56 protein-coding genes, 1 other RNA gene and 5 pseudogenes (2 of these 62 running past the window's edge) are annotated in these 54,415 nt (G+C 72.8%); 30 read left to right on the top strand and 32 right to left on the bottom strand.

Annotated features, from left to right (window positions below; all coding sequences use genetic code 11):
- Positions 1–281, top strand: partial view of an MFS transporter gene (locus OHA99_RS26645; RefSeq protein WP_153180157.1) — the 3' end only. 1,051 nt of this gene lie to the left of the window's left edge; the window shows 281 of its 1,332 coding nt (coding positions 1,052–1,332); its start codon lies beyond the left edge, outside the window; the stop codon is at positions 279–281.
- A gap of 35 nt (positions 282–316) precedes the next feature.
- On the opposite strand, the gene OHA99_RS26640 is transcribed toward OHA99_RS26645, so the two are convergent.
- Positions 317–559, bottom strand: a complete 243-nt coding sequence (locus tag OHA99_RS26640; RefSeq protein ID WP_054102083.1) for a hypothetical protein — start codon at positions 557–559, stop codon at positions 317–319.
- Between the two features lie 57 nt (positions 560–616).
- Here OHA99_RS26640 and map point away from each other — a divergent pair, with 57 nt between their 5' ends.
- On the top strand, positions 617–1,474 hold the full coding sequence (map, locus tag OHA99_RS26635) for a type I methionyl aminopeptidase (protein WP_007446079.1): 858 nt from the start codon (positions 617–619) through the stop codon (positions 1,472–1,474).
- Between the two features lie 132 nt (positions 1,475–1,606).
- Entirely contained in the window at positions 1,607–2,254 is a 648-nt protein-coding gene (locus tag OHA99_RS26630) for a heme oxygenase (biliverdin-producing) (RefSeq protein WP_153182005.1), read from the top strand.
- A 1-nt stretch (position 2,255) separates the two neighbouring features.
- Here OHA99_RS26630 and OHA99_RS26625 read toward each other — a convergent pair whose 3' ends face one another.
- Genes OHA99_RS26625 through OHA99_RS26610 form a run of 4 tightly spaced genes read right to left on the bottom strand, consistent with a single transcriptional unit; the run spans position 2,256 to position 6,872 of the window.
- A complete protein-coding gene (locus OHA99_RS26625) occupies positions 2,256–2,900 on the bottom strand; it encodes a PhzF family phenazine biosynthesis protein (protein WP_153180156.1) in 645 nt (214 codons plus the stop codon).
- Positions 2,901–2,908: 8 nt separating this feature from the next.
- Positions 2,909–3,736: a hypothetical protein gene (locus tag OHA99_RS26620; protein ID WP_153180155.1), complete on the bottom strand. Its 828-nt coding sequence runs from the start codon at positions 3,734–3,736 to the stop codon at positions 2,909–2,911.
- 53 nt (positions 3,737–3,789) lie between these two features.
- A complete protein-coding gene (locus OHA99_RS26615) occupies positions 3,790–5,388 on the bottom strand; it encodes an HtaA domain-containing protein (protein ID WP_405698170.1) in 1,599 nt (532 codons plus the stop codon).
- A 44-nt stretch (positions 5,389–5,432) separates the two neighbouring features.
- Positions 5,433–6,872: an HtaA domain-containing protein gene (locus OHA99_RS26610; protein WP_405698168.1), complete on the bottom strand. Its 1,440-nt coding sequence runs from the start codon at positions 6,870–6,872 to the stop codon at positions 5,433–5,435.
- Between the two features lie 102 nt (positions 6,873–6,974).
- Here OHA99_RS26610 and OHA99_RS26605 point away from each other — a divergent pair, with 102 nt between their 5' ends.
- The 7 genes from OHA99_RS26605 to OHA99_RS26575 all read left to right on the top strand — a co-directional run bounded on the left by OHA99_RS26605 (position 6,975) and on the right by OHA99_RS26575 (position 14,444).
- Positions 6,975–8,006 (top strand): hemin ABC transporter substrate-binding protein, encoded by a 1,032-nt coding sequence (locus tag OHA99_RS26605; protein ID WP_153180152.1) that lies wholly within the window; start codon positions 6,975–6,977, stop codon positions 8,004–8,006.
- Positions 8,003–9,094 carry an iron ABC transporter permease gene (locus OHA99_RS26600; RefSeq protein ID WP_153180151.1) on the top strand — a complete coding sequence of 364 codons (1,092 nt, stop codon included), beginning with the start codon at positions 8,003–8,005 and terminating at the stop codon, positions 9,092–9,094. Before OHA99_RS26605 ends, OHA99_RS26600 begins: the two co-directional genes overlap by 4 nt.
- Positions 9,091–9,936, top strand: coding sequence for a heme ABC transporter ATP-binding protein (locus tag OHA99_RS26595; protein WP_405698165.1), 846 nt, complete (start codon positions 9,091–9,093; stop codon positions 9,934–9,936). Before OHA99_RS26600 ends, OHA99_RS26595 begins: the two co-directional genes overlap by 4 nt.
- A gap of 231 nt (positions 9,937–10,167) precedes the next feature.
- Positions 10,168–11,322, top strand: a complete 1,155-nt coding sequence (gene efeO / locus OHA99_RS26590) for an iron uptake system protein EfeO (protein ID WP_405698163.1) — start codon at positions 10,168–10,170, stop codon at positions 11,320–11,322.
- A 17-nt stretch (positions 11,323–11,339) separates the two neighbouring features.
- Positions 11,340–12,620 carry an iron uptake transporter deferrochelatase/peroxidase subunit gene (gene efeB, locus OHA99_RS26585; protein ID WP_405698161.1) on the top strand — a complete coding sequence of 427 codons (1,281 nt, stop codon included), beginning with the start codon at positions 11,340–11,342 and terminating at the stop codon, positions 12,618–12,620.
- Between the two features lie 2 nt (positions 12,621–12,622).
- Complete coding sequence (efeU, locus tag OHA99_RS26580; protein WP_164384996.1) at positions 12,623–13,495, top strand: iron uptake transporter permease EfeU; 873 nt, start codon at positions 12,623–12,625, stop codon at positions 13,493–13,495.
- Complete coding sequence (locus OHA99_RS26575; protein WP_405698158.1) at positions 13,455–14,444, top strand: hypothetical protein; 990 nt, start codon at positions 13,455–13,457, stop codon at positions 14,442–14,444. Before efeU ends, OHA99_RS26575 begins: the two co-directional genes overlap by 41 nt.
- A gap of 25 nt (positions 14,445–14,469) precedes the next feature.
- Here OHA99_RS26575 and OHA99_RS26570 read toward each other — a convergent pair whose 3' ends face one another.
- From OHA99_RS26570 to OHA99_RS26545, 6 genes are all read right to left on the bottom strand, one after another.
- Entirely contained in the window at positions 14,470–15,201 is a 732-nt protein-coding gene (locus OHA99_RS26570; RefSeq protein ID WP_164384994.1) for a bifunctional DNA primase/polymerase, read from the bottom strand.
- Positions 15,202–15,329: 128 nt separating this feature from the next.
- Positions 15,330–15,983, bottom strand: a complete 654-nt coding sequence (locus tag OHA99_RS26565) for a TetR/AcrR family transcriptional regulator (protein ID WP_153180145.1) — start codon at positions 15,981–15,983, stop codon at positions 15,330–15,332.
- Positions 15,984–16,059: 76 nt separating this feature from the next.
- Positions 16,060–16,722, bottom strand: coding sequence for a response regulator transcription factor (locus OHA99_RS26560; protein ID WP_405699009.1), 663 nt, complete (start codon positions 16,720–16,722; stop codon positions 16,060–16,062).
- Positions 16,723–16,735: 13 nt separating this feature from the next.
- The gene (locus tag OHA99_RS26555; RefSeq protein ID WP_153180144.1) at positions 16,736–17,728 is read right to left on the bottom strand and encodes a small ribosomal subunit Rsm22 family protein; all 993 of its coding nucleotides are present in this window, start codon (positions 17,726–17,728) and stop codon (positions 16,736–16,738) included.
- A gap of 200 nt (positions 17,729–17,928) precedes the next feature.
- Positions 17,929–18,975 carry a serine hydrolase gene (locus OHA99_RS26550; RefSeq protein ID WP_153180143.1) on the bottom strand — a complete coding sequence of 349 codons (1,047 nt, stop codon included), beginning with the start codon at positions 18,973–18,975 and terminating at the stop codon, positions 17,929–17,931.
- A 77-nt stretch (positions 18,976–19,052) separates the two neighbouring features.
- The gene (locus OHA99_RS26545; RefSeq protein ID WP_345963559.1) at positions 19,053–20,393 is read right to left on the bottom strand and encodes a multidrug effflux MFS transporter; all 1,341 of its coding nucleotides are present in this window, start codon (positions 20,391–20,393) and stop codon (positions 19,053–19,055) included.
- Positions 20,394–20,536: 143 nt separating this feature from the next.
- On the opposite strand from OHA99_RS26545, the gene OHA99_RS26540 reads away from it, so the two are divergent.
- The gene (locus OHA99_RS26540) at positions 20,537–21,595 is read left to right on the top strand and encodes a Gfo/Idh/MocA family protein (protein ID WP_405698155.1); all 1,059 of its coding nucleotides are present in this window, start codon (positions 20,537–20,539) and stop codon (positions 21,593–21,595) included.
- Here the strand turns inward: OHA99_RS26540 and OHA99_RS26535 are convergent.
- Positions 21,582–23,252, bottom strand: coding sequence for an alkaline phosphatase (locus OHA99_RS26535; RefSeq protein WP_153180140.1), 1,671 nt, complete (start codon positions 23,250–23,252; stop codon positions 21,582–21,584). The genes OHA99_RS26540 and OHA99_RS26535 overlap by 14 nt on opposite strands.
- A 132-nt stretch (positions 23,253–23,384) precedes the next feature.
- On the opposite strand from OHA99_RS26535, the gene OHA99_RS26530 reads away from it, so the two are divergent.
- Positions 23,385–24,191, top strand: coding sequence for an SDR family oxidoreductase (locus OHA99_RS26530; protein ID WP_405698152.1), 807 nt, complete (start codon positions 23,385–23,387; stop codon positions 24,189–24,191).
- 217 nt (positions 24,192–24,408) lie between these two features.
- On the opposite strand, the gene OHA99_RS26525 is transcribed toward OHA99_RS26530, so the two are convergent.
- On the bottom strand, positions 24,409–24,735 hold the full coding sequence (locus OHA99_RS26525) for a nuclear transport factor 2 family protein (RefSeq protein ID WP_007389745.1): 327 nt from the start codon (positions 24,733–24,735) through the stop codon (positions 24,409–24,411).
- A gap of 121 nt (positions 24,736–24,856) precedes the next feature.
- Here OHA99_RS26525 and OHA99_RS26520 point away from each other — a divergent pair, with 121 nt between their 5' ends.
- Positions 24,857–25,399 (top strand): DoxX family protein, encoded by a 543-nt coding sequence (locus OHA99_RS26520; protein WP_405698150.1) that lies wholly within the window; start codon positions 24,857–24,859, stop codon positions 25,397–25,399.
- 74 nt (positions 25,400–25,473) lie between these two features.
- Positions 25,474–25,824, top strand: a complete 351-nt coding sequence (locus tag OHA99_RS26515) for a MazG-like family protein (protein WP_153180138.1) — start codon at positions 25,474–25,476, stop codon at positions 25,822–25,824.
- A 59-nt stretch (positions 25,825–25,883) separates the two neighbouring features.
- On the opposite strand, the gene OHA99_RS26510 is transcribed toward OHA99_RS26515, so the two are convergent.
- Together OHA99_RS26510 and OHA99_RS26505 are read right to left on the bottom strand one after the other, a co-directional pair.
- On the bottom strand, positions 25,884–26,897 hold the full coding sequence (locus OHA99_RS26510) for a polysaccharide deacetylase family protein (protein WP_153180137.1): 1,014 nt from the start codon (positions 26,895–26,897) through the stop codon (positions 25,884–25,886).
- Between the two features lie 38 nt (positions 26,898–26,935).
- Complete coding sequence (locus OHA99_RS26505; RefSeq protein WP_405698148.1) at positions 26,936–27,949, bottom strand: glycoside hydrolase family 11 protein; 1,014 nt, start codon at positions 27,947–27,949, stop codon at positions 26,936–26,938.
- Between the two features lie 301 nt (positions 27,950–28,250).
- Here OHA99_RS26505 and OHA99_RS26500 point away from each other — a divergent pair.
- A pseudogene (locus OHA99_RS26500) lies at positions 28,251–28,806 on the top strand (LLM class flavin-dependent oxidoreductase); the annotation flags it as partial.
- A gap of 143 nt (positions 28,807–28,949) precedes the next feature.
- On the opposite strand, the gene OHA99_RS26495 reads toward OHA99_RS26500, so the two are convergent.
- The 3 genes from OHA99_RS26495 to OHA99_RS26485 form a co-directional block, all read right to left on the bottom strand.
- Positions 28,950–29,231, bottom strand: coding sequence for a type II toxin-antitoxin system RelE/ParE family toxin (locus OHA99_RS26495; protein WP_153180134.1), 282 nt, complete (start codon positions 29,229–29,231; stop codon positions 28,950–28,952).
- A 4-nt stretch (positions 29,232–29,235) separates the two neighbouring features.
- Entirely contained in the window at positions 29,236–29,517 is a 282-nt protein-coding gene (locus OHA99_RS26490; protein ID WP_405698146.1) for a type II toxin-antitoxin system Phd/YefM family antitoxin, read from the bottom strand.
- A gap of 142 nt (positions 29,518–29,659) precedes the next feature.
- Positions 29,660–31,123 (bottom strand): PHB depolymerase family esterase, encoded by a 1,464-nt coding sequence (locus OHA99_RS26485; protein WP_405698144.1) that lies wholly within the window; start codon positions 31,121–31,123, stop codon positions 29,660–29,662.
- 346 nt (positions 31,124–31,469) lie between these two features.
- On the opposite strand from OHA99_RS26485, the gene OHA99_RS26480 reads away from it, so the two are divergent.
- The 3 genes from OHA99_RS26480 to OHA99_RS26470 all read left to right on the top strand — a co-directional run bounded on the left by OHA99_RS26480 (position 31,470) and on the right by OHA99_RS26470 (position 35,920).
- Complete coding sequence (locus OHA99_RS26480; RefSeq protein ID WP_164384983.1) at positions 31,470–32,243, top strand: 3-hydroxybutyrate dehydrogenase; 774 nt, start codon at positions 31,470–31,472, stop codon at positions 32,241–32,243.
- Between the two features lie 166 nt (positions 32,244–32,409).
- On the top strand, positions 32,410–33,813 hold the full coding sequence (locus tag OHA99_RS26475; protein WP_405698143.1) for an MFS transporter: 1,404 nt from the start codon (positions 32,410–32,412) through the stop codon (positions 33,811–33,813).
- Positions 33,814–33,928: 115 nt separating this feature from the next.
- Positions 33,929–35,920, top strand: coding sequence for a GAF domain-containing protein (locus tag OHA99_RS26470; protein ID WP_153180131.1), 1,992 nt, complete (start codon positions 33,929–33,931; stop codon positions 35,918–35,920).
- Here the strand turns inward: OHA99_RS26470 and OHA99_RS26465 are convergent.
- The 6 genes from OHA99_RS26465 to OHA99_RS26440 all read right to left on the bottom strand — a co-directional run bounded on the left by OHA99_RS26465 (position 35,913) and on the right by OHA99_RS26440 (position 41,974).
- A complete protein-coding gene (locus OHA99_RS26465; RefSeq protein WP_405699007.1) occupies positions 35,913–36,851 on the bottom strand; it encodes an alpha/beta fold hydrolase in 939 nt (312 codons plus the stop codon). The genes OHA99_RS26470 and OHA99_RS26465 overlap by 8 nt on opposite strands.
- Before the next feature lie 223 nt (positions 36,852–37,074).
- On the bottom strand, positions 37,075–38,199 hold the full coding sequence (locus OHA99_RS26460) for a branched-chain amino acid ABC transporter permease (RefSeq protein ID WP_381584664.1): 1,125 nt from the start codon (positions 38,197–38,199) through the stop codon (positions 37,075–37,077).
- Positions 38,196–39,083, bottom strand: coding sequence for a branched-chain amino acid ABC transporter permease (locus OHA99_RS26455; RefSeq protein ID WP_345963548.1), 888 nt, complete (start codon positions 39,081–39,083; stop codon positions 38,196–38,198). Before OHA99_RS26455 ends, OHA99_RS26460 begins: the two co-directional genes overlap by 4 nt.
- On the bottom strand, positions 39,083–39,910 hold the full coding sequence (locus OHA99_RS26450; RefSeq protein ID WP_405698140.1) for an ABC transporter ATP-binding protein: 828 nt from the start codon (positions 39,908–39,910) through the stop codon (positions 39,083–39,085). The genes OHA99_RS26455 and OHA99_RS26450 overlap by 1 nt, the downstream gene beginning before the upstream one ends.
- Positions 39,907–40,725 carry an ABC transporter ATP-binding protein gene (locus tag OHA99_RS26445; protein WP_405698138.1) on the bottom strand — a complete coding sequence of 273 codons (819 nt, stop codon included), beginning with the start codon at positions 40,723–40,725 and terminating at the stop codon, positions 39,907–39,909. Before OHA99_RS26445 ends, OHA99_RS26450 begins: the two co-directional genes overlap by 4 nt.
- Before the next feature lie 4 nt (positions 40,726–40,729).
- Complete coding sequence (locus OHA99_RS26440; protein ID WP_366471998.1) at positions 40,730–41,974, bottom strand: substrate-binding domain-containing protein; 1,245 nt, start codon at positions 41,972–41,974, stop codon at positions 40,730–40,732.
- A 279-nt stretch (positions 41,975–42,253) separates the two neighbouring features.
- Here OHA99_RS26440 and OHA99_RS26435 point away from each other — a divergent pair, with 279 nt between their 5' ends.
- From OHA99_RS26435 to OHA99_RS26425, 3 genes and pseudogenes are all read left to right on the top strand, one after another.
- Entirely contained in the window at positions 42,254–43,042 is a 789-nt protein-coding gene (locus tag OHA99_RS26435; RefSeq protein ID WP_405698135.1) for a CoA transferase subunit A, read from the top strand.
- A gap of 2 nt (positions 43,043–43,044) precedes the next feature.
- Positions 43,045–43,698 (top strand): 3-oxoacid CoA-transferase subunit B, encoded by a 654-nt coding sequence (locus tag OHA99_RS26430; RefSeq protein ID WP_405698133.1) that lies wholly within the window; start codon positions 43,045–43,047, stop codon positions 43,696–43,698.
- A 68-nt stretch (positions 43,699–43,766) separates the two neighbouring features.
- Positions 43,767–43,975: pseudogene (locus OHA99_RS26425) on the top strand (LysE family transporter); the annotation flags it as partial.
- A gap of 241 nt (positions 43,976–44,216) precedes the next feature.
- On the opposite strand, the gene OHA99_RS26420 reads toward OHA99_RS26425, so the two are convergent.
- Positions 44,217–44,987, bottom strand: coding sequence for a transposase (locus tag OHA99_RS26420; protein ID WP_405698132.1), 771 nt, complete (start codon positions 44,985–44,987; stop codon positions 44,217–44,219).
- Positions 44,988–45,080: 93 nt separating this feature from the next.
- On the opposite strand from OHA99_RS26420, the gene OHA99_RS26415 reads away from it, so the two are divergent.
- Positions 45,081–45,632, top strand: coding sequence for a hypothetical protein (locus OHA99_RS26415; protein WP_405698131.1), 552 nt, complete (start codon positions 45,081–45,083; stop codon positions 45,630–45,632).
- An 83-nt stretch (positions 45,633–45,715) separates the two neighbouring features.
- Here OHA99_RS26415 and OHA99_RS26410 read toward each other — a convergent pair whose 3' ends face one another.
- From OHA99_RS26410 to OHA99_RS26400, 3 genes are all read right to left on the bottom strand, one after another.
- The gene (locus tag OHA99_RS26410) at positions 45,716–46,201 is read right to left on the bottom strand and encodes a hypothetical protein (protein ID WP_405698129.1); all 486 of its coding nucleotides are present in this window, start codon (positions 46,199–46,201) and stop codon (positions 45,716–45,718) included.
- Positions 46,198–46,527 (bottom strand): plasmid mobilization protein, encoded by a 330-nt coding sequence (locus OHA99_RS26405; RefSeq protein WP_405698127.1) that lies wholly within the window; start codon positions 46,525–46,527, stop codon positions 46,198–46,200. Before OHA99_RS26405 ends, OHA99_RS26410 begins: the two co-directional genes overlap by 4 nt.
- Before the next feature lie 392 nt (positions 46,528–46,919).
- Positions 46,920–47,534, bottom strand: a complete 615-nt coding sequence (locus OHA99_RS26400) for a restriction endonuclease (RefSeq protein ID WP_405698125.1) — start codon at positions 47,532–47,534, stop codon at positions 46,920–46,922.
- A gap of 487 nt (positions 47,535–48,021) precedes the next feature.
- On the opposite strand from OHA99_RS26400, the pseudogene OHA99_RS26395 reads away from it, so the two are divergent.
- The 3 genes and pseudogenes from OHA99_RS26395 to OHA99_RS26385 form a co-directional block, all read left to right on the top strand.
- A pseudogene (locus OHA99_RS26395) lies at positions 48,022–48,300 on the top strand (hypothetical protein); the annotation flags it as partial.
- Positions 48,301–48,328: 28 nt separating this feature from the next.
- Positions 48,329–48,583: a hypothetical protein gene (locus tag OHA99_RS26390; RefSeq protein ID WP_405698123.1), complete on the top strand. Its 255-nt coding sequence runs from the start codon at positions 48,329–48,331 to the stop codon at positions 48,581–48,583.
- Positions 48,568–48,696, top strand: a pseudogene (locus OHA99_RS26385) (LysE family translocator); the annotation flags it as partial. The gene OHA99_RS26390 and the pseudogene OHA99_RS26385, both read left to right, overlap by 16 nt.
- A 13-nt stretch (positions 48,697–48,709) precedes the next feature.
- On the opposite strand, the gene OHA99_RS26380 reads toward OHA99_RS26385, so the two are convergent.
- Complete coding sequence (locus OHA99_RS26380; protein WP_405698121.1) at positions 48,710–49,021, bottom strand: putative quinol monooxygenase; 312 nt, start codon at positions 49,019–49,021, stop codon at positions 48,710–48,712.
- 135 nt (positions 49,022–49,156) lie between these two features.
- Between OHA99_RS26380 and OHA99_RS26375 the strand changes: the two genes are divergently transcribed.
- Entirely contained in the window at positions 49,157–49,735 is a 579-nt protein-coding gene (locus OHA99_RS26375) for a TetR/AcrR family transcriptional regulator (RefSeq protein ID WP_405698119.1), read from the top strand.
- Positions 49,736–49,739: 4 nt separating this feature from the next.
- Here OHA99_RS26375 and rnpB read toward each other — a convergent pair.
- The 3 genes and pseudogenes from rnpB to OHA99_RS26360 form a co-directional block, all read right to left on the bottom strand.
- Positions 49,740–50,153: RNase P RNA component class A (rnpB, locus tag OHA99_RS26370), an RNA gene on the bottom strand.
- A gap of 70 nt (positions 50,154–50,223) precedes the next feature.
- A pseudogene (locus tag OHA99_RS26365) lies at positions 50,224–51,051 on the bottom strand (DMT family transporter); the annotation flags it as partial.
- A gap of 19 nt (positions 51,052–51,070) precedes the next feature.
- Positions 51,071–51,904: an AraC family ligand binding domain-containing protein gene (locus OHA99_RS26360; RefSeq protein WP_405698117.1), complete on the bottom strand. Its 834-nt coding sequence runs from the start codon at positions 51,902–51,904 to the stop codon at positions 51,071–51,073.
- Between the two features lie 112 nt (positions 51,905–52,016).
- Between OHA99_RS26360 and OHA99_RS26355 the strand changes: the two genes are divergently transcribed.
- From OHA99_RS26355 to eda, 4 genes are all read left to right on the top strand, one after another.
- Positions 52,017–52,778 (top strand): MerR family transcriptional regulator, encoded by a 762-nt coding sequence (locus OHA99_RS26355; protein WP_153180119.1) that lies wholly within the window; start codon positions 52,017–52,019, stop codon positions 52,776–52,778.
- Positions 52,775–53,389 (top strand): hypothetical protein, encoded by a 615-nt coding sequence (locus tag OHA99_RS26350; RefSeq protein WP_381606496.1) that lies wholly within the window; start codon positions 52,775–52,777, stop codon positions 53,387–53,389. The genes OHA99_RS26355 and OHA99_RS26350 overlap by 4 nt, the downstream gene beginning before the upstream one ends.
- 39 nt (positions 53,390–53,428) lie before the next feature.
- Positions 53,429–54,211: a peroxide stress protein YaaA gene (gene yaaA, locus OHA99_RS26345; protein ID WP_087791155.1), complete on the top strand. Its 783-nt coding sequence runs from the start codon at positions 53,429–53,431 to the stop codon at positions 54,209–54,211.
- A 73-nt stretch (positions 54,212–54,284) separates the two neighbouring features.
- Positions 54,285–54,415 carry the 5' portion of a bifunctional 4-hydroxy-2-oxoglutarate aldolase/2-dehydro-3-deoxy-phosphogluconate aldolase gene (gene eda / locus OHA99_RS26340; RefSeq protein WP_153180117.1) on the top strand. It continues 529 nt past the right edge of the window, so the window shows 131 of its 660 coding nt (coding positions 1–131); the start codon lies at positions 54,285–54,287; the stop codon falls past the right edge of the window.

Below are 54,415 nucleotides of genomic sequence, written 5' to 3'. Positions count from 1 at the left end.
CGATGTGGAACCAGACCGTCCCGGACGAGCTGCGCGGCCGGCTCGCCGGGATCGAGCTGCTGTCGTACTCGGTGGGCCCGCGGCTCGGCCAGGTCCGGGCGGGCGGCACGGCCGCCCTCGCCGGGGTGCGGGCCTCAGTGTGGTCGGGCGGGCTGCTGTGCGCGGGCGCGGTGGGGCTGCTGGCGCTGTGCCTGCCGACGATGATGACCTACGACGCGCGGACGAACGAGCACGCGGTGCGGCTGCGCGAGAGGCGCACAGCCGACGCCGCGGGCGGGTGACCGGCCCGCGCGTGGCCGGCCGGCTGCGCGTGTGCTCAGTCGTCCCGGTCGCCGTCGGCGCTTCCCGTCGGGGAGGCGTCGTGCCACTTGGGGTCGTTCTCCCACTCGAGGTTGCGCTCGCGGGCGGTCTGCATCGCGTGCTCGGCCTCGGTGCGGGAGGCGTACGGTCCGAAGCGGTCCTTGCCCGGGCAGTCCGGGCCCTCCTCGACCTTCTGGTGCTCCAGGCAGTAGTACCACTCACCCGGTTTGCCGACCGTGCGCTTCTTGAACAGGGCCATGGACAGCTCCTTCCGCCACGGACATGTTCCCCCATGCGTGCTGGTTAGACTCGCTGCATGTCTGGCCAGTCGCTGCTCGTCCCAGGGGAGCTGTCCCCCACCCGTTCCGTGCCCGGAAACATCCGCAGGCCCGAGTACGTCGGCAAACCCGCGCCGACGCCGTACACCGGACCGGAGGTGCAGACGCCCGAGACCATCGAGGCGATGCGCGTGGCCGGGCGGATCGCGGCGCGGGCGATGGAGGAGGCCGCGAAGCACATCGCGCCCGGTGTGACGACGGACGAACTGGACCGGGTGGCGCACGCGTACATGTGCGACCACGGCGCCTACCCGTCCACGCTCGGCTACCGGGGCTACCCCAAGTCCCTGTGCAGCTCGGTCAACGAGGTCATCTGCCACGGCATCCCCGACTCCACGGTGCTGCGCGACGGCGACATCGTGAACCTGGACGTGACGGCGTACATCGGCGGGGTGCACGGCGACAACAACGCGACCTACCTGGTCGGCGAGGTGGACGAGGAGAGCCGGCTGCTGGTCGAGCGGACCCGGGAGTCGCTGGCCCGCGCGATCAAGGCGGTCAAGCCGGGCCGGCAGATCAACATCATCGGCCGGGTCATCGAGTCGTACGCGAAGCGGTTCGGGTACGGGGTGGTGCGGGACTTCACCGGCCACGGCATCAACTCCTCGTTCCACTCGGGGCTGATCGTCCCGCACTACGACAGCCCGCACGCGACGACCGTGATCCAGCCCGGCATGACCTTCACGATCGAGCCGATGCTGACGCTCGGCACCCACGAGTACGACATGTGGGACGACGGCTGGACGGTCGTGACGAAGGACCGCAGGCGGACCGCGCAGTTCGAGCACACGTTGGTGGTGACGGACTCGGGCGCGGAGATCCTCACGCTGCCCTGACCTCGCACACCCCCGGACGGCCCGCTCTCCTCGGAGGGCGGGCCGTTTCGCGTCCCGGCGGGTACGCTTTTACCGACAGACCGTCGGCAAGCCTATTGACTTAGGTAAGCCTAACCATAGAAAATCATGGCCATGGACTCCTTCTCGACGCTCATCCGCACCGCCTCCCACGAGCAGCACGTGGAGGCGGAGACCTCGACGTTCATGAGCGACCTGCTGGGCGGCCGGCTCGGCGTGGACGCCTACGCGCGCTACACCGAGCAGCTGTGGTTCGTCTACGAGGCCCTGGAGGCCGGGGCCGGCCGGCTGGCGTCGGACCCGGTGGCCGGGCCGTTCGTCCGGCCGGAGCTGATGCGGCTGGCGTCGCTGGAGCGGGACCTGGCGCACCTGCGCGGCGCGGACTGGCGCACGGGGCTGACCGCCCTGCCCGCGACCGAGGCGTACGCGGCCCGGGTGCGCGAGTGCGCGCGGGAGTGGCCGGCGGGGTACGTCGCCCACCACTACACGCGCTACCTCGGCGACCTGTCGGGCGGGCAGATCATCCGCGACAAGGCCGAGCGGACCTGGGGTTTCGCCAGGAAGGGCGACGGGGTCCGCTTCTACGTCTTCGAGGAGATCACCAACCCGGCCGCCTTCAAGCGGGAGTACCGCGAACTGCTGGACGGCGTCCGCGCCGACGACCTGGAGAAGCAGCGCGTCGTCGCCGAGTGCAAGCGCGCCTTCGCCCTGAACACCGGGGTCTTCCGGGCGCTGGGCGAGGAGTTCCCGCTGTCCGCCTGAGTCACCGCTCCAGGCGTACCCGCCCGCCGATCTCGACCCAGCCCTCGGGCTGCGGCGCGGTGAGGATCTGGGAGCCGACCCCCTGGGTGATGTTGAGGGCGCGGCCCAGTTGTCCGGTCAGCAGCAGCGCCGCCGCGCCCGTCGCCTCGTCCTCGTCGATGCCGTCGTCGCGACCGGGGAAGGCGCGGGCCCGCACCCGGCCCGCCGCCTCGTCCTCCCACGCCCATGCGTAGACCCACTCCCCCTTCGGGGGCACCGCCAGGTCGTCGACCTCGGCGACGGTGGCGTACTGGCGCAGGGTGCGCGGCGGGGCCCACTCGGGCCGGGCCTCGATCCAGCTGAACTCCCCGTCCAGCCGGGCGCCCACCACCCCGGCCCGCGTGACGAGTTCGGGCACGTCGAGCAGCCAGGCGGTGCCGACGCAGGGGTGCCCGGCGAAGGGCAGGCGCAGGGTGGGCGTGTAGATGTCGACGACACCGCGCTCCGGGTCGTCCACGAACACGGTCTCGCTGAAGCCGAGTTTGGCGGCCAGCTCCTGCCGCCGCTCGGGCTCCGGCAGTACGGATCCGTCCCGGACGACGCCCAGTTCGTTGCCGTATCCGCCGTTGGGTGCGCAGAAGACCCGCAGTACGTCGTAGTCGGTCACCGGGGCATTCAAGCACCGTCCGCGGGCGGCCAGAGCGGGGTGGGGGCCTCGTCGTACGGGAGGGTGGCGAGCGCGTCCGCGTACCCGCGTTCCAGGGCGGCGCGTCGGCGTTCGGTCACCGGTCCGGCGGCGCACTCCGACAGCCGGGACATCCGCTCCGCGTGCCCCTCGGTGACCGCGTCGGCGGTCCGGCGCCACTCCGCCTCGTCCGGCAGCCGGGCGAGCACCGTGCAGGGCGGTCCGGTGCCCTCCGCCAGTGCCGCCACGGCCCGGTCGTGGCCGTCCAGGATCAGCCAGCCGTCGAGGAATGACACCCACCACAGCAGGACCGGGGCGAGGGTGCCGTCCCGGGCGTGCTTGCGGTACGCCTTCACGCGCGGCGCGCCGGGGGGCGAGAGCGGACGCAGCGGCAGGACACCGTGCCAGCCGCCGCCGCAGAGCAGTTCGAGGACGGTGTCGGGCCAGTCCCGTACGAAGTCCTCGGTCCAGATGCCGGGGGCGAACGACGCGCGTGCGGTGAGCGACCAGCGTCCGTCGTGCAGCGGGCCGTGCGGGCTGTCCTCCAGCCACCGGGCACAGGGGTGGCGCCAGTCGGCGGCCGGGTCCCGCATCGACGCGGCGCGCGGCGGTGGCAGCGGGGAGCGGTACCCGGGCAGGCGGCGCAGGTGCAGCTCGCGGCAGCAGCCGCCGCCGTGCCACCTGGCCCGGGTCAGGGGGCGCTCGCCCAGGTGGAGCGCGGGCGGGCCGCCGTCCCGGGCCCGGACGAACCGCAGCGGCGGCGGGCCGGGGCGGCCCCGGACGTCCAGGACCAGGGGTCCCGAAGTCGCTTCCCGCACCGCCCGTTCCATACGGCCAGTATCGGGCGCGGACCGCCCCGGCCCGCAAGGGATTACTCGGCGGACCGCGCCTGGGTCCGCCGCCTGCGCGTCGCGTACACCGCGCCCGCGCCGGCCACGACCGCGACACCGGCCGCCGCGCCCAGCGCCGGGCCGGGCAGGTCCGAGCCGGTGGAGGCGAGGCTACCGCCGCCGATGGAACCGCCGGTGGTCGTTCCGGTGCCGCCGACGGTCGATCCGGTGCCTCCGGCGGTGCCCGCGCCCCCGCCGGCGGAGCCGCCCGCCGTGCCGGAGCCGCCGCCCGTGCCGCCGGACGTGTCCGAGCCGCCGCCGTCCGGCAGTTGGGCGTCGCCGCTGAGGGCCACCGAGAGGCCGACCGGGTCGAGGGCCGTGCCGGCCGGGTAGTTGCCGAAGACCTTGGCACCGGCGTCGGTGACGGTGGCGGCGATGCCGTCGACCGTGATGACGTCCTTGTCGGCCTTCAGGTCGCCGGACTTCGCCCTGAGGTCGGCCAGGACCACGCCCTTGGTCCGCGTGCCGAGGCTGTTCACGTCGGCGGTGAGGCTGCCGGTGCCGCCGTCGAGGGTGGCCTTGAGGTTGCTCAGGGTCAGGTCGAGGCCGTAGGTGCCGCCCGACTCGTGGCCCTTGAAGTTGACGGCGCCCTGGAAGGTGGCGGTCAGCCTGTCGGCGTCCGTGTCGTAGGTGCCGGTGGCGTCCTTGAAGGTGAACGCGCCGTTCCCGGCCGCCTGGACGGCACCGCCGGAGACGGTGACCTTGCCCTTGGCGATGGTGCCGACGACGTAGGAACGGAAGGACTCCTTCACGCCCCAGCCCAGGGTGCCGTCGGCGATCTCTCCCTTGGTGGGGGCCGTGCTCGCGGGGGCCGAGGGCGAGGCGCTCGTGCTCGCCGTGGGGCTCGGGTCCTGGGTGGCGGGCGTGGTCTGCGGGTCGGTCGGCCCGGGTTCGGCGGAGTCGGTCCCGGTCGGCTCCGGGCCGGTCGGGTCGGTGGAGGGCTCCGTGCTCGGCCCGGTGGTCGGCTCCGTGCTCGGCCCGGTGGTGGGCTCGGGCGTCTTCTTGACGACCGTCAGCGGGTCTCCGGCCGCGCCCGCGTAGCCCGCGCTGCCGAGGTACTCGCCCGCCTCGGTGGTGAGGGTGGTCGCCATGTCGGTCATCGCGCGGGTCACGGCGACCTTGGCCAGCGGCACGTCGTCGCCCTTCTTGACGGGCGTCGCGCCGGAGGTGTCGACCGTCGTCACGTCGGCGGTGATCTCACCGGCGCCGCTGTCGAAGCGCACGTCGGTGAGCGTGACCTCGAAGCCGTGCGCGGCGGATGCGCTCACCAGCTTGCCCTGGAAGCCGAGGTCGACGGCGTTCGTCGTGTGGTCGTAGGTGCCGGTGCCGTCGGTGAAGGTGAACGCGCCGTTCCCGGCGGCCTGGGTGGCGCCCTCCGAGGTGGTGAAGGTGCCGAACATGCCGACGTACGTCCGGTAGGACTGCTTGATGCCCCACGTCAACTCGTAGTCGGAGAGCGGGGATCCGGCGGCCGAGGCGGTGGTGGCGCCGCCCAGCGTGGCGAGGGCGGTCGCGCCGAGGGCGGCGGCCGTGGTCACGGCGGCGGCGAGTGCGGTGGAGCGGCGTCGTCTGACGGGCATGGCTCGGTTCTCCTTGAGTGGTGTCGGGCTGGTGTCGGGGGTGTTCAGCCCTGGTCCGGGCCCGCCGGCGAACCGGCGGACGCGGTGGGCCGGGCGCGGCGCCTGCGGAGGGCGACGGCCACGAGGGCCGCGGCCGCCAGCAGCAGGGCGCCGGCCGCGAGGGAGACGGGAAGTGCGGGGAAGCCGTCGTCGTCGGCGGTGCTCGCGACGGGGGCGGCGGAGGTGTCCGCGCCGGTCTTGTCGGGCCGCGGGCTCGCACTCGGCGTGGGCTCGCTGCCGAGGTCGGGCAGGGCGGGCAGTCGCGCGTCGGCGGTGAGGGCGACGGCGAGGGAGACCGGGTCCATCTCGGTGCCTGCCCGGTACATGCCGCCGAAGGCCTCGGCACCGCGCGCGGTGAGCTTCGCGGGAGCCTCGGTGACCTGCACCAGTCCGCCGGCCGGCTTCAGGTCGCCCGCGGTGAAGGTGACCAGGGGCACCTTCCGCTCCTTGACGTCCGGGCTCGTCACGTCGGCGTACAGCGTGCCCCGGCCGTCCTCGACGACGGTCCGTACGTTGCCGAGGCTCAGGTCGAGGCCGTGGGCGCCGGTGAAGCGGACCGTGCCCTCGAAGGCGGCGGTGAGACCGCCGTCCTCGTACGTCCCCTCGCCGCCGGGGAAGCGGAAGAGTGCGCCGCCGTCCCGGGCGCCCGCGGACAGGGCCCACTCGCCGTCGGCGATGTCGCCGGTGACGTACTCCCGGAAGGTGCGGCGCACGCCCCAGTCGACGGCGCCGTCCCGGATCGCGCCGCCCGACGTCTTCGTGGGCTTCGGCGACCCGGCGGACGGGGCGGGGGTGTCCGACGGCCGCGTGTCCTGCCGCGGCGCGGGCGCCTTCACGTCGGCGGACAGGCTCACCGGATCCAGCGCGGTGCCGGCGGTGTAGTACCCGGCGAAGGACCGGGCGCCCTCGGCGGTGAGGGTGGCGGGGAGGTTGTTCAGGGCTACGGCGCCGCCGCCGCCCCGCATGTCGATGCCGCCGAGGGAGAGGGAGGCGAAGGGCACCTGACGGGACGTCGTGACCGCCCCGGTGTCCTTCGCCCTGCTGACGACGTCCAGGTGGAGCGTGCCGGTGGAGCCGGAGATGCTCACGGTGGGACGGCTGAGGGTGAGGTCGAGCTGGTACGTGCCGCTGCTCGTGCGGTGGCCGAGGAAGTGGACGCCGCCGGAGAAGGCGGCGCGGAAGGCGCCGGTGGCGGCGTCGTAGGTGCCGGTCGCCGAGTGGAAGCGGAAGGCGCTGTCCCCGACGGTCGCCGCTCCCCGGGTGAGGGAGTAACTCCCCTTCGCCACCGGCCCGGTGACATAGCTCTGGAAGGAGGACCTGATGCCCCAGTCGAGCCGCCCGCCCTGCACGGGCCTGCTCTCGGCGTGTGCGGCGGTCACGGGCAGCAGGGCGCCGAGGACGGCCGCGCACACCACGGTGACCAGGACGCGAAGACGGGCGGGCATGCGAAGTCCTCCGGATCGGGGGGCCGGTAGCGAAGCAAGGTAAGGCTAACCTAAGCTCTATCGGGCCCGAGGGGGCAGTCGACGAAAGGACGGGACGGAACCGTGCGACGCTTGCGAAACCGACTGGCGGGAGCACTGCTGTCCGTGCTCGCCCTCACCCTGACCGCGACCGGATGCGGAGGCTCCTCCGAGGCCGCGTCCGGCGGCGACGGCGGCAACTCGCGGGCCGCCCCCGCGGGGGAGTCCGTCGCGAACCGGGTGGAGCCGCCGGCGAAGAGACCCGAGCCGCGGCTCCCGGTGACCGTCCGCTCCGCCGACGGCGAGCGGGTGACGGTCGAACGGGCCGAGCGGATCGTCCCCCTCTCCGGCAGCCTCAGCGAGATCGTCTTCACGCTCGGACTCGGCGACCGGGTCGTCGCCCGCGACGTCACCGCCACCTTCGAACAGGCGGCCGGGCTGCCCGTGGTGACCCGTGGTCACGACGTCTCCGCCGAGAGTGTGCTGTCGCTGAAGCCCGATCTGGTGATCGCCGAGACCACCACGGGCCCCGAGGAGGCGGTGGGCCAGATCCGCGCCGCCGGGGTCCCGGTGCTCTTCGTCGAGGCGGCGAAGGGACTGGACGACGTGGGCCCGCGCATCGAGGCGGTCGCCGACGCGCTCGGCGTACCGGCGGCCGGGAAGGAGCTGACCCGGCGCTCCGAGCAGCGGATCGCGGCCGTGCGGGGGGACGTTCCGCACGGTGACAAGCCCCGCGTCGCCTTCCTGTACCTGCGCGGCTCGGCCTCCGTCTACCTGATCGGCGGCGCGGACTCCGGTGCCGGTTCGCTGATCGAGGCGGCCGGGGCGGTGGACGCCGGGGCCGCCTCCGGCCTGGACAGGGACTTCACCGCCATCACCAGCGAGGCCCTGGTCAAGGCCGCGCCGGACGCGATCCTCGTGATGAGCAAGGGACTCGAATCCGTCGGCGGCGTCGACGGGCTGGTGAAGATCCCGGGCATCGCACAGACCCCGGCCGGGATGGACCGCCGCGTCGTCTCCGTCGAGGACGGCGTACTCCTCAACTACGGCCCGCGCACCGACCAGGTGCTCAAGTCGGTCGTGGCACAGCTGTACGGCGAGGACGGCGCCGAGTGACCGTACTGGACAAGCCCGTCGGTCCCCGGGCGCCCGCAGACCCGGCCGCGCCCCGCGCCCGGCGCACCACCGCCTGGCTGCTGACCGCGGCCCTCGCCGCCGGCCTCCTGGTCCTCGTCCCGGTCGCGGCCGGCACCGGCGCCTACCCGATCCCGGTCGGCGACGTGCTCGGCTCGCTGCTGCACCGGACCGGGCTCGGCGGCACGGAACTGGACCGGGTGGCCGAGTCGGTGCTGTGGAACGTGCGCTTCCCCAGGATCGTGCTCGCCCTCCTCGTCGGCGCCTCGCTGGGCAGCGCGGGCGCGCTGATGCAGGGCGTGTTCGGCAACCCGCTGGCCGAGCCGGGCGTCATCGGCGTCTCCTCGGGCGCGGCGGTCGGCGCGGTCGGCGCCATCGCGTTCGGCCTGAACTTCCTCGGCACCTGGACGGTGTCCGTCTTCGCCTTCGCCTCCGGACTCGTGACGGTCCTGGTGGTGTACGCGATGTCCCGCTCGGGCGGCCGCACGGAGGTCGTCACGCTGATCCTGACGGGCATCGCGGTGAACGCCTTCGCGGGGGCGCTGATCGGGCTGTTCCTGTTCTTCGCGGACACGGCGGCGGTCAACCAGATCACCTTCTGGCAGCTGGGTTCGCTGGCCCAGGCGACCTGGCCGAAGGTGCTGGCGGTCCTGCCGTGCGCGGCGCTGGGCCTCGGGCTCGCCCCGCTGTACGCGCGCCGGCTCGACCTGCTCGCGCTCGGTGAACGTCCGGCCCGGCACCTGGGCGTGGAGGTGGAGCGGCTGCGGATCGTGCTGGTGCTGGTGATCGCGCTGCTGACGGCGGCGGCGGTGAGCGTGGCCGGTGTCATCGGCTTCGTCGGGCTCGTCGTCCCGCATCTGCTGCGGATGGCGGCGGGGCCCGGGCACCGGTTCCTGATCCCGGGCAGCGCGCTGCTGGGCGCGCTGGTGCTGCTCGCGGCCGACCTGGCGGCCCGCACGGTCGCGGAACCGGCCGAACTGCCGCTGGGCGTACTGACGGCGCTGCTGGGCAGCCCGTTCTTCTTCTGGCTGCTGCGCCGCACCCGGCGCAGGCAGGGAGGCTGGGCATGACCGGGCTGAAACTGACGCGGTTCATGCCGTCGTCCCGTCCGGTGCCGCCGCCCCCGGCCGCGCCGGGCGACGTCCTCGCCGAGGCCGAGGGAGTACGCGTGCACCTCGGCGGGCGGCCGGTCGTCGACGGCGTGGACGTGCGGGTCCGCGCGGGCGAGCTGCTGGCCCTGGTCGGCCCCAACGGGGCGGGCAAGTCCACCCTGCTGGGCGCGCTGGCCGCCGACGTCCCGGCCGCCGGGGGCGTCGTACGCGTCCACGGCCGCCCGGTGTCGCGCTGGTCGGCGCCCGAACTCGCGCTGCGCCGGGCGGTGCTGCCCCAGGCGGCGTCGCTGTCCTTCCCGTTCGCGGTGGAGGAGGTGGTCCGGATGGGCCGGGCGCCCTGGGCGGGCGGTGACCGGGAGGGGGAGGACGACGCGGCGGTGGCCGAGGCGATGGCACGCACGGAGGTGACCGGGTTCGCCGGGCGCCCGTTCTCGGCGCTCAGCGGCGGCGAGCGGGCCCGGGTGGCCCTCGCCCGCGTCCTCGCGCAGCGCGCTCCCCTGCTGCTGCTGGACGAGCCGACCGCGGCCCTGGACCTCAGGCACCAGGAACTCGTGCTGAGGCTGTGCCGGGAGCGGGCGCGGGCCGGGGACGCGGTGGTGGTCGTCCTGCACGACCTCGCGCTGGCGGCGGCGTACGCGGACCGGGTGGCGATCCTGCGCTCGGGCCGGATCGCGGCCGACGGTCCTCCGGCGGAGGTGTTCGCCGAGGGGCTGCTGTCGGAGGTGTACGACCAGCCGGTGGAGGTGTTCCCGCACCCGCGCACCGGAGCCCTGCTCGTCCTCCCGCACCGCTCACCGTGACGCGCTCCGCACCCACCGGGCGCCGCCGACGACCTGTCTTGACGCACCTTTGACCTTCCCATGGGCACCTCATTGAGCCACCGTGACCGGCCCGTGCTCATACACCGTCCATGAGATTCGGATCACCGCATGGGCGGGTTTTACTTAGGAGATCCTTAGGTATGTTAGGCCAGCCTCACCTTCCCTGTGGGGCCCGTCACGCGCACTTTCGGCCATCCCTTGGAGCCCCGCATGCGAGCCGCCAGACTCACCGCCGTCACCGCCGTCGCCACCGCCGCGGCCCTGGCCGCCGTCACGGGCTGCACGGAGAAGAGCGGCGCCGAGGACGGTGAGCACGTCATCACGGTGACGGCCACGGACGACAAGTGCGAGGTCTCGAAGTCGGAGTTCCCGGCCGGTCACGTCGAACTCGCCATCGAGAACAAGGGCTCCAAGGTCACCGAGGTCTACCTCCTCTTCCCCGACGACCGGGTGGTCACCGAGCGGGAGAACATCGGACCCGGCACCAAGCAGCGGGTCACCGCCGAGGTGAAGGCCGGCGACTACCGGATCGCGTGCAAGCCCGGCATGAAGGGCAAGGGCATCCGCCAGGACGTGAAGGCCACCGGCGGCAAGGCCGCCGCGCGCGACCCGCGCCTCGACAAGGCCGTGGCCGCCTACCGCCAGTACGTGCAGCAGCAGGCCGACGAGACGCTGCCCAGGGCCGAGGCGTTCGCGAAGGCCGTCCAGGCCGGTGACCTGGAGGGCGCGAAGAAGGCGTACGCCCCCTCCCGCATCGGCTGGGAGCGCACGGAGCCGGTCGCGGAGTCCTTCGGCGACATCGACCCGAAGGTCGACGTCCGCGAGGACGGCCTGGAGGACGGCCAGGACCCGGCGACCGACTGGACCGGCTGGCACCGCCTGGAGAAGGCACTGTGGCAGGACGGGAAGATCGGCGACCGGGAGAAGGAGCTGGCCGCCACGCTGGTCACCGACCTGAAGGACTGGCAGAACCGGGTCGGCAAGGCCGAGATCACCCCCACCTCCATGGCCAACGGCGCCAAGGAGCTCCTCGACGAGGTCGCCACCGGCAAGGTCACCGGCGAGGAGGAGCGCTACTCGCACACCGACCTGGTCGACTTCAAGGCCAACGTGGAGGGCGCGCAGAAGTCGTACGAGCTGCTGAAGCCGGTCGCGAAGGAGAACGACGCGGCACTGACGACCGAGCTGGACCGTCAGTTCGGGGCGCTGGACAAGCTGCTCGACCAGTACCGCCCGAGCACCTCCTCCTACGAGTTCACGTCCTACGACAAGGTCGGCAAGGCGGACCGCAAGGAGCTGTCGGACGCGGTCAACGCGCTGGCGGAGCCGCTGTCCAAGCTCGCCGCCGCCGTGGTCACCAAGTAGGCGTGGGGAGAAAGACGATGACGGACACCGACTCCCCCACCCCCACCCCCGGCCCCGGTAAGGCCCCCGCCCCGTCCCGGCGGGCGCTGATCGGCTGGGGCGGCGCGGGCCTCGCGCTCGGCGCCGCCGCGGCGGCCGGCGGGGCGGTCGCGATGGACCGCACCGGCGACGACGTGGACCCGGCCGGTGCCGACGCGGGCGCCGCCGTCCCCTTCCACGGCGCGCACCAGGCGGGCATCGCCACGCCGGTGCAGGACCGGCTGCACTTCGCGGCGTTCGACGTGACGACCGAGGACCGCGCCGCGTTCGTCGCGCTGCTCAAGGAGTGGACCGCGGCGGCCCGCGCGCTGACCGCGGGGCACGCGGTCGGCGAGGGCGCCTACGGCGGGCTGCCCGAGGCCCCGCCGGACGACACCGGCGAGGCGCTGGGCCTCAAGCCCTCCCGGCTGACCCTCACCATCGGCTTCGGGCCCTCCCTGTTCGCGAAGTTCGGCCTGGCGGGCCGGCGTCCCGAGGCCCTGGCCGACCTGCCGAAGTTCCCCGGGGACAATCTCGACAGGGCCCGCAGCGGCGGCGACCTGTGCGTCCAGGCGTGCGCGGACGACCCGCAGGTCGCGGTGCACGCGATCCGCAACCTGGCCCGGATCGGCGTCGGCAAGGTCGTCGTGCGCTGGTCGCAGCTCGGCTTCGGCAAGACCTCGTCCACGACGCCCGACGAGCAGACGCCGCGCAACCTGCTCGGCTTCAAGGACGGCACCCGCAACATCGCGGGCACGGAGCGGGACCGCCTGGAGAAGTTCGTCTGGGCCGCCGCGAAGGACGGCTCGGACTGGATGGCGGGCGGCTCCTACCTCGTCGCCCGGCGCATCCGCATGCACATCGAGACCTGGGACCGTACCTCCCTCCAGGAGCAGGAGGACGTGTTCGGCCGCGACAAGGGCGAGGGCGCCCCGGTCGGCAGGGCGAAGGAACGCGACGAGCCGTTCCTGAAGGCGATGAAGCCCGACGCGCACGTCCGGCTCGCGCACCCCGACTCCAACGGCGGGGCGACGCTGCTGCGCCGCGGCTACTCCTTCACCGACGGCACGGACGGCCTGGGCCGCCTGGACGCCGGTCTGTTCTTCCTCGCCTACCAGCGCGACGTGCGCACGGGCTTCGTCCCCGTGCAGCGCAATCTGGCGACGGACGCGCTCAACGAGTACATCCAGCACGTGGGTTCGGCGGTCTTCGCCGTGCCGCCCGGGGTCCGCGACGCGGACGACTGGTGGGGCAGCACGCTGTTCGGCAAGGAGGCGTAACCGTGTTCTCCAACTACCTGATCGGACTGCGCGAGGGCCTGGAGGCCTCCCTCGTCGTCTGCATCCTGATCGCCTATCTGGTCAAGACGGGCCGCCGGGACGCCCTGAAGCCCATCTGGGCGGGCATCGGCGTCGCCGTCGCCATCGCGTTCGGCTTCGGCTGCGCGCTGGAGTTCGGCTCGCAGGAGCTGACGTTCAAGGCGCAGGAGGCGCTGGGCGGTTCGCTGTCCGTCCTGGCCGTGGTCCTGGTGACGTGGATGGTCTTCTGGATGCGGCGCACCGCCCGGCACCTGAAGGCGGAGCTGCACGGCAGGCTGGACGCGGCCCTCGCGATGGGCACCGGCGCGCTGGTGGCCACCGCGTTCCTGGCGGTCGGCCGGGAGGGCCTGGAGACGGCGCTGTTCGTGTGGGCGTCGGTGCACGCGGCGAGCGACGGCACCCCGCGCCCGCTGATCGGCGTGGCCCTGGGCCTGGCCACGGCGGTGCTGCTCGGCTGGCTGTTCTACCGGGGCGCGCTGCGCATCAACCTGGCCAAGTTCTTCACCTGGACCGGCGGCATGCTGGTCGTCGTGGCGGCGGGCGTCCTGGCGTACGGGGTGCACGACCTCCAGGAGGCGGACCTGGTGCCGGGGCTGACGAACCTGGCCTTCGACATCAGCAACACGGTCGATCCGTCGAGCTGGTACGGCACCCTGCTCAAGGGCGTGTTCAACTTCCAGCCCGATCCGACCGTCCTCCAGGTCACGGTGTGGCTGCTGTACCTGGTCCCGACACTCGCGCTCTTCCTCGCCCCGGTAGGGTTCGCCTCCGGGAAGGGGAAGGTGAAGGAACCTGATGAGCCAGGATCGCGGCCCTCGAAGGCCCCGCAGGCTTGAGAAGTGCGCGCTCATATCCGCCTCGGCGACCGCGTTGTCGTTGGCGGTGAGCGGATGCGTGGTGGTGCACGGCGAGCGCGAGGTGCTCCCCTCGGCCACCCGGGCCGAGGCCGCGAAGGCGCTGGAGCGGTTCACCACCGCGTACAACGAGGCGGACAAGGCGTACGACGCCGAGCTGGACGCCGACCGCACGACGGGCGCCCTCGCGGCGATCGACTCGGCACGGCTGGAGGCGGGGGCGGCCAACCACCCGGACGGCAATCCGACGCACACGCCGCTGGAGCTGACCGACGCGAAGTTCACCATCCCGGCGAAGGCGGGCTGGCCGCGCTGGTTCGTCGCGGACACCAAGGCCAACAAGGGCGGCGACGCGCGCTGGTTGCTGGTGTTCACCCGGGACGGCCTGAAGGACACCTGGGAGGCGGCGTACCTGACGCTGGTCGCCCCCGGCAAGGTGCCCGAGTTCAAGACCGACGCGGACGGCTGGGCGGAGGCGGTGCCCGCGAACGCGGCCGACGTGAGCGTCCCGCCGGGCGAGCTGAGCAAGGGCTACACGACGTATCTGCAGGACGGCGGCAAGACCTTCGCCGACGGGACGCACACCAGTTCCTGGCGGGCGTTGCGCGCGAAGCGGTCGACCCGCCCCGGCCTGGCCACGCAGTACATCGACGAGCCGCTGACGAACGGCGACTACGCGCCGCTGGCGCTGCGCACGAAGGACGGCGGGGCGCTGGTGTTCTTCACCACCCGGCACTTCGAGAAGCAGACCGCCGCGCGGGGCGCGTCCGTGCCGACGCCGAACAAGGACGTGCTGGCGCTGACGGACGGCGAGATCAAGCAGTCGCTGACGATGGAGTTCGTCTCCAACGAGGTGGCACTCGACCCGGCGGACGGGCCGGTGTCGGTACTCGGCCGCGTCCAGGGTCTGACGGCGGCGAAGGGCGAGTAGCCGCCGCCCCGCCCGCCGCGCTCTCTCAGCGGCGCAGCGGCCAGGCGGCGCCCTGCTGGTCGCTCTCCTCGCCGACGTGCCGGGCGCAGGCGTCGGTGAGGGTCTCCAGCAGGGTCAGCGGGTCCGGCAGCGGATGCTCGGGGCCGCGTACCCAGTGCACGGTGCGGTCCTCGCCGGGCAGCCGGGCCGGCGGCACCAGCACGTAGGAACCGCGGCAGTGCCAGCGCAGGCCGGGGTGCTCGTCCATGGTCTCGGGGTGGCAGTCCAGCTCGCAGGGCCACCACTCGTCCTCGTCCTCGGGGGTGCCGCGGGTGAGGGTGAACAGCAGCATGCGCCCGTCGTCGCTCTCGGCGACCGGACCGACCTCGACACCGGCGGCGAGCAGCCGCTCCAGCGCCTCCCGGCCGACCTCCAGGGGCACGTCCAGGACGTCGTGCACCATGCCGGTGGCGGTGATGAAGTTGGCCTCGGGCTGGTGCCGGGCCCAGCGCTCGATCTGGGCGCGGTCGGTGGTGGACTGCGTCTGCCAGGCGAACGACACCGGGTGCCGGGCCGGGGTGGGACAGCCCACGCGGTCGCAGGAGCAACGGTATCCGGCGGGGTGTGCGGCGGGCGCCAGGGGCAGTCCCGCGCCGGCGGTGGCGAGCAGCAGTTCCTCCCGGCCACCGTCTCCGGCGGCCTCCTTGGGGCGGCGTCCGCGCAGCCACGAGGAGAGTTTGCCCTGCAGACCGCTCCGACCGCCGAACTCCGCGCTCATCTATCCCCTTGCCCTCGCCGTCGTGCGCACCAGCATGCCCTATCGTCGCACCATTCAGCGCTTCGGGGTCGCGAAGGGACAAACTTCCCTGGTCAGGCCTCTTCGGTCACTGGTCGGGCCTTATTCGGTCACCGGGGAGCGAGCCCGTGCAGCGCGTAGTCGACGAGGGTGTCGGTGTAGGCGTGGGAGAACGGCCCCGTGTGCTGGAGCCAGCGCTGGGCGAGCGGGGAGACGAAGAGTTCCAGGGCGATCCGCGGGTCGATGTCCTGCCGTACCTGGCCGGCCCGCTGGGCGGCGCGCAGCCGGTCGGCGTGGAGCTGGAGCGACGGCTCCAGGAGCCGGGTCACGAAGGTCCGGCCCAGTTCCTCGTTGACGACGCCCTCCGCGGCCAGGGCGCGATAGGGGGCCTCGAACCGGGGATCGCGCAGCTCGTCGACCGTGGCGCGCAGCACGGTCTTGAGGTCGGCGGCCACGTCACCCGTGTCCGGGATGGTGTACGCCTCCGCGCCGTGGGCCTCCACGAGCCGGTCCCCCAGATCGAGGAAGGCCTCCAGCAGGACGTCCGCCTTCGAGGACCACCAGCGGTAGATCGTCTGCTTGCCGACGCCGGCGCGGGCGGCGATGCCCTCGATGGTGGTCTTCGGGTAGCCGACCTCGCCGACCAGGGCGAGGGCGGCGTCGTAGATGGCCTGGCGGGACCGCTGGCTGCGCCGGGTGGCGTCGGGGTGCGGCCGCTCGGCGGCGGGGGCGTCGGGGACGGGAGTGGACTTCTGTGTGGCCATGGTCCGAAGCTACCAGGTTGACAAGACGCGGCGTCTCGCGGACGGTGGGCGGACCGCGGCGCGGACCACCCACCGCTCAGCGGCGCGGCGCCCGCGCGTCCTCCAGGTAGTGCAGTACGGCCGCCACCCGCCGGTCGACCCGGTCGGCCGGGGACAGGTCGAGCTTGGCGAAGATGCTGCGGATGTGCTTGTGGACCGCTCCGTCGGTGACCACGAGCCGCCCGGCGATGGCGCTGTTGCCCAGCCCTTCGGCCATCAGGGCCAGGACCTCCCGCTCCCGCGGACTGAGCCTGTCCAGCCGGGTGTCCTTACGGGTCCGGGTGAACAGCTGGGCGACGACCTCCGGGTCGATGGCGGTGCCGCCGCCCGCGACCCGGCCGAGCGCGTCCATGAACTCCTCGACCCGGCCGACCCGCTCCTTGAGCAGATACCCGAGGCCGCCGACGCCGCCGGTCAGCAGGTCGGTGGCGAAGGACTGCTCCACGTACGCGGACAGCACCAGCACGGCGAGTCCGGGGCGCCGCCGCCTGGCCTCCACGGCGGCGCGGACGCCCTCGTCGGTGTGGGTGGGCGGCATGCGGACGTCCAGGATGGCCACGTCGGGCTCGTGCGCGTCGATGGCGTCGAGCACCGATTCGGCGGTGTCCGCGGTGGCCACCACGTCCATCCCCTCGGCCCGCAGCAGCAGGGCGAGTCCTTCGCGCAGCAGCAGGTCGTCCTCGGCGATCACGATCCGCAGGGCAGGGTGCACGTCACGTTCCCTCCTCGGTCGGCCAGGGGTCGCCCCAGGCCGCGTCCCGGGCCGCCTTGTACAGGTCGCCGTGGCGCTTGGTGACCGTCCGGCGGCCGATCCGCTCGTCGGGCTCGCACAGGTCCAGCAGGACCTGGCCCTTGCGGATCTGCGGACGCCGGACCACGCGGGACGGGGCGGGTTCGACGGGGAGCCGGGTGGCGGCGACGTAGCTGAACTTCTCGTCCTCGTAGGCGAGGGAACCGCTCTTGACCTGCCGGTGGAGGCTGGAGCGGCTGACGCGGGCCGCGAAGTGGCACCAGTCCGTGCCCGGCACGATGGGGCAGGCGGCGCTGTGCGGGCAGGGCGCGGCGACCCGGAACCCGGCGGCGATCAGCCGGTCGCGGGCCTCGATGACGCGGGCGTACCCGGCGGGGGTGCCGGCCTCGACGATCACGACGGCCCGCGCGGCCCCGGCGGCGGCGTCGACGAGGGCGGCGCGGTCGGTGTCGGTCAGTTCGTTGAGCACGTAGGACACCGTGACGAGGTCGGCGCTCTCCACGGTGAGCGCCGCTCCGATCCGGGCGCGCTGCCAGCGGGTGTCGCGCAGGGTGTCGAGCGACGCGGCGATCTCACGGCCGAGGGCGAGGGCGGGTTCGGCCCAGTCGAGCACGGTGACCGGACGCGTGCCGTCCCAGGTGTCGCTGACGGCCCAGGTCGCGGCGCCGGTCCCGCCGCCCACGTCCACGTGGCTGCCGGGCACCCAGCCCGGCACGGCCGCGGCGAACTCGGCCAGCGCGGAGCGCACCGCGGCGAAGGTGGCGGGCATGCGGTACGCGGCGTAGGCGACGACGTCGGCGCGGTCGCGGAGGATGGGGGCGTCGGTCGGGGTGTCCCCGCGGTAGTTGGCGATCAGCCGCTCCACGGCCTGCGCGGCCTGCCGGGGCGGGAGCCCGTCGACGAGGTCGGCGAGGGTGGCTCGCAGGGTGTCGGCGGGGGTGGCGGGGTGGTTCACTCGGCGATTGTACGAGGCACTCCGTGGGGTGGTGGTTGTGTGGTCACCCGGGGGGTGGGTGCGGGTTGGCCGCGCGGCCCGGCGCTGCGTCCGGTGCCCGGCGTGGGGGCGGGCGCGGGGGTGGGTCGCGAGCCCGGCGCCGACGGGGTGCCGGTGCGCCCACCCGTGCCGCCCCAGCGGCACGACTGCCCGCAGTTTCGTCAGGCGCGTACCGATCTGGCCACGTCGGTGCACAGGGTCGCTCGGGGGGTGTTGGACGCGGGGCGGCGGCGGGGGTGGACCGTGTTGGCGAGGAGGATCGCGAAGGTTTCGGTCGCGCGGTCGAGGACCAGCATCGTGCCGGTGAAGCCGGTGTGGCCCGCCGTCCCGCGCCCCGCCAGCTCGCCCATGAACCACGGCTGGTCGATGACGAAGCCGAGCCCCGGTTCGGTGAAGAGCAGCTCCACGAAGTCGGGGCCCAGGATGCGGGCCGGCCCGTGGGAGCCGCCCGCGAGCAGGGTCCGGCTGAAGACCGCGAGGTCCCGCGCCGTCGAGAACAGCCCCGCGTGTCCGGCCACCCCGCCCAGCGCCCACGCGTTCTCGTCGTGGACGACGCCGCGCAGCATCCCGCGGTCCACCTTGGCCCACGGCCGCCGCTGGTCCTCGGTGGCCGCCGCGCCGGGACACGGTCCGAAGCGCGTGGCCGCCATGCCCAGCGGCCGGGTGATCCCGTCGCGGACCAGGACGTCGAGGCCACGGCCGGTGATGCGCTCCAGGACCTGCTGGAGGAGCAGCATGTTCAGGTCGGAGTAGCAGTACGTGCCGGGCACCCCCACGGGCGGCTCCGCGCGCAGCCTACGCAGCCGTTCCTCGTCGTCGGCGCAGTCGTACAGCGGGAGTTCGGGCCGCAGCCCGGAGGTGTGGGTGAGCAGCTGCCGTACGGTGACGCGGTGCTCGGCCGCGGCGCGGAAGTCCGGCAGGTAGGCGCCCACCTCCGCGTCGATGCCGAGCGTGCCCCGCTCGATCTGCTGCACGGCGGCGACCGCGGTGAACAGCTTCGTCAGCGAGGCGAGGTCGAAGGGCGTGTCGACGGTCATCGGCACCCGGGCGCGCTCCGGCAGCTCCACGCCCGTATCGCTGTGCGGGTCGTAGAAGGCGTAGCGCACGGCCCAGCCCGCCGCCTCCTCGACGGCGAGCACGGGCCCGCGTCCGACGGCCACGACGGCGCCCGCCGCCCAGGGGCGTTCGCCGGCCGTGAGGTCGTGCACCTGGGCGACGACACGGCGGAGCCCCTCGCGATCGAGCCCGGCCCGCTCCGGGGTGTCACCACGCAGTCTCGGAGCGCTCAGTTGTCCGCTCCCTTGCCTGTGCCCTTGCCTGTGCCCTTGCCTGTGCCCTTGCCTGTGCCTTTGACCTGGCCCGTGCCCGTGCCCATGGCCTTGTCCGCTCCCTGCCCGCGGCACATGGTCACGAGGAAGCCGAGTGCCACGACCGCCGCCACCAGCTGGACCACCGCCATCGGAACGGCGGTGTCCTCCCCGGCGATCCCGACCAGCGGGGAGGCGACGGCACCGATGAGGAAGGAGGAGGTGCCGAGCAGCGCGGAGGCGGAGCCGGCGGACTTCCTGACCCGCATCAGGGCGAGTGCCTGGGTGTTGGGCAGGCTGATGCCCATCGCGGACATCAGCACGAACAGCGCGACCGCGACCGGCCCGAGCCCGACCTCGCCGAAGACCCCCAGCGACATCAGCAGCAGCGCGGTCGCGGCGGCGATCACGACGACGAGGCCGAGGCCGAGCACCCGGTCCAGCCTGACCCGCCCGACCAGGATCTTGCCGTTGATCTGCCCGACCACCACGAGCCCGACGGAGTTGAGGCCGAACAGCAGGCTGAACGTCTGCGCGGAGGCCCCGTAGATCTCCTGGACGACGAACGGCGACGCCGCGACGTAGGCGAACAGGGAGGCGAAGGCGAAGCCGCCCGCGAGCATGTACCCGGTGAAGGCGCGGTCGGCGAGCAGCCCGCGCATCGCGCGGAGGGTGTCGCCGGCACCGCCCGCGTGTCGCTCCTCGACGGGCAGCGTCTCCGGCAGCCTGGCCCACACGACGACGCCGAGCACCACGCCCACCACCACGAGGACGACGAACACGCCCCGCCAGTCGGTGAAGCGCAGGATCTGCCCGCCGATGAGCGGTGCCACGACCGGCGCGACGCCGGAGATCAGCATGAGGGTGGAGAAGAAGCGGGCCATGGCCACGCCGTCGTACAGGTCGCGCACCACGGCGCGGGCGATGACGATTCCGGCGGCGCCCGCGAGTCCCTGGACCAGCCGGAAGGCGACGAGGAGTTCCACGTTCGGCGCGACGGCGCACAGGGCGGTGGCGACGACGTAGACGGCCAGCCCGCCCAGCAGCGGGCGCCGGCGTCCCCACTTGTCGCTCATCGGGCCGACCACGATCTGCCCGAGGGCCATGCCGGCCAGGCAGGCGGTGAGCGTGAGCTGGACGGTGGCGGCGGGCGCGCCCAGGGAGCGGGTGACCTCCGGGAGCGCGGGGAGGTACATGTCCATCGCCAGCGGCGGCGTGGCCGTGAGGCTGCCGAGGATCAGGGTGACGAGCAGGCTGATACGCCGGGCGGCGGGCAGCGGACGGACGGGCTCCCCGGCCTTCGGCGCCGGGTGCGGCATGGGTGGTGTGGACGACGGTACGGACGGTATGGACGGCCCGCGCTCGGGCATGTGCCCCTCCCTCTTCTACAGATCCGCCGCCTATGCTCTCAGGTCGTACGCAGTTGAACGAACCTGAGCGAGGGTGGGGCAGGGTGTCAGCGGTGACCGGGCAGAAGGTGCGCTGGGGGATTCTCGCGACCGGCGGGATGGCGGCGCGGTTCACGGCGGATCTGGTCGATCTGCCGGACGCGGAGGTCGTGGCGGTCGCGTCGCGGACCGAGGCGTCGGCGAGGACGTTCGCGGAGCGGTTCGGCATACCGCGGGCGTACGGCGGCTGGGAGACGCTGGCGCGGGACGAGGACGTCGACGTGGTGTACGTCGCGACGCCGCACTCGGCGCACCGGACCGCGGCCGGTCTGTGTCTGGAGGCGGGCCGCAACGTGCTGTGCGAGAAGCCGTTCACACTGAACGCGCGCGAGGCGGCGGAACTGGTCGCGCTCGCCCGCGAGAACGGCGTCTTCCTCATGGAAGCCATGTGGATGTACTGCAACCCGCTGGTGCGGCGCCTGAAGGCGCTGGTCGAGGACGGCGCGATCGGCGAGGTCCGCAGCCTCCAGGCGGACTTCGGCCTCGCGGGCCCGTTCCCGCCCGCGCACCGGCTGCGGGACCCCGCACAGGGTGGCGGCGCGCTCCTCGACCTGGGCGTGTACCCGGTGTCGTTCGCGCACCTGCTGCTCGGTGAGCCGTCGGACATCGCGGCGCGCGCGGTGCTCTCGGAGGAGGGCGTCGACCTCCAGACGGGCGCACTGCTCTCCTACGACGGCGGCGCCCTGGCGACGGTCCACTGCTCCATCACCGGCGGCACCCCCAACTCCGCGTCGATCACGGGTTCCGAGGGCCGTATCGACGTCCCGAACGGCTTCTTCTTCCCGGACCACTTCGTCCTGCACCGGGACGGCCGGGACCCGCGGGAGTTCCGGGCCGACCCGGCGGACGGGCCCCGCGAGAGCCTGCGGCACGAGGCCGAGGAGGTGATGCGGGCCCTGCGCGCCGGGGAGACCGAGTCGCCGCTGGTCCCCCTCGACGGCACGCTCGCCGTGATGCGGACGCTCGACGCGATCCGGGACCGCGTCGGCGTCCGCTACCCGGGAGAATCGGGAGACCGGGGCGAGCAGGGCGAGCAGGGAGAGGCGGCGGAGCCGGTCGTCACGCCGGCTTGAGCCCCGGCTCCCCCACCTCGGTCACGAAGGACCCGGCGGTCGTGAGCGGCGCGCCCTCGGTGCTGACCTGGGACACCGTCTTGAAGTCGGCGCGCGCCGACTCGCGGCCCAGGGACACCGTGGCGTAGCCGCGCCGCCCGTTGAAGAACTTCAGGTGCGGGTTGGCGGCCATCAGGGTGTCCCAGTTCGACGGCTTCTCCGAGCCGTTGCCGCCGCTGGTGACGGACGTGGTGACGATCTCCGTGCCCAGGGTCCGGGAGTCCGGGTCGTCGAAGTCGCGCTTGATGTCGAAGCCGTAGGAGACGTGTACGTCGCCGGTGAGGACCATGAGGTTCTCGATCCCGGCGGCCTGCGCGCCGGCCAGGACCCGCTCGCGGGAGGCCGGGTAGCCGTCCCAGGAGTCCATGGAGACCTTGGACGGCATGCTCGTCGAGTTGTACCGCTGGGAGAAGGTGACCTGCTGGGGCACCACGTTCCACAGGGCGTTGGACCGGTGCCAGCCGTTGATCAGCCAGCGCTCCTGGGCGTCGCCGGTGAGCGTGCGCCCCGGGTCTTCGGACTCGGGCCCGGGGAACTGCCAGCCGTCGCCGTACGCCTGGTTGGAGCGGTACTGCCGGGTGTCGAGCACGTCGAACTGGGCGAGGCGTCCCCAGTGCAGGCGGCGGTAGAGCTTCAGGTCGGGACCGTCGGGCAGCTGCGGGCGCCGCAGCGGCATGTTCTCCCAGTAGGCGCGGTAGGCGGCGGCCCTGCGGATGAGGAACTCCTCCGGCGGGACGCCGTTCTCCGGCGTCTCGTCGGCGTAGTTGTTCTCGGTCTCGTGGTCGTCCCAGGTGACGACGAAGGGGTGCGCGGCGTGCGCGGCCCGCAGGTCGGGGTCGGACTTGTAGAGGGCGTACCGCAGTCGGTAGTCCTCCAGGGTCACCGTCTCGTGGTTGAAGTGGGCGGGCAGGGTGCCCGCGGGGTAGGCGCGGGAGCCGCCGGTGGCGTTCACGGCGTACTCGTAGAGGTAGTCGCCGAGGTGGAAGACGACGTCCACGTCCTCCTGGGCGAGATGCTGGTACGCGGTGTAGTAGCCCTGGTCGTACTTCTGGCAGGAGACGACGCCGAAGGTGAGGCCGGAGACCCTGCTGTGCTGCGCGGGGGCGGTGCGGGTCCGCCCTGCCGGACTGACGTAGCGGCCGGCGCGGAAGCGGTAGTGGTAGACGTGGCCCGGCGCGAGGTGGCCGACCTCGACGTGCACGGTGTGGTGGAACTCGGGGTGGGCGGTGGTCCGGCCCCTTCTGACGACGCGGCGGAACCGTTCGTCCAGGGCCAGCTCCCAGCTCACCTCGACGCGTTTGGCGGGCAGTCCGCTGTCGGCCTGGTACGGGACCGGGGCCAGGCGCGTCCACAGCAGTACGGAGTCGGGCTGCGGGTCGCCCGAGGCGACGCCGAGCGTGAAGGGGTCGGCGGTCAGCCGCGCGGCGTCCAGCTCGGCGGCGCTCGCGGTGCCGGCGGCCGGCAGGTTGACGGAGAAAGCGAGCGCGGCGGCGGCGCCGGTGACGGTCAGGAAGCGGCGGCGGCCCAGGCTGCGGGCGGCGGCGCGGAGTTCGGGCGCGTGCGAGGACTGCGACCGGGCCGGAGCCGAGGTCGGGGCCTGGTGGTTCGCGGGTGTCATCCGTTCCTCCCCTTACGGTGGTTGCAAGGGGCATTCGACGGTCCGGGAACAACCCGGGCTTGGCGCGGACATGGCGGTCGCATGTCGGACGGATGAGTTCCGCATGTTCGGCGGCCCGTACGCTGCCGAGTCATGAACACCGTGAGAACCACCGTCGGGGAAAGCACCGACGAGGAAAGCAACGGCGCGCGGAAGGTCGCCGTCGTCACGGGCGCCGGGTCCGGCATCGGCCGGGCGGTCGCCGTCGAACTGCTCACCGCCGGCTGGTCGGTGGCCCTGGCCGGCCGCCGCCCCGAGCCCCTGGCCGAGACGGCCGCGGCGGCACCCGCGGGCGCCGGCACGGCGCTCACCGTCCGGGCCGACGTGTCACGCCCCGAGGACGTGGCGGCCCTGTTCGGCGCCGTGCGCGACCGGTTCGGGCGCCTGGACCTGCTGTTCAACAACGCGGGGACCTTCGGCCCCGGCGGCGTGCCGGTCGAGGAGCTGCCCTACGAGGCGTGGCGGCACGTGGTGGACACCAACCTCAACGGGGCGTTCCTGTGCGCGCAGGCGGCGTACCGGCAGATGAAGGAGCAGGCCCCGCGGGGCGGCCGGATCATCAACAACGGCTCGATCTCGGCGCACACGCCGCGCCCGCACTCGGTGGCGTACACGGCGACGAAGCACGCGCTGACGGGTCTGACCAAGTCGCTGTCGCTGGACGGCCGTCCCTACGGCATCGCGGTCGGCCAGATCGACATCGGCAACGCGGCGACCGACATGACGGCCGGGATGCAGACCGGCGCGCTCCAGGCCAACGGGGAGACGGCGCCCGAGCCCGTGATGGACGTCGCCGACGTGGCGCGCACGGTGCGGCACATGGCCGACCTGCCGCTGGAGGCCAACGTGCAGTTCGCGACGGTCATGGCGACGGCGATGCCGTACATGGGGCGCGGCTGAATCTCTTCACACGATCGGAATTTCCGAGTCCGCGGTATTGCGGCCGGTGGAGGACGTATGCTCAAATCTCCTTCACCAGAACTTCACACTTGAAGCGTTGGGGTCCACACTTCCACCACGCTCCATGGGCCATACCGAGGGGGGGAGGCGGCAGCCGTTCCGGCACACCGGTCGCACCGGTGGCGGGAACGGCTGCCGCACCGTTTTCTTTTCCCGGTTACGCCTGCCCGGTCTCGAAGCGGGCGATCCGGCCGTCCTCGTCCACGGTGAAGTCCCAGCGGGTGCGCATCTCGCCCCAGGTGTCGTTGCGGTAGCGGGCGATGAGGGCGCGACCGCCGTTCGACTCGTTGTCGACCTCCATGTGGCCGTTGGAGGAGAAGATCTCCTGGTCGATCCACTGGTCGAGGTTCCGGTCGTCTCCGTCGTCGGCCATGGTGGCGTCCGGCGCGAGCAGCGCGAGGAAGGCCTCGCGGTCGTGGGCGTTGACGGCGGCGACGAAGGCGCGGACGGCCGGGTCGCTGAGTCGCGTGGTCTGAATGGTCATGGCGGCAGCGTCACACCGGCTCCGTACCCCCGCCACCCGAACGGCGCCCGTGACGGGCCCCCGCGCCGCCGACGGGTGACGGTGGACCGGTGAGCCGCCCGCACCGTACGAGGGAGCCGACGTGAAGTGTTTCGACCGGCGTGATCTGGGCCTGCTGCTGCTCCGGCTGGGCACCGGCGGCGTCCTGGCCGCGCACGGGTCGCAGAAGCTGCTCGGCTGGTTCGGCGGCGGCGGGATCGAGGGCACCGGCCGGGCCATGGAGGCCATGGGCTACGCGCCCGGCCGGACCAGCGCCACCGCGGCGGGCCTGGCGGAGGCGGGCGGCGGCATGCTGCTCGCCCTGGGCCTGGCGACCCCGGCGGCGGGTGCGGCGGCGGTCGGCGCGATGGCCGGCGCCGCGGCGGTGCACGCCCCGAACGGCTTCTTCGCCCAGGCCGGCGGCTACGAGTACGCGGCGTCCCTCGGTCTGACGGCCGCGGGCCTCGCGGTCTCGGGCCCCGGCCGCCTCTCCCTCGACCACGCCCTCGGCCACGCGGTCAACCGCAACTGGATGGTCCCCGCCGCCCTCGCGGCGACGGCGGCGGCCACGACGGTGGTCGTGGGGGCGCGGAACAGGCGGTTGCGCAGGGCGGCGGAGGGACGGCAGGAGCCGCTGTTCGACTGACGGCCGCGGTACGGCCGACGGCGGAGGCCGTCGTACCGCACCGGGACGGGGCGGCACATGGCACGCTGCTCCGTATGAGCGACCACCCGGACGGCGCGCGAGCCGACCTCTGGAACACCGTCGACGCCCTGTGGAAGTGGCTGGAGGCGGACCAGCCCGTCGGCGGCAGGGAGGGCCTGCTGCTGCGCATGCTGAAGCTGTCGGAGGAGGTCGGCGAGGTCGCCGAGGCGGTGATCGGCGCGACCGGCCAGAACCCGCGCAAGGGCGTCACGCACACCTGGGACGACGTGGAGGCCGAGCTGTGCGACGTCGTGATCACGGCGCTGGTGGCCCTGCGGACCCTGACGCCCGAGGCCCGCGAGGTGTTCGGTCGGCACCTGGCACGGGTCGCGGGGCGCTCGCTGGACTCGTCGCCGGACACGTGAGCGCGCGGAGGTCCGCACCCGTGGGAGTCGGTCACGGGTGCGGACCGGTCACGGCCCGGTCAGCCCGCGCTGCACGACACGGTCGGCCAGGTCCAGTTGCCGTTGGCCTGGATGGTGGCGCCCCAGTTGTCGCCGCTGCCGTTCGACCTGGCGGTCAGGGTCTGGGCGCTGGGGTAACTCGCGTTGACGTTCCAGGTGGTCATGACCTTCGCCGGGGACGGCACGTTCATGGTCACCGTCCAGTCACTGGCACCGCTGACGGAGACGTTGAGGTTGTACCGGTCGCCCCACCGCTGCCCGGCGGACAGCGTCGCGGTGCAGCTGCCGCCGCCACCGTCACCCCCTCCTCCCCCGCCGCCGCTGCCGCCGTCGGGGGCGACCGCGCGGCCGGTCTGCGGCGAGATCATGCCGGAGCACAGCCCCTTGCCCGCCAGGGTCTGCGCGATGCGCGGGATGGCGGCGAGGGTGTTGGCGGGCCAGTCGTGCATGAGGATGACCTGGCCGTTGCCGAGGCGCGAGACGGCCTGCACGATCGCGTCGGTACTCGCGTTGTTCCAGTCCTGCGAGTCGACGTCCCAGATCACCTCCGTCAGCCCGTACTTGGCCTCGACCGACCGGAGTGTCGCGTTGGTCTCGCCGTACGGCGGCCGGAACAGCTTGGGCGTCCCGCCGCCGGCGCCCGCGATGGCCTGCTGGGTCCGGGAGATCTCCGAGTCCATCTGGGCCTGGCCGAGCTGGGTCATGTGCGGGTGGGTGTAGCTGTGGTTGCCGACCCACATGCCGGCGTCGACCTGGGCCCGGACCAGCGAGGGATTCTGGGCCGCGTACTGGCCCTGGTTGAACATGGTGGCCCGCAGCCCGTTCTGCCGGAGCGCGTTGAGCAGGGACTGGGTGTTTCCGGAGGGGCCGTCGTCGAAGGTGAGCCCGACGTAGCCGTTGCAGGCCGCGGCCTGGGCGGGCGCGGCACCGGCCGCGACGGTGCCCGCGGCGGCGAGCGCGGTGACGGCGACGCCGGTGGCCAGGGTGCGCAGGGAACGCAGGGGGCGTGACGACGCACGTGGTCTGGTACGCATACGAGTGATTCCTCCTCTCTGAGCGTGCGGTGGTGCGGTCAGCCCGCGGTGCAGGAGACCGAGGGCCAGGTCCAGTTGCCGTTGGCCTGGATGGTGGCGCCCCAGTTGTCGCCGCTGCCGTTCGACCTGGCGGTCAGGGTCTGGGCGCTGGGATAGCTCGCGTTGATGTTCCAGGTCGACATGACCTTCGCGGGGGACGGCACGTTCATGGTCACCGTCCAGTCACTGGCACCGCTGACGGAGACGTTGAGGTTGTACCGGTCGCCCCACTTCTGCCCGGCGGACAGCGTCGCGGTGCACCCGCCACCGCCACCGCCCCCGTTGTCGCCACCACCGCCGTCGCCACCGCCGCCGGTGCCGCCGACGTTGATGCTGGAGCTGCCGCTGCTCTGGTAGCCCTCGGTGGCCATGATCATGTAGTAGCTGAAGTTGCCCAGCGGCATCCCGGCCCGCGCCCATGCGTCGAAGTGGTTGCCGGTGGTGATGGTGCCGCCGGTCCGCTTCGACTGCCGCACGCTCCAGTACTGGTCGAAGGTGCGGGTGCCTTCGACGGAGGGCTTGTTGACGCGGGTCGTCTTGTAGATGTCGTAGGTGCCGCCGTCGGTGGTGACGGTGCCCTTGTACTCGCCCGTGGGCCGGTAGGTGCCCCAGTTGTCGACGATGTAGTACTCGACGAGCGGGTTGGACGTCCACCCGTAGAGCGCCAGGTAGGCGTTGCCGGACGGGTTGAAGGTGCCCGAGTACTGCACGGTCCGGCGCCCGCCGTTGGCCCAGCCCTTGCCGGCGACGAAGTTGCCGGTGTTGCGCCACGAGGTGCTGTACTGACCGCCGGACCCCATGTTCATGGAGACGGTGCCCTGGCTGTCGGTCCAGAACGAGTAGTAGTAGCCGTTGTTGGTGCCCTCCTGGTTGGTCGTGACGACCGTGTCGGCCCGGGCGGTGCCCGGCAGCGTCAGCGCCACGAGCGCGGCCAGCGCGAAGGCCCACGCACTCCTGATCAGAAACGTGACGGGGCCTCGTCTGCGGCGTCTCGGTTGCACAAGCAGGTTCATGGGGGGTCCTCTCCTGCGGAGGTGCGGACAACGGCGCCAGTGTTGGCCTGCACTCGTCGAGCGTCAACAGTTTCGGTAGAAGTTTCGAAACCTTCGCCACGCCGCAAGAAGCCCCACGAGAACGGAAGTTGCAGCTCACTCCGCCCACACCCCACACCACCACACCGATGACAGAAGCATCCGACAGGAGGTGCCGGAAAGAACGAAGCAAGCTTCCGAAAATTTCGACACTCAGGCTCTCCGGACAGCCGCGGCGCGATCTCACATCCTCGGTAGAGGCAGCGCACCGTTCCCCACGACGGGCCGCACGGATCTCATCCGTCTCGGACCCAGCGTCTCCCCGGTGACGCTGCGCGAGCCGATCCTGATCGCCCAGGCCCTGGCCACGCTCGACGAGCTCTCGGGCGGCCGCGCCGAGGGCGTCCTGTCCAGCGGCAACTTCGGCCTGCTGGCCCAGTACCGCATCGACTGGGCCCGCACCGGGCCGCTGTCCCGCGTGAAGGAAGCCCTGCACGTGATGCGCACGTTCCTCGACGAGGGCGCGATCACGCACGAGGGTGCATTCTTCTCCTACGACGGCCTGTTCGCCTTCGCCCGCCCGGTCCAGGACCGCCTGCCGCTGAAGCTCGGCGCGATGCGGGGCTCCAAGTCCTTCGAGACGGCAGGGGAGTTGTCGGACGGCTGCCACCACGCCCTGAGAACGGGACATCGCGCCCAGCGGCGTCAACCACATGATCTGCGCGATCACCGACCGCGCCCTGGTCCGGGCGTTCACGGGCCGGGACCTGCCGGAGGCGGCGGACGTGGACACGCAGCTGCGGCTGATCGCGGAGCGGGTGATGCCGGGGTTCGCCTGAAGGGCGGGTCTACGACGGTGCCACCACAGTCAGGCGGCTGCCGAACCGGGTTCGGAGAACATCACGGCCCGGCATCGATGAGGCGCGGGCTGCGGTCACCTCACCCCGGCCTCACGCAGCCGCCGGGTTCGTCAGGCGACACCTCAGGGGATCTGTCGGTACACGTCGCGGCGATTACCGAGGGCCAGGACCCACACGATCAGCCGACCGTCCTCGACGGTGTAGACGACACGACAGTCGCCGACTCTGAGCCGCCACCGGGCACTGTGGCCCTGAAGGGCCTTGATGTCGAACGCGGCCGTGTCGCCCGAGTCGATGGCCTTCTGCAACTCGGTGAGGCGGTACAGGATCCGCAGCGCATCCGGGCGCGGGATCTTGAGCATGTCCCGCTGTGCGTGCGGCGTGAAGCGTGTCACGTGCCCCATACGGTCAGTCCTGCCCGGCGCGGAGCATGGCGGCCATCTCCTCCAGCGAGACCGACCCCTCCGGCCCCTCGGACTCGGCTTCATCGGCCAGCCGGTTGAGCCAGGCTTCTTCGGTGTCCTCGGCGATCCTGCGCAACCGCTGGTACTCCTGGATGTCGATCACGACGGCTTCCTGCTTTCCGCGCCGCGTGATGATCGTCGGGGTTTCCTCCCGCCGGGCACGGTCGATGACGTCGGCGAGGTGACCTCGGACCTCTGCCATGGATTCAATCACCGGATCACTCATGTCACGAATGTAGCAGGTGTACATCAGACTCGACCTCAGTTTCGCACTCCTCCCAGACCGTCCTGCCCGGGTCGAGCCCTGCCGGTTCCTGGCGGGCGGCAGGGCTCGGCTCGGTGGACGAAGAGCGCCTCGGCCCGGCGGGTCAGCAGCCCCCGTCCGCGAGCACGAAGTACCCGGGTGACGTCTCCTTCAGGGTGTGCGTGACGAAGACGTTGTACAGGCCCATGTTCTGGTTGGAGCCGTTGGCGTAGGTGTAGCCGCCGCTGCGGTGGGCGCGGCCCGCGGTGACGTGGTGGTAGTTGGTCGCCGTGTAGCACTCGGCTGCGGCGCCCGTGGTCGTCGCCGTGACCGCCCCCGAGCGCGCCCCCTCGGCGCCGGAGGAGTCGATCGCGGCGACCGTGTAGCGGTAGGCGGTGCCCGCGCTCAGGCCGGTGTCGGAGAAGGACGTGCCCGTCGGGGAACCGACCCTGGTGCCGTCGCGGTGGACGGCGTACGAGGCGGCGCCGTTCACCGCGCTCCAGGACAGTGACGCGCCGGTGTCGGTGGTTCCGGTGACGGTGAGTCCGGCCGGGGCGGGCAGGGTGGCACCGCCGTCGTCGTCGGGGGCCGCGTCCAGGCCCCAGAACTTGCCGGTGTAGTAGCTGGAGCAGATGTGGTTCAGGTAGTACGTGCCGGTGCTTCCGCACTGGTCGGCGCCCGAGCCGGGGCTCACCGCGAGGCCGTGGGCCATGCCGGAGACCGAGAAGAGGGCGACGGCGGGGCGGCCGGTGGAGTCGTCGTAGGTCGTCTCCGTGGTGCCGCCGGGCAGGGTCCGCGTGCCGGAGGCGGTCTGGCCGATGCCCCAGACGTCGGTCCACTGGTCGCGCAGCTCGGTGCCGTTGACGGGGGCGACGGTCCGGTCGGCGGTGCCCTGCCAGATCGCGACCCGGGGCCACGGGCCGGTGTACCCGGGGTAGGAGCCGCGGACCTTGTCGCCCCACTGTTCCGGGGTGAGGCGCTGGTCGCTGTACTGGCAGCCCGAGGCGGCGGCCAGGCTCGTCGCGCACTGCGCGGGCAGGCCGGAGTTCACCGCGCCGCCGGCGAACACGTCGGGGTAGGCCGCGAGCAGGTTGGACGTCATGCCGCCGCCCGCGGACAGACCGGTGACGAAGACGCGGTCGCGGTCGGTGCCGTACCGCGCCGCCGCGTGCTCGACCATCTGCACGACCGAGGCGGCCTCGCCCCTGCCGCGGGTGTCCTCGGCGGGGTCGAACCAGTTGAAGCAGGACAGGTTGTTGTTGGCCGCGCTCGTCTGCGGATAGACGACCGCGAAGCCCCACTGGTCGGCGAACTCTTGCCAGCCGGAGTGGGAGTGGTAGTCGCTCGCCGACTGGGTGCAGCCGTGCATCGCCACGACCAGCGGCGCGTCGGCGGGGAGGTCGGCGGGCGCGTACTCGTACATGGCGAGGTTGCCGGGGTTGGGGCCGAAGTCCGTGACCTGCTGGAGGCCGTCGGCCGCGGCGGCGGGCCGGGCGAGCGGGGAGAGGGTGGTCAGACCCGCGGCGAGGGCGAACGCCGCGGCCAGGGCGCAACGTCCGAGGGCGCCGCGCGGGGTGAGGAAGCGCATCGAGTGACTCCCGTGAGGGGTGTGGGGTGAGGTGGGAGGGGTGCGGGTGCTGAGCGGACGCGGCGGCGGACACGACCGGCCCGCCGGCCCGCCGGTGTACGGGCTTGCTGGGAGCGGAACGTACGACCGAGTCACTGACCGCGACATGTCAAGGGCTGCCAGGAGGGTGGTGGCGCGGTGGTGGTCGCGACCATGGCGCCGGCGGGGACGGTGTGGCAGAACCCCGCGCGGGCCCGCCCGGACAGGGGTCAGACCTCGCCATGGTGGGACGCACCATGTGCCCGGCCCGAATTGTGTGGCGGGCCCACGTGCCCGAGGGCTCCCATCCTTCCTACGGTGTTCCGCCATGGAGAGCACCGAGAATCCCCTCACCCCCCGGTTCCTGGCCGGACGCAAGGCCCTGGTCACCGGGGCGGCCGGCGGGATCGGCCGGGCCTGTGCCCTGGCCTTCGCCGCCGCGGGCGCCGAGGTCTACGTCGTGGACCTGGCCGCCGAGGCCGCCAAGGACGTCGCCGCGGCGACCGGCGGTACGGCGATCGTGGCCGACCTCTCCGACCCGGACGCCGTGGACGCGCTGCCGGACGACGCCGACGTCGTGGTCAACAACGCCGGTCTCCAGCACGTCGCCCCCGTCCACGAGTTCCCGATGGACCGCTTCGCCCTGATCCAGCGGGTGATGGTGGAGGCGCCGTTCCGGATCCTGCGCCGCACCCTGCCGCACATGTACGCGCGGGAGTGGGGCCGGGTCGTCAACATCTCCTCCGTGCACGGCCTGCGCGCCAGCGCCTACAAGTCGGCGTACGTGATGGCCAAGCACGCCCTCGAAGGGCTCAGCAAGGTGGTCGCGCTGGAGGGCGCCGCGCACGGTGTCACCAGCAACTGCCTCAACCCCGGCTACGTCCGCACCCCGCTCGTCGAGGACCAGATCGCGGACCAGGCGCTCGCCCACGGCATCCCGGCGGGTGAGGTGGTCGAGCGGGTCTTCCTCGACCGCACCGCGATCAAGCGGCTGATCGAGCCGGCCGAGGTCGCCGAGGCCGCCCTGTGGCTGTGCGCCGAGAACACCGGCTACATCACGGGGTCCTCCCTCCCGCTGGACGGCGGCTGGACGGCCCACTGACGACCCCTGTCCCCATTCCCCGGTCCCCGCGGCACCCACCGCACCCGCCTTCGTCCCCCGCTCGTCCCCACCCCCCACCGCCCACTCCCCCGGACCCGCTCGACCGTCCCCGACGTCCCCCGAGCCCGGCGGATCCGACCCTCCTCGCCCCGAGACGGTGACACACATGGCCAGCGCTCACACCGCCGTGAACGATCCAGGCAGCCCGAAGAAGCCGGCCGACCTCCGCAAGGTCGTCGCGGCCAGCCTCGTCGGCACCACCATCGAGTGGTACGACTACTTCCTCTACGGCTCCGCCGCCGCCCTGGTCTTCGGCCGGGTCTTCTTCCCCGAGTCCGACCCGCTGACCGGCACCCTGCTCTCCTTCCTCACCTACGCCATCGGCTTCGCCGCCCGGCCGGTCGGCGCCGTCGTCTTCGGCCACTTCGGCGACCGGCTCGGCCGCAAGAAGCTCCTGGTGATCAGCCTGCTGATGATGGGCGGTTCCACCACCCTGATCGGCTGCGTCCCCGGCTACGCCACACTGGGCGTCGCCGCCCCGCTGCTGCTGACCACGCTCCGCCTGATCCAGGGCTTCGCGCTGGGCGGCGAATGGGGCGGCGCGGTGCTCCTGGTGTCCGAGCACGGTGACGCCCGGCGCCGCGGCTTCTGGGCGTCCTGGCCGCAGGGCGGCGCACCGGCGGGCAACCTGCTGGCCGTCGGCGTCCTGTCCCTGATGACCACGGTGCTCAGTGACAACGCGTTCAACTCCTGGGGCTGGCGGGTGCCGTTCCTGCTCTCCGGCGTGCTGGTCATGGTCGGCATGTGGATCCGGCTGTCCGTCGACGAGTCGCCGCTGTTCAAGGAGGCGCTGGCGAAGTCGAAGGAGCGCGAGGCGGAGCAGAAGGCCGAGCAGTTGCCGTTCGTCGCCGTCGTCCGCGACCACTGGCGGGACATCCTGGTCGCGATGGGCGCCCGCATGGCGGAGAACATCTCGTACTACGTGATCACCGCCTTCGTCCTGACGTACTGCGTGGCACACCTGGACATCGAGAAGCAGCCGGCGCTCAACGCGGTGCTGATCGGCTCCGCCGTGCAGTTCTGCCTGATCCCGCTGTTCGGCGCCCTCTCCGACCGGGTCGGCCGCAAGCCGGTCTACCTGGTGGGCGCGCTCGGTGTGGGCGCCTGGTCCTGGGCGTTCTTCGGCCTGCTGGACACCAGGTCCTTCCCGGCGCTGGTGCTGGCGGTCACCGTCGGACTGGTCTTCCACAGCGCGATGTACGCCCCGCAGGCCGCGTTCTTCTCCGAGCTGTTCGCCACCCGGATGCGGTACACCGGCGCCTCCATCGGCGCCCAGCTCTCCTCGGTCGCGGCCGGCGCCCCGGCCCCGCTGATCGCCACGGCGCTGCTGGGCTCCTACGGCTCCTCCACGCCGATCTCGGTGTACGTCGGGCTGTCCGCCGTGGTCACCGTGATCGCGGTGGTCGCCGCCCGGGAGACCCGCGGCACGGACCTGGCCGCGGTCGAACCGGCCGGGTCCGCGGCGGCGGCACGTCCGGCCGCCGGCCCGAAGGAAACCGCCTCCAGGTGACCCGGCGCTGAGCGCGGCGGCGAGGAGGGGGGCGGCTTACCGTCCCCCTCCTGTCGTGCCTCCCCACACCGTCGCCCTTGCGGCGGTGTCCCGTCTTCCTCACAATGGTCCGCCCATGCCCAAGAACACGTCCGTCGCCGCCCACCTGCGCCGTCTGCTCGAACTCCTCGCCGCCGGCGCCCCCGCCGAGGACTTCGGCGCCGTCGCCACCGAGGCGCGACGCGTCGGCGCCGGCGCCGACGACCTGGCGGAGATCGAGCAGGCCACCCAGGCGGCGCTGCGCGTGCACAGCGCCCTGCGCCAGCACCAGCGCCGGGAGGCGGAGCTCACCGCCCTCTTCGACACCGCGGGCGACCTCGCGGCGCTGCGCGACCTGGACGCGGTCCTGCGGTCCATCGTGCGCCGCGCCAGGATGCTGCTCGGCACCGACACGGCGTACCTGACGCTCCCCGACGAGGAGGCGGGCGACACCTTCATGCGGGTCACCGACGGCTCCGTGTCGGTGCTGTTCCAGAACCTGCGGCTGCAGCTCGGCGAGGGGCTCGGCGGCCTGGTCGCGCAGACCGCCCGGCCCTACGCCACCCCGGACTACCGTACGGACGAACGCTTCCACCACACGCACAGCATCGACGCGGGGGTCCTGGACGAGGGCCTGGTCGCGATCCTCGGCGTCCCCCTGCTCCTCGGCTCCGGCAGCGGCGGCAAGGTGATCGGCGCCCTGTTCGCCGCCGACCGCACGCCACGGACCTTCTCGCCGGACGAGGTGGCGCTGCTGTGCTCGCTGGCCAACCACGCCGCGATCGCCATCGACACCGCGAAGGCCATGACCGACGCGCGGGTCGCGCTGGCCGAGCTGGCGGAGGCCAACGCCGTGATCCGGGAGCGCTCGGCCGCCATGCAGCGGGCCGAGGAGTCCCACGACCGGCTCAGCGACCTGGTGCTGCGCGGCGGCGACGTGGCCGACGTGGCCGCCGCCGTCGCCGACCTGCTCCAGGGCGACGTCACGGTGTTCGACGCGGGCGGGTGGCCGCTCACGGAGACCGCGCGCGGGGCGGACCGGGCCGGCGGGGGCGCGGTCGGCGGGGGCTCGGCGCACGACGCGACCGGCGTCGACGGGAGCGGCGGATCGGCCCCGGCCGGCGCGGCGGCCGCCGTGGTGCGTGCCGCGGAGGACTCGCGTGCCACCGCCCACGCGGTGCTCCACGACGGGCGCTGGGTGTGCGCGGCGCTGGCCGGGCAGGAGATGCTGGGCAGCCTGGTGCTGTCGGGGCGGCCGGACCTGGACGGCCCCGACCGGCGGCTGTTCGAGCGCAGCAGCGTCGTCACCTCGCTGCTCCTGCTGCTGCGGCGCTCGGTCGCCGAGACCGAGAACCGGGTGCGCGGCGACCTGATCACCGACCTGCTCACCGCGCCCGACCGCGACCCCGCCGGCCTGGTGGCCCGCGGCCGGAACCTCGGCATCGACCTGAACCGCCCGCACCTGGTGCTGGTCGCCTCGACGGACGCGGACGTCCGCGAACGGCTGGCCGGGGCGGCCGTGCAGTACCTCTTCGGCACCGGCAGCGTCAGCGCGGAACACGCCGGTACGGTCATGCTGGTCCCGGCCGGCGGCGCCGCGCCGGGCGGGGCGGCGCGGGCCGCGGCCGAGCAGCTGACCCATCTGGTCGGCGCCCCGGTCACGGTGGCCGGTGCCGGGCCCGCCGCCGGTCCGCGCGCCCTGGCCGACGCCCACGCCGAGGCCGCGCGCTGCTTGCAGGCGCTGCACGTGCTCGGCCGCCGGGGAGCCGGGGGCAGTGCGGGCGAACTCGGCTTCCTCGGGGTGCTGCTGGGCAAGGACCACGACGTGGAGGGCTTCGTCGCCGCCACCCTCGGACCGCTCCTCGAGTACGACGAGCGGCGCGGCACCCAGTTGGTGCGGACCCTGGCCGCCTACTTCGGCTGCGGCGGGAGCCTGACCCGGGCGAAGGAGGAGCTGCACGTGCACATCAACACGGTGGTGCAGCGCCTGGACCGCATCCAGGCGATCCTCGGCCCCGGCTGGAACAGCCCGGAGCACGCGCTGGAGCTGCAACTGGCCCTGCGTCTGCGGCTGCTGTCCCTCAGCTGACGCCCGCCGCCGCCAGCAGGCGCCCCGCCACCAGGCGCGCGCCCTCATCGCCGACGACGATCGTGTAGTGGTTGGTGCCGGGGACGCGCGTGGGCCTGAGCGGCGTGCGGTCGACACCGGCCGCGGCGAGCCGCCGCTCGTCGTACAGGCCCTGCGCCTCGTCCATCAGCCCGCGTTCCGCCCACAGCAGTTCGGCCGGCCGGGGCAGCTGGTGGACGGCGTCCGCGACCGCGCCGCCGAGCTGGTCGGTGCCGTCGACGCGGACGGCGTCGAGCCGGCACGAGGAGCGCAGCGCCGGTTCCTCGCCGACCAGGTCGCGCTGGATGTAGGCGTCCGCCCAGGGCGACCAGGCACCGGCGAAGGCGGGATGGCGCTGCCAGAACTCCCGGTAGGCCGCCCGGTCGGGGAACGTCATCGACAGGCGCCGCATGGCCGGCCCGATCACGGCGCTGATCAGCTCGTCGGGGCTGAGCCCGGCGGGGACGGGGAAGCCGACTCCGCCGTCCACCAGCAGCAGCGCCGAGAGCAGGTCCGGGTGGCGTACGGCGGTCAGGGCCGCGGCGAAGGCACCCATGGAGTGACCGGTGAGGACGACGGGACCGGCGTCCAGCGCCCGCACCACGGCGGCCACGTCGTCGGCGTGCGCCCCGATGCCGTACGGGCCGGGGAGGGTGCCGCTGCCGCCCCGGCCGCGCAGGTCGGGTGCGAGCAGGGTGACCCGGCCGGCGAGGTGGTGGGCGACGCGGGCCCACATCAGGCCGTTGGCGGTGATGCCGTGCAGCGCGAGCACCACCGGCGCGCCCGGCTCGGCGGCCGGCCAGCTCAGTACGGCCAGTTCACCGCCGGCCACGGGCACCCGCAGCTCCTCGTACGGCGGGAAGCCGGGAGCGTCGGCGGCGGGTCCGGTCGTCGTCGTGTCGTGCGTCGGGATGTCGTGCGTCGGGGTGTCACTCACGGTGCGGGAGCCTCCTTGCGGTGGGACGCGGGCGCGGCGGGGCGGCCCGCGAGGTACTGGACGACAGGGACCCGGGCCGGACCCCCGGCGACGACGCCGTGCGGCGACGCGCCACCGGGGACCGCGGCTTCTGGTACGGCGGGGCGCCGGAGCCGTACGCGGCCGACTGCGCCGGGCCGTCGCGCCTTGACGATCCGGTTCACGAGGCGGGCGCCTCCGGCCGGCGGGCCTTGGCGCGGGCGGCGCGCAGCCGCCGGGGCAGCCGGACCACGCCGCCGGGCAGCAGGTATATCACCGCGACGAACAGCGCCCCGAGCAGGAACAGCGGCTGGGACAGCGGCACCCGCAGCACGGCCGGCAGGCCGGCGACGGCGCCGGAGCCCGCGAGGTCGCCGAGCCGGTGGTCGGCCCAGGTGTAGAGGATGCCGCCGAGCATCGGGCCCCAGCGGGTGCCGGAGCCGCCCAGCACCACCATGACCAGCAGGGAGAGGGTGAAGTCGGAGGTGGTGGTCTGCGGGGTGGCGCCGCCGGTGAGCAGCAGGTAGACGATGCCGCCGAGCGCGGCGAGGGTCCCGGCCAGGACGAAGGCGATCAGTTTGAAGCCGTACGGGCGCAGCCCCAGCATCTCCACCCGGCGCTCGTTCTCCTTGATGCCCTCCCAGACCCGGCCGGTGGGTGAGCGGACCGCCCAGTGGACGACGGCGAGCACGAGGACCAGGTAGGCGAGGGCGATCCAGTAGAGGTTGGCGGTGTGGTCGATGCCGACGAGGGAGGCCGGCAGCCGGTCCGCCGGGGCCGCCCTGCCCTCCTCGCCGCCGGTGACGCCGCCGGGGTCGCGCTGGACGAGGATGGAGCCCGCCTGGGCGAAGGCGAGGGTGACCATGGAGAACCCGATGCCGCTCACCCGCAGGCTGACCGCGCCGAGGAGGGCGGCCAGCGCCACGCCCGCGAGCAGGCCGAGCACGGCGGAGGCGGCGAACGGCAGGCCCGCCTCGAGCATCACGGTGTTGGTGACGTAGGTGCCCGCGGCGAAGTAGAGCGCGTGGCCGAAGGAGAGCAGCCCGGTGCGGCCCAGGAGCAGGTCGTAGCCGGTGGCCAGGGCGCCGAAGACCAGGCACAGGGCGAGAAGTTGGAGGTTGCCGGGGCTGCCGATCGGCCCGTCGAGGAGCCCGGGCAGCGGCAGCGCGCTGTAGGGGGCGACGAGCAGCACCGCCAGCAGCGCGGCCGGCCACCAGCGGGTGGCGCGGCGCAGCGGCCCGGCGCGGCCGGCGAGGTGGGGGTCCGCCGTGCGGACGTCGCCGCGCGGCTCGGTGGCGGTGGTCATGCGAGCCTCCCGGTCAGCCCACGCGGCCGGACGAGCAGCAGGGCGGCGAGCATCACGACGACGGCGAGGTCGCCGAGGCCGTCGGTGGTGTAGTAGTTGGCGAACTGCTGGACGAGCCCGACCCCGACGGAGGCCAGCGCGGCGCCGGTGAGCGAGCCCATGCCTCCCATGACGACGACCACGAACGCGAAGATCAGCAGCGAGGTGCCCTGTTCGGGGTCGACGGAGCCGAAGTAGAGGCCGCCGATGGCGCCGCCGAGCGCGGCCGCTGCCCCGCCGATGGCGAAGACCAGCGTGAACGCCTTGCGTACGTCGGTGCCGAGCGCGGTGACCATGGCGCGGTCCTCGACGCCCGCGCGGACGACGAGGCCGTGCCGGGTGCGGCCGAGGAACAGCTTGAGCGCGGCGAGCACGGCCACGGCGGCGGCGATCAGCACCAGCCGGTTGAGCGGCACCTGGGCACCCAGCAGTTGGAACGTGCCGGACAGCGCGTCGGGGGCGGGGAAGGGCCGGGCGTCGGCGCCCCAGATCGCGGAGAGCAGCGCGGGCACGGCGAGGCCCACGCCGACGGTGGCGAGGATCTGTTCGCGGGGACGGGTGTAGAGCGGGCGGATGACGGCGAGTTCGAGGGCGACGGCGGCGGCCGTGCCCACGGCCGTGCCGAAGGCGACCGCGAGGACGAAGCCGAGGCCGCCGGAACCGGCGCCGGGGAGACGACCGGAGGCGGCCCACCAGGTGCCGTAGGCGCCGATGGACATCAGGGCGCCGTGCGCGAAGTTGAGCACGTCCATCAGCCCGAAGATCAGCGACAGGCCGGAGGCGACCAGGAAGTACAGCGCGCCCAGGCCGAGTCCGGTGAGGACGAGCAGAACGACGGTGGACATCAGGCTTCCGCCTCCTGGTCCTGGACGGTTCCGGGGTGCGCGGGTGGGCGCGCGTGTGGCTGCGTGTGTGGCTGCGTGTGTGGGTGCGCGTGCCCGACGCCGAGCAGCCGGCGGGCCGCGTCCGGGTCGTCGAGCAGGCCGGCGGCGGGGCCGCGGTGGGCGGTGCGGCCGTCCGCGATCACGGCGCAGTGCCGGGCGAGGCGCCGCACCACGGCGAGGTTCTGCTCCACCAGCAGCACCGGGACCGTCTCGGCGGCCCGCTCCAGCACCCGGGCGACCTCGGTGACGACCTTGGGCGCCAGCCCCTTGGTGGGTTCGTCGGCGATGATCAGGCGGTTGCCGTTGAGGAGGGTGCGGGCGATGGCGACCATCTGCTGCTGGCCGCCGGACAGGGTGCCGGCCGCCTGGCGGGCGCGGGTGCGCAGTTCCGGGAAGAGTTCGTACACCAGGCCGTACGCGGGCTCGCCGGCCCCGGGCCGCTCGGCCAGGCGCAGGTTCTCCGCGACGGACAGGGCCGCGAAGACGCCGCGGTCCTCGGGGGCGTAGCCGACGCCTCGGCGGACCAGGGCGTGGGTGGCCAGGTGCACGGTCTCCTCGCCGTCCAGACGCACGCTGCCGGTGCGCGGGACGAGGCCGAGGATGCCGCGCACGGTGGTGGTCTTCCCGGCGCCGTTGCGGCCCAGCAGGGCGGTGGTGCCGAGGGCCGCGACGTCGAGGTCGACGCCGTGCAGGATGTGCCGGCCGCCGACGACGACCTTGAGGCCGCGCACGGTCAGCAGCGGCGGGGCGGCGGTGGCGGTGGCGGTGGCGTTGGCGTTGGCGTTCACAACCCCTCCCCGAGGTAGGCCTGTTGCACGGTGGCGTCGTCCATCACGGCCTGCGGGGTGTCCAGGGCGAGCAGCGTGCCGTGGTGCATGACGGCGAGCCGGTCGGCCAGGCCGAGCAGGACGTCCATGTGGTGCTCGACCATGAGCACGGTGCGGTGCTCGTCGCGGTGCAGGGAGCGGATCAGCGCGGTCAGCGCGGGCACCTCCTCGGCGCTCACGCCCGCCATCGGCTCGTCCAGGAGCATCAGCCGGGGTTCGCCGACGAGCAGCACGGCGAGTTCCAGCTTGCGTTTCTCGCCGTGGGAGAGGACGTCGGCGGGGGTGTCGGCGCGGTGGGCCAGCTCGGTGCGGGCCAGTACCTCGGCGACCTGCTCCGGGTAGCCGTCGGCGCGGCGCCAGACCCGGTACGAGCCGCCGTCGGCGGCCTGGGCCGCCAGCTCCACGTGGTCGGCGACGGTCATGCCGGGCCAGAGGCTGGAGGTCTGGAAGGTCCGCCCGAGTCCCCGCCGGGCGCGGGCGTAGGCGGCCTCGCCGGTGATGTCGGCGCCGTCGAGTTCGATCGTGCCCCGGGACGCCCGGTTGATGCCGCTGACCAGGTTGAACAGGGAGGTCTTGCCGGCGCCGTTGGGGCCGATGAAGGCGAGGAACTCGCCCTCGTGCACGTCGAGGGAGACCGAGTCGACGATGGTGGCGCCGCCGACCGTCCAGCCGATGTCGCGCAGGCGGAGCACGGGTGCGGGGGCGGCGGTGCCGTCCACGGTGCTGTCGGAGGTGGTGTCGGAGGTGGTGTCGGAGGTGGTCTCGGGGGTGCCCATCCGCTCAGCCCGCCGTCTTCCGCACCGGCGGGGCGACCGACGCCATCGGGACGGTGTCGATCAGCTCCGGCTCGGCGTCGGCGCCGCTGCCCTTCAGCCGGGCGGTGAACATGGGCTGGAGCAGGGCGTGGTCCTCGGCGCGGATCTGCTGCCTGCCCTTGGGGCCGTCGAAGGTCCAGCCCTCCAGCGCGTCCACCATGGCGGCGGTGTCGGTGGCGCTGCCGGACTCGACGGCGCGCACGATCATCTGGGCGGCGGTGAACCCGTCCGGGCTGAACAGGTCGGGGGTGCCCCCGGACTCGGTGATGCCGTCGAGCATCGCCTTCTCCACCGGGTTGCCGCCGCCGGCCCCCGGGAAGTAGTGGGCGAGGAAGGACACCTTGGCGGCGCCCGCGCCGAAGACCGGGTACGAGGCGGTGCCGGCCATCCCGGTGACGACCTTGGCCGCGTCCAGCACGCCCTGCTGGTTCAGCGCCGTCCAGAGGGCGGGTGCGGTGGCGCCCGCCCAGGCTACGAAGACCAGGTCCGGCTCGCCCGCCTTGACCTGGCGGGCGAAGGGGGTGAGGTCGGTGGCGCTGGGCGGGGCCAGCACGGAGCCGACGGTGGCGCCCTTCCTGCCCAGGACGTCCTTCACCGCGGCCACGTTGGCCTGCCCGAAGGCGGAGTTCTGCGCGAGAACGGTGACCTTCTTGCCCTTGGCGTCGCCGAGTTGGGCGCTGACGGCGAGGATGTCCTGGTAGGACTGCCGGCCGGAGCGGAAGGTGAAGTCGTTGATGCCGGTGAGCGCGTCGGTGGCCGCGTCGCCGTTGATGTACAGCACCTTGTTCTGCGCGGCCAGGGGCGCCATCTGGAGGGCCACCCCGGAGTCGGTCGTCCCGGCGAGGATCTTGTAGCCCTTGCCGATGAGGGTCTTCGCGGCGGCGACGGCCTTCGCCGGGTCGCCCGCGTCGTCCTGTTCGGTCACCTCGATCCGGTGCCCGCCGGCCTTGTTCGTCCCGTGGGTGGCGTAGGCCAGGCCCGCCTTGAAGCCCTCCTCGTACTGCTTGCCGTAGGCGGCGAGCGGTCCGCTGCGGGAGTAGACCAGGCCCACCTTGACCGGGCCGTCGCCGCCCGCCCCGTCCGCCTCGGTACCGGCGGTGCCGGCCGAGGAACAGCCGACGAGCAGGGTCGTGGCGGCGAGCAGGGCGAGTGCACCGAGCGCTCTGCCTCTGGTGGTGCCCGGGGCGGTGCCTGTGACGGTGGAACGCATGATGACCGGCTCCTTGGAAGGTGTCGCGGCGCGGGATTGCCGGAACGATAGGGGCGCCGCGCGGCGGGCGGCATGTGGCCGGTCACCGCTCCTGTACACCCGGTCATGGCATGGGCGCACATGGCCGGGGACGCCATGCGCCGCAAGGGTGGAAAAACGGCCGTCGAACGCCCGCCCCGGTGCACGCAGCGCTCAGCACTCAGCACTCAGCCCGGGACCGCAGGGCGCGACGGCCCGTGTGCGAGCAAGCACCCCGACGCGGACGGAGAAGGAATCAGCATGGACAAGGTGGTGGAGTCGGCCGCACGGGCGGTGTCGGACATCCCCGACAACGCGGTACTCGCGGTCGGCGGCTTCGGCCTGTGCGGCATCCCCTCGACCCTGATCGGCGCCCTCGCGGAGGGTGGGGCGAGCGGGCTGCGCGTGGTGTCCAACAACTGCGGGGTCGACGACTGGGGCCTGGGCCTGCTCCTGTCGGCGGGCCGGATCGCCCGGATGACGTCCTCCTACGTGGGCGAGAACAAGGAGTTCGCCCGCCGGTACCTCGCCGGTGAGCTGGAGGTGGAGCTGACCCCGCAGGGCACCCTCGCCGAACGGCTGCGGGCCGGCGGCGCGGGCATCCCGGCGTTCTACACCCCGGCGGGGGTCGGCACCCAGGTCGAGGAGGGCGGCCTGCCCTGGCGCTACTCCCCCGACGGCGGCGTCGTGGTGGCCTCACCGCCCAAGAGCGTCAAGGAGTTCGGCGGGCGCCGCTACCTCCTTGAGGAGGCCATCACCGCCGACTTCGCGCTGGTACGGGCGGCGGTCGCGGACCGGCACGGCAACTGCGTCTTCCACGCGGCGGCCCGCAACTTCAACCCGCTGTGCGCGACGGCGGGCCGCGTCACGGTCGTCGAGGCCGAACGCGTCGTGGAGCCCGGCGAGCTCTCCCCGGACGCCGTCCACCTGCCGGGCGTGTACGTGGACCGGGTGGTCGCCGCCGATCCGTCCCTGGACAAGCGCGTCGAACGCCGCACGGTCCGCGGCCCGCGCACCGCCGCCACCACCACTGTCGCCGAGGAGAACTGACCATGCCCCTGGACCGCGACCGACTCGCCGCCCGCGCGGCCCGTGAACTGCGCGACGGCCAGTACGTCAACCTGGGCATCGGCCTGCCCACGCTCATCCCCAACCACCTGCCCACCGGGGTGCACGTGGTGCTGCACTCGGAGAACGGCATCCTGGGCGTCGGCCCCTACCCGTACGCCGGTGAGGAGCACCCCGACCTGATCAACGCCGGCAAGGAGACGGTGACCACCGTCCCCGGCACCGCCTACTTCGACTCGGCGTTCTCCTTCGGCATGATCCGCACCGGCCGCATCGACGTGTCCGTCCTCGGCGCCATGCAGGTCTCGGCCCGCGGCGACCTGGCGAACTGGATGATCCCCGGCAGGATGGTCAAGGGCATGGGCGGCGCGATGGACCTGGTCCACGGCGCCCGCCGCCTGATCGTCGTCATGGAGCACACGGCGAGGGACGGCTCCCCCAAGATCGTGGAAGAGCTGACCCTGCCCGCCACGGGCCGACGGGTCGTCGACCGCATCGTCACCGACCTGGCCGTCCTGGACGTCACCCCCGAGGGCCTGCGCCTGGTGGAGACGGCTCCGGGCGTCTCGGTGGACGAGGTCCGCGCGGCCTCGGGCGCGGAGTTGCTGCTCCCCGAAACCCCCGCGAAAACGAGCTGAGGGAGCTCCCCCGCCCGTACTTCGATGCGCGAACAGTGTCCTCCGAGCGGCTGTTCGCCTTCACGGCGATGTCGTTCCTGCTGATCGTGGTCCCGGGCCCCAGCGTGCTCTTCGTGAACGAGCGGGCGCTGGCCCGGGCGCCAGACCGCGCTGACCACGGTCGTGGGGTGCACGGTGGGCGCCTATGCGCTCGTCATGGCGGTGGCGCTCGGGGTCGGGTCGGTCGTAAAGCTCGGTACTCGTCTTCACGGCGCTGAAGCTCGCCGGCGCCGCCTACCCCCGGCGAACGCGCGGACCAGGCGGTCTCCGACATCCTGGCCAGCCTCGACATGGCGACCGGCCGGGGCAAGCATCAGGGGCGGCTGAATCAGGAGATCAAGCGGCTGTTTCCCACCTCGGGCAACAGCTACAGAGCCCTCGAATCACCGCGGTGGCGGCACAGGTGCCAAGCTGGGGGCTGTCCCGCAAAGATCTTGAAGTCGCCTCGGGCATGGTGGGCCGCCGTGTGGCCCGCTTGCCTATCCGGCGAGGGCGAGGTTGTGCATCCGGGCGATGCCGCGCATGGCGTGGTGGACGCCGTCGCCTTTGAGGCGGCAGTCGCGGAGGATCTTCCAGGTCTTCATACGGGCGAAGACGTGCTCGACGCGGGCTCGGACCTGCTTGTGGGACTTGTCGTGCTCCTCTTCCAAGTCCGGGAGGTCACCCTGGCCGCGCTGTCGGCGGTGCGGGATCACGAGTCCGGTGCCCGGGTAGCCGCCGTCGGCGATCGTGGCAGTGTTGCCCACGGCGTCCTTGGCCCCGGACTCCTCCCACGCCTTGCAGTCGTTGCGGTTTCCAGCGAGCGGCTGGCCGACCACGACGATCAGCCGGGTGTCGGCGTCGATGACGACTTGGTGGTTGGTGGAGTACCGGTAGTTCTTCGACCGCTCGGCGACGGTGTGGTCGCGGGTGGGGACCGGGGTGCCGTCCACGACGAGGACGGTGTCCTTGGCGAATCGCTTGCGGGGCTGGAGAGCGAGCAGGGGTCCGAGGTGGTTGATGACTCGACCGGTCGTGGACTTCGAGACACCGAACAGCGGGGTGAGCTGTCGCAACGTCAGATTGGTGCACCAGTAAGCCGTGACCAGCAACACTCGGTCCTCCAGCGGCAGACTCCACGGCCGGCCTCGGTGGACCACATTTGCTCCGTCGCGCCGCAGCGTGGTCAGCAGTTTGCCGAAGCGGCACGGGCTCAGACCCGCGAATGGGGCTATCCAGGACGGCTCCGATGCCGTGATCACACTCGCCACATCGTGATCAACACTCAGGCTGACTCATTGGCGAAACGCTCCCACAGCTACCCTGATCAGGGCAGTACACAGCGCGCAAGCCCGGGGGAAACCGTGAACCGACCGCTGCTGTTCCTCGACGTGGACGGGCCACTCAACCCCTGTGCAGCCAAGCCGGAGAGGCGTCCCGACGGCTACACCACACTCAGAGTCCCCCAGAGCGACGCCCAACAGCACGACACGGGCCTGTCGTCCCGACGACGCCCCCTGCGGGTCTGGCTCAACCCGGAGCACGGACACATCCTGCTCCAGCTCGGCTTCGAGCTGTGCTGGGCCACCACATGGATGGACGACGCCAACCGGTGGATCGCACCGGTCCTCGGCCTCCCGGAACTTCCCTTCGTCGACTTCGGCGACGCCCTACTCCAAGAACGCCCTGATGGAGTCCACTGGAAGACCGGACCGCTCGTGAACTACGCAGGCGGCCGTCCTTTCGCCTGGGTGGACGACGAGCAGAGCGAGCTGGATCAGACCTACGTGACCACCCACCACCAAGGCCCCGGGCTCCTCCACCACGTCAACCCGCGGATCGGCCTACGGGAGAACGACTTCCACACCCTCGCCGACTTCGCCCGGTCCCTGGACACCTCACGGACTAGCGGCTGAGCCTCGCCAGCCCTTCAGACCGCTCCGCACTCGGAGTCAAGATCATTGCGGGACAGCCCTTAGGTAGCTCCGTGGCCGCTTCGTCAGACCCCGACCACATGCACATCCGCAGGCGCCAGAACCGCCAGGTACGCCTGAATGTCCCCCGGGTCGGTAGTGAACACCACCGCGCTGCCGTGCCGGGCCGCCGCCAGGGCAACCCAGGCGTCCACCGCGTCCGGCCGTTTCTTCGCCGGCAGGGTCGCACTGCCCAGAGCGGTGCCGATGCGGCGCCAGTCGGCAAGGTCCGGGCCCGTGGCGCAGGCCAGGCATTCCGGACGGCCCGCCTTCGTTGCGCGCATGGGAGGCTCGGACGTCCGGGCCTGAGGGACCGTGCAGTCCTTCAGCACCCCGGACAGGGCGTGCACCAGAGCTGGTTGCGGGCGCCACACCTGGGCGAGGACCGGGCCCAGCACCAGCGCACGGTGCTGGAGCGTGCGCAGGCCCTCGTGGAGGGCCACCGCCTTCGCCTTGCGGTCGGCCAGGGCGATGAGCATGCCGGTGTCGTAGACCGGGACCCGTGGGCTCACCCGGCGTTCCCCGGGCGGTGGCCGTGCCGGTCCTGGCCATGCGCGAGGCCAAGGGCCTCCTCGACCTCGCGGCGTTCCTGCTCCGTCAGTTCCGCGGCCGATCCCTGAGCGGGATCTGCCGTCAGGCCGTCGGCTGCCTGCTCGGCGCGAGCGATGAGAGCATCCACCTCGGCGAACTGTTCCTCTATGGCGTCGCTCTCGGCCATCTGACGCGTCGCGGCGTGCACCAGGTACGCCGAGACGTCCATGCCCGCCCGTTCCGCGTGCTGCCTGATGCGTTCGGCCTGGGTCTGGTCCAGGCTGATGCTGATCCGCGTCTTCGCCACACGGTCATCGTAATACGCGTATGACGATGATGCGAGGCCCCGGATGTCGCCGTCAACACGGTTCGTAACGGAATGAGGCCGATCAGATCCTCAGGAACGTTTGTTGAGTTTCCTGGCTTCCGTAAGGATGCGGCCCCGATCCATGAATCCGACACCGCGATCTCTGAGGATCTTGTCGATGTCGTGCTGCTTGCTGCCGGTACGGAGTAAATGTGCGGTCTCAGTCACCAGGTCATCCTGCTGGTCCGTGGAGGCGGCCGGGGCGCGGTCGTGCGTGGGGCGTGGGGCACGGGCCCCACCCACCGTTGTCGCCGGGCCGAGTCCTGGCCGGGAAGCGACGGCAATCCGGAGTGGCCGGATCCGGAGGGAGATACGAATGCCGAGCCGTGCGGCTATAGGAACGTGCCGGACGACCAACACACGACGAGGATGCCGATGAACTTCAGGATGTCCAGGGCGAGCGGGCCGGTGTAGGTCGTCTCGTCTCCGATCGAGCCGAGCGGTGCCATGAGGAGACCAACACCCGCGACCACACGCCAGTTCCGCTGCCAGAACGTCTGAGCTTCGGGCGTCCTGGGATTGGGGGCCGTTGCGGGCACGGTGGCTGCAGAGAGGCGGTGGATGCAGCGTGCCGCGTCGTTGACCGGTGTCATCGCACCGTCCAGGTGATACCTGAAGAGCGCGATGTTCCACTCCTGGGCGTAGGCCGCGGCGGTGGACGCGTAGTCGCTGCCGGTGAAGAAGATCAGCTGTGCGTTGGATCCGTAGGGGCGCGCTCCCACGAAACGCTGCAGTTCCGGACGTCCGACCAGGGCGGCCTGGTACTTGACCTGTCCCAGTGCGCCGGTAGCGCGGACATCGATGCCGGAGTCCGGGCCTCCGGGGCGTGAGGTGGCATCGGCATAACCCCAATGGCGCATCCAACGGGCCGCGTTGAGCTCGGCCTGCTGCCACGACGAAATCTGCATCGGCTGCGGCGTCACAGCTCTGGGCGGCGTCTCGGCCACGTTCCCCCTCTTGCAATCGCTCCCGACTCGACAAACCACTGCGCGTGGCAGAGCGGAACGCACACCTGACCGAAGAATGGCAGACCGGCGCCGAGCCGCCCCATGCTATGCGGCGTCGTGGACCGACGTAGCGGGAAGCGGCGCAAAGCCAGCAGTGTGAGGGGCGAAGCGGCGTCACGATCACCACTGCATGCCGCTATGACGCGTCACATGAGGAGACGGGGGCGACGACAGCCATGAGGTACGACCAGCAGCGGGCCGACAAGCTCGATGAGGCGATACTCGAACTACCGCTGCCGGAGAGCGCGGTGGAGGTACTGGGGCAGTGGCTGGCCGATCCGGAGCGGGGCCGACGGTACGCGAATGGAAGCGGCCCACACACCACCCCGTACGCACCGGCCAAGTGGACGGCCGTACCGCCTTGGCCCCCCCACCTTCGCCGACCGGGCGGCCGGCGAGTCGGCCTCGGTGAGCCGAGCCGAGGGTCGTGGCCGCAGTCCGGGCCGCGGAGCGGTCCGAGAGCTGGGCAGAGGCATTCGTGGCGACGCAGGTGTGGGGCTACGGCGGTATCGGCTACGGCCCGCACCGCACTCGCCAGGTGCTCGCCCGGCCCAACGCCGACGCCGTCCTCACCGAGACGGTGTCCCTACTCGTCGATGAGGGCGCGGTCGCAGCCTACGAGGCGCTGAATACGCTCCATGGCCTCGGGCCGGCGTTCTTCACCAAGTTCCTCTACTTCGTAGGCCTGGCGCTGCCGGAGGTGAAGGGCCCGCGCCCCCCTGATCCTCGACCGAGTGCTGGCCGGGGTCCTACGCCGACACGCGACGGAAGTCGGACGTGCGCGTGGCTACGAGTGGTCCGAAGCGATCGCCCGGTGGATCTGGCGCGACAGTGGCTGGAGCTCTCACCGGTACGACGTCTACCTCCGGTGGATGCACGCCGCCAATGCTCGACTCACGGCAGCGTCGATCGACTGGCCCGCGATCCCGGACGTGCTGGAGCTGGCCCTCTTCAACGGCGTCTGGAATTCGGCAGTGTGTGGAGACTAGCCGCGGCAACCGGTCGCGACTGGTTCGCCCGCTCACCTCGGCGACTGTCACTGGTCGGAGGCGTCGGCGGGCTCACGATGATCGGTCTCGGTGTCACCGTCGCAGCGAACGGGGCGCAAGGACTGATCAGCGGTCTCCCTCGATCCCGCGCAGGACGGTCGTGCGGGGCGCCGTACGCAGCACCTTGACCGCCTCGCTCATCCCGGACTTCGCGGCGTCCTCCATGTGTGCGTGGAACGCCTCTTCGCTCTCCCACTCCTGGATCGCGAAGAACGCGCCGGGATCGCGGGAGTCGGCGAACTGCCGCGAGCTGATCATCCCCGGCTTCGCCGAGGTGGCGATGGCGTGCAGGAGGGCGTCGCGGGCCTCCTGCTCCTGCCCCTCGTTCGCGTGGATCTCGATCAGCAGGGTGATGGCGTCGTCCGGGTCGGTGCTCATGTCGCTCCCTTGGTCGGGGCCGGCGGCAACCGCCTACGGCAACCGGTCTACACTTAAGACGTATCAGTGCTTCTTATTCCGACCGTACATCCAACGCCGCGAACGGGGCCAACGCGTGACCGAGGAGGCCACCTGATGCAGCGACGTCGTGGACAACAGTTGGAGGCAGCACTGCTCGACGCCGCCTGGGCCGAGCTGTGCGAGCGCGGCTGGGCGGGGTTCGCCCTCGACTCGGTGGCCAGACGCGCGGGGACGAGCACGCCGGTGATCTACCGACGGTGGTCCGGCAGGGCGGGCCTGGTAGAGGCGGCCGTCATCCACGCGGCCGAGGACCGCCCCGTCGAGCTGCCCGACACGGGCTCGCTGCGCGACGACCTCATCACCGTCATGCGGGAGAGCAATGGCGCACGGGTCGCACTGATCGCCTCCAGTGCGGCCCTGCTCGGCGGCTACTTCGAGGAGACCGGCACCAACCTGGCCGAGTTGCGGGACCGGATCCTCGACGATCGGCACTCGATGGCGGAGACCCTGTTGGCGCGGGCGGTGGAGCGCGGCGAGGTGGACGCCGGCGTGCTCACCCCGCGGCTGACCTCGCTGGCCTTCGACCTGTTCCGCCACGAGGTCCTCACGACCCTGCGGCCCGTCGGCGAGGACACGATCCTGGAGATCGTCGACGACATCGTCCTCCCGCTCCTCACCCGCCGCGGCGGGTAGGCGGCAGACGAGTCGGGCTGTACGCCGGGTTCTGTTCCGGAAGGTCCTCGCGGGCCTTCCGGCGACGGCCATCCATCTAGGGCCGGCGTTGCCACCGGCCTCCAGCGGTCTACCCGCGGACTCGGGCGGGCAGCCCTCGATCGTCCGCGCAGAGACGCCCCTTCTTGCGAGGAGGCGTCTCCTCTTGACCTTGCTCCGGGTGGGGTTTACCTAGCTGCCCAGGTCGCCCTGGGCACTGGTGGTCTCTTACACCACCGTTTCACCCTTACCGGGGGCCGAGGCCTCCGGCGGTCTGTTTTCTGTGGCACTGTCCCGCGGGTCACCCCGGGTGGCCGTTAGCCATCACCCTGCCCTGTGGAGCCCGGACGTTCCTCGGGAAGTCCCGTGAGGGACTCCACGCGGCCGCCCGCCCGGCTCGTCTGCCGTGTCGACCATGGTACCCGGCGGACCTCCCGCCCCGGACCGGCGGCGGCCGTCGCGAGCACCGAGCCGGCCAGGATCAGGGTGAAGGCGACGCCGACGCCGAGGGTCAGGTCCTCGTCCAGGAGGAGAGCGCCCGCCGCGACGGCGACCGCCGGGTTGACGTAGGTGATGACGCCCGCGCGGACCGGGCCGACCTCCTTGATCAGCTCCAGGAAGGCCACGAAGGCGATCGCGGTGCACACGACGCCGAGGCCGGCCAGGGCGGCCAGGGCCTCGCCGGAGGGAAGCGTGGTGGGCCGGGTCAGGAAGGCCGCGGGGGCGTAGACGACGGCGGCCAGGGTGAGGCAGGGGGTGATGAGCTGGAGGGTGGGGACGTTCTTGAGGTGGCGGGCGGCTATGAGGGGCGCGGTGGCGTACCCGACGACCGTCACCAGCACCTCGGCCAGCGAGCGGGCGTCGCCGCCGGTGAGGTGCGGCACGGTGAGGACGGCGACGCCCCCGAGGCCGAGACCGAGACCGGTGATCCGGCGGGCGCCGACCCGTTCCGCGGCGCCGAAGAAGCGGGCCAGGAGCACGCCGACGATCGGCACGCCCGCGATCAGCAGTCCGGCGGTGGAGCTGGACAGGTGCCGCTCGGCGTCCGTCAGGGTCCACCAGGGGCCGATGATCTCGATCACGGCGAAGGCCAGCATCGGCTTCCAGTGGCGTCGTACGGTGCCGAAGAGGTCTCCCTTGCGCAGGGCGAAGGGGAGCAGGAGGGCCGCGCCGAGCGCGCAGCGCGTGAACACCACGCCGGACGGGGACACCTCGTCCACCGCCACCTTGATCATCAGGTAGGGGATGCCCCAGACCACTCCCATCAGGGAGAACAGGAACCAGCCGCGTGCAGTCATGCGGCGAGTCTCGGCCGCCTCACCCGGTGCGGTCTTGAACGCTGTTGCGGTACGCCGCCGGGGTCACCCCGAGGACCCGGCGGAACCAGCGGGTCAGGTGCGCCTGGTCGGCGAAGCCCACCAGGGCCGCCACCTCGGCCGGGCGCAGGCCCGCGTCCAGGAGCCCGCGCGCCCTGGCCACCCGGTGCTGGGCGAGCCAGGCGTACGGCGGCATCCCCGTCGCCGTACGGAAGGCCCGCAGGAGTTGGTAGCGGGACAGGCCGAGGTCGGTGGCGAGGGCCGCGAGGGACGGCGGTGCGAGGAGTTCGTCGGCGAGGCGGTCGCGTACGACACGGGCGACGCGGGCGCCGCCGGGGACCGTGTCGTCGGCGGCGTGGGCCGTGGAGTGGCGGCGGGCGAGCGCCGTGAGCAGCCAGGGCAGGCGGGACTCCGCCTCCAGGGGGTCGGGGCAGCGGGCCAGGTCCGTGTGCGCGGCGCGCAGGGCGGCGGCGAGTTCCGGGTCGTCGATGACGGGCTCGCGGAAGTGCGGGAGGGCGGCGGTGCGGGTGCCGTCGGTGAGGAGGGACGGGCTCGCGTACAGGGCGCGGTACGAGTAGCCGTCGGGGGCGGCCGGGCCGCCGGTGTGCACCTCGCCCGGCTCCAGGACGACGATGGATCCCGGCCCGGAGCGGATGTGTCCGCCCCGGTAGGCGATGACCTCGAGTCCACCGACGGTGACGCCGACCGTGAACTCGTCGTGGGCGTGCGGGGCGTAGACGTGCCGGTCGAAGCGGGCGGTGAGGAGGTCGAGGGGCGGCCCGGCCGTCCCCAGCCGTGCCCTGGTCCAGCGTGCCTGCTCGCCTCGTGCGTCCACCGCTCTCCCCACCCCCTGCCCCTACGGGATCAGAGGGAGTCGCTGGTGTCCAGGCCGCTCGACCGCGGCTGCCGCTTGACCCTGCCGCAACGTCAACGTTTCTACTGGGGGCATGCGGATCGGAGAACTCGCCGACGCCGTCGGCGTCACCACGCGGACCGTGCGGCACTACCACCATCAGGGCCTGCTGCCCGAACCGGAGCGGCTGGCCAACGGGTATCGGACGTACACGTTGCGGCATGTCGTCGTGCTGGCCAGGATCAGGCGGCTGACCGAGTTGGGGCTCGGCCTGGCGGAGGTACGGGACGTGCTGGCGGACGACGCCGGGAAGGACCTCGCCGAGGTCCTGGAGGAGCTGGACGCGGATCTCGCACGGCAGGAGGCGGCGATCCGGGAGCGCCGGACGCGGCTGCGGGCGCTGCTGGAGACGGAGGGCGGGGTGCCGGCCGAGGGACCGGTCTCGCCCGAGCTGACCGAGCTGTTCGCCGGGATCGGGGACGTGTCCGGCTCACCGATGGCCCTGCGGGACCGGGAGATGCTGGTGCTGCTGGAGAGCACCGTCGCCCCGGAGGAGCGGGAGGAGCTGCTGGCCGCGATGCGCGGGGCCCTGGGTTCGCCGGAGGCGGCGGCGCGGGCCCGCCGGGCCTATGCGCTGCTCGACGAACTGGCCGACGCCGGCGCCGACGACCCCCGTGTGGCGGAGGCGGCCCGCGTACTCGCCGACTGCATGCCCGCGGAGCTGCTGCCCGAGGACGGCTTCGACCTCGACCCCGGCCACGGTCTCCTGCGCGCCCTGTACGCCGACTTCGCGCCGGCCCAGGCGGAGGCGGTCCGGCGGGCCATGGAGATCGCCTCCCGGGGGCGGCGGTCGTGAGGGGGTCCGCGCTCACCGCGCTTCCGCACCTGCTCGTCCGGCACGAGCTGCGGCTGTGGGCGAGCCTGTGGCTGTGGGCCGTCCGGCGGACGCACGACGCGGCGGCCGGCGGGTCCGCCTTCGGGTACGCCCGGGGGCAGGGCGCGATGATGGCCGGGTTCGCGTTCGTGTGTGTCGTCGAGTCCGTGATGATGTCGGTGCTGCTGCGGGACTGGCCCGCCGCGCACCACGTGATGCTGGTGCTGGACGTGTACACCGTCGTGATGGTGGTCGGGCTGCACGCCGCCTCCGTGGTCCGGCCGCATGTTCTGGACCCCGGCGCGGGCGTGCTGCGGATCCGCCGGGCCCTCCACGTCGATCTGCGGATACCGCTGGAGCGGATCGCCTCCGTCCGGCGCGAGCTGCGCACGACCCACGAGCCCGCCGACGGGGAACTCGCTCTCGCCGTGGGGTCCCAGACCTCCGTCACCGTCGAGCTCGCCGAGCCCGTCGCCCACGTCTCCTTCTTCGGGCGGCGGCGGGAGGTGCGGGTGGTGCGGTGCCATGCCGACGACCCGGGGGCGCTGGTAAGGGCCGTCGAGCGGGCGCGGGCGGGGGACGCCGTACCCTGACCGGGGGCTGGGGAGCCGGCTCGATGTGAAGGAGTACGTGTGCTTGTCCTGCTGCCGCCGTCCGAGGGGAAGGCCGCGTCCGGCCGGGGCGCCCCGCTGAAGACCGGGTCGCTGTCCCTGCCGGGGCTCACCGCGGCCCGGGAGGCCGTCCTCGGTGAGCTGGTCGAGCTGTGCGCCGGCGACGAGGAGAAGGCGCGCGAGGTGCTCGGACTGAGCGAGGGGCTGCGCGGCGAGGTCGCCAAGAACGCGGAGCTGCCGACCGCGGGCGCGCGTCCGGCCGGGGAGATCTACACCGGGGTGCTGTACGACGCCCTGGACCTGGCCTCCCTCGACGCGGCCGCCAAGCGGCGGGCGGCCGGGTCGCTGCTGGTGTTCTCCGGGCTGTGGGGTGCCGTGCGGGTGACCGACCGGATCCCCTCCTACCGGTGCTCGATGGGCGTGAAGCTGCCCGGTCTCGGGGCGCTGGGCGCGTACTGGCGGGCGCCGATGGCCGAGGTGCTGCCGGAGGTCGCCGGGAACGGGCTGGTGCTGGACCTGCGTTCGGCGGCGTACGCGGCGGCCTGGCGGCCGAAGGGCGAGGTCGCCTCGCGGACGGCGACCGTGCGGGTGCTGCACGCGCCGACCCGGAAGGTGGTCAGCCACTTCAACAAGGCGACCAAGGGGCGGATCGTCCGGAGCCTGCTGGCGACCGGGACCGCGCCCGAGGGGCCGGCGGAGCTGGTCGGCGCGCTGCGCGACCTGGGGTACGCGGTGGAGGCGCAGGCGCCCGCGAAGGCCGGGAAGCCGTGGTCGCTGGACGTGCTCGTGGACGAGGTGCACTGACCCCCGACGCGTCGCCGTTGCATGACCTGCAACGGTGATTGCAGAGCGTGCGGTTCGGCGGCACGATGAGGGCATGAGTTCTCCGCTGCCCTCCTCCCCCGCCGCCTCGGTGCTGGATCTCGCGCCCGTCGTGCCCGTCGTGGTCGTCGACGACCTCGCCGACGCCGTGCCGCTCGCCAGGGCGCTCGTCGCCGGCGGGCTGCC

Origin of the sequence: Streptomyces coelicoflavus (assembly GCF_045041415.1) — a bacterium.
Lineage (GTDB): Bacteria > Actinomycetota > Actinomycetes > Streptomycetales > Streptomycetaceae > Streptomyces > Streptomyces coelicoflavus.
The sequence above is the reverse complement of the archived record's forward strand: the minus strand, read 5'-3'. Positions and strand labels throughout refer to the sequence as shown.

Excerpts from the sequence above, each read along its gene's own strand:
- OHA99_RS26575 (WP_405698158.1), top strand. The coding sequence starts at position 13,455 with ATGAGCCAGGATCGCGGCCCTCGAAGGCCCCGCAGGCTTGAGAAGTGC.
- OHA99_RS26510 (WP_153180137.1), bottom strand. The coding sequence starts at position 26,897 with ATGCGTACCAGACCACGTGCGTCGTCACGCCCCCTGCGTTCCCTGCGC.
- OHA99_RS26380 (WP_405698121.1), bottom strand. The coding sequence starts at position 49,021 with ATGAGCACCGACCCGGACGACGCCATCACCCTGCTGATCGAGATCCAC.
- OHA99_RS26430 (WP_405698133.1), top strand. The coding sequence starts at position 43,045 with ATGCCCCTGGACCGCGACCGACTCGCCGCCCGCGCGGCCCGTGAACTG.
- OHA99_RS26455 (WP_345963548.1), bottom strand. The coding sequence starts at position 39,083 with ATGTCCACCGTCGTTCTGCTCGTCCTCACCGGACTCGGCCTGGGCGCG.
- OHA99_RS26470 (WP_153180131.1), top strand. The coding sequence starts at position 33,929 with ATGCCCAAGAACACGTCCGTCGCCGCCCACCTGCGCCGTCTGCTCGAA.
- OHA99_RS26475 (WP_405698143.1), top strand. The coding sequence starts at position 32,410 with ATGGCCAGCGCTCACACCGCCGTGAACGATCCAGGCAGCCCGAAGAAG.
- OHA99_RS26535 (WP_153180140.1), bottom strand. The coding sequence starts at position 23,252 with ATGACACCCGCGAACCACCAGGCCCCGACCTCGGCTCCGGCCCGGTCG.
- OHA99_RS26525 (WP_007389745.1), bottom strand. The coding sequence starts at position 24,735 with ATGACCATTCAGACCACGCGACTCAGCGACCCGGCCGTCCGCGCCTTC.
- OHA99_RS26595 (WP_405698165.1), top strand. The coding sequence starts at position 9,091 with ATGACCGGGCTGAAACTGACGCGGTTCATGCCGTCGTCCCGTCCGGTG.
- OHA99_RS26490 (WP_405698146.1), bottom strand. The coding sequence starts at position 29,517 with ATGAGTGATCCGGTGATTGAATCCATGGCAGAGGTCCGAGGTCACCTC.
- OHA99_RS26495 (WP_153180134.1), bottom strand. The coding sequence starts at position 29,231 with ATGGGGCACGTGACACGCTTCACGCCGCACGCACAGCGGGACATGCTC.
- OHA99_RS26485 (WP_405698144.1), bottom strand. The coding sequence starts at position 31,123 with ATGCGCTTCCTCACCCCGCGCGGCGCCCTCGGACGTTGCGCCCTGGCC.
- OHA99_RS26355 (WP_153180119.1), top strand. The coding sequence starts at position 52,017 with ATGCGGATCGGAGAACTCGCCGACGCCGTCGGCGTCACCACGCGGACC.
- OHA99_RS26640 (WP_054102083.1), bottom strand. The coding sequence starts at position 559 with ATGGCCCTGTTCAAGAAGCGCACGGTCGGCAAACCGGGTGAGTGGTAC.
- OHA99_RS26545 (WP_345963559.1), bottom strand. The coding sequence starts at position 20,393 with ATGCCGCACCCGGCGCCGAAGGCCGGGGAGCCCGTCCGTCCGCTGCCC.
- OHA99_RS26615 (WP_405698170.1), bottom strand. The coding sequence starts at position 5,388 with ATGCCCGTCAGACGACGCCGCTCCACCGCACTCGCCGCCGCCGTGACC.
- OHA99_RS26610 (WP_405698168.1), bottom strand. The coding sequence starts at position 6,872 with ATGCCCGCCCGTCTTCGCGTCCTGGTCACCGTGGTGTGCGCGGCCGTC.
- OHA99_RS26530 (WP_405698152.1), top strand. The coding sequence starts at position 23,385 with ATGAACACCGTGAGAACCACCGTCGGGGAAAGCACCGACGAGGAAAGC.
- OHA99_RS26445 (WP_405698138.1), bottom strand. The coding sequence starts at position 40,725 with ATGGGCACCCCCGAGACCACCTCCGACACCACCTCCGACACCACCTCC.
- OHA99_RS26460 (WP_381584664.1), bottom strand. The coding sequence starts at position 38,199 with ATGACCACCGCCACCGAGCCGCGCGGCGACGTCCGCACGGCGGACCCC.
- OHA99_RS26565 (WP_153180145.1), bottom strand. The coding sequence starts at position 15,983 with ATGGCCACACAGAAGTCCACTCCCGTCCCCGACGCCCCCGCCGCCGAG.
- efeO (WP_405698163.1), top strand. The coding sequence starts at position 10,168 with ATGCGAGCCGCCAGACTCACCGCCGTCACCGCCGTCGCCACCGCCGCG.
- OHA99_RS26630 (WP_153182005.1), top strand. The coding sequence starts at position 1,607 with ATGGACTCCTTCTCGACGCTCATCCGCACCGCCTCCCACGAGCAGCAC.
- OHA99_RS26515 (WP_153180138.1), top strand. The coding sequence starts at position 25,474 with ATGAGCGACCACCCGGACGGCGCGCGAGCCGACCTCTGGAACACCGTC.
- OHA99_RS26480 (WP_164384983.1), top strand. The coding sequence starts at position 31,470 with ATGGAGAGCACCGAGAATCCCCTCACCCCCCGGTTCCTGGCCGGACGC.
- efeB (WP_405698161.1), top strand. The coding sequence starts at position 11,340 with ATGACGGACACCGACTCCCCCACCCCCACCCCCGGCCCCGGTAAGGCC.
- OHA99_RS26570 (WP_164384994.1), bottom strand. The coding sequence starts at position 15,201 with ATGAGCGCGGAGTTCGGCGGTCGGAGCGGTCTGCAGGGCAAACTCTCC.
- OHA99_RS26375 (WP_405698119.1), top strand. The coding sequence starts at position 49,157 with ATGCAGCGACGTCGTGGACAACAGTTGGAGGCAGCACTGCTCGACGCC.
- OHA99_RS26505 (WP_405698148.1), bottom strand. The coding sequence starts at position 27,949 with ATGAACCTGCTTGTGCAACCGAGACGCCGCAGACGAGGCCCCGTCACG.
- OHA99_RS26435 (WP_405698135.1), top strand. The coding sequence starts at position 42,254 with ATGGACAAGGTGGTGGAGTCGGCCGCACGGGCGGTGTCGGACATCCCC.
- map (WP_007446079.1), top strand. The coding sequence starts at position 617 with ATGTCTGGCCAGTCGCTGCTCGTCCCAGGGGAGCTGTCCCCCACCCGT.
- OHA99_RS26440 (WP_366471998.1), bottom strand. The coding sequence starts at position 41,974 with ATGCGTTCCACCGTCACAGGCACCGCCCCGGGCACCACCAGAGGCAGA.